This window comes from Xanthomonas sp. F1, from assembly GCF_014199855.1.
Genome location: NZ_JACHOK010000006.1, coordinates 57012 through 114682, shown reverse-complemented (window position 1 = coordinate 114682; position 57671 = coordinate 57012). Strand labels below are relative to the sequence as shown.

At 68.5% G+C, this 57671-nt stretch carries 42 protein-coding genes, 1 other RNA gene and 2 pseudogenes (2 of these 45 cut by a window edge); 13 read left to right on the top strand and 32 right to left on the bottom strand.

Translation table 11 applies throughout. The annotated features are described in order from the left end of the window. From GGR71_RS14290 to GGR71_RS21115, 3 genes are all read right to left on the bottom strand, one after another. Positions 1-688, bottom strand: the 5' portion of a protein-coding gene (locus GGR71_RS14290) for a sensor domain-containing phosphodiesterase (protein ID WP_237474251.1). Its footprint begins 515 nt before the window's first position; only the first 688 of its 1203 coding nucleotides appear in the window; the start codon lies at positions 686-688; its stop codon lies beyond the left edge, outside the window. Between the two features lie 397 nt (positions 689-1085). Beyond that, a complete protein-coding gene (locus GGR71_RS14285) occupies positions 1086-1697 on the bottom strand; it encodes a CPBP family intramembrane glutamic endopeptidase (RefSeq protein WP_343160792.1) in 612 nt (203 codons plus the stop codon). A 228-nt stretch (positions 1698-1925) separates the two neighbouring features. Next, the gene (locus tag GGR71_RS21115) at positions 1926-3254 is read right to left on the bottom strand and encodes a pyridoxamine 5'-phosphate oxidase family protein (RefSeq protein ID WP_237474252.1); all 1329 of its coding nucleotides are present in this window, start codon (positions 3252-3254) and stop codon (positions 1926-1928) included. Between the two features lie 226 nt (positions 3255-3480). On the opposite strand from GGR71_RS21115, the gene GGR71_RS14275 reads away from it, so the two are divergent. The 3 genes from GGR71_RS14275 to GGR71_RS14265 are packed head-to-tail and all read left to right on the top strand — an operon-like array spanning position 3481 to position 8563. After that, positions 3481-7998: an RHS repeat-associated core domain-containing protein gene (locus tag GGR71_RS14275; RefSeq protein WP_237474253.1), complete on the top strand. Its 4518-nt coding sequence runs from the start codon at positions 3481-3483 to the stop codon at positions 7996-7998. Then, positions 7989-8309 (top strand): hypothetical protein, encoded by a 321-nt coding sequence (locus tag GGR71_RS14270; RefSeq protein WP_184452064.1) that lies wholly within the window; start codon positions 7989-7991, stop codon positions 8307-8309. Before GGR71_RS14275 ends, GGR71_RS14270 begins: the two co-directional genes overlap by 10 nt. A gap of 50 nt (positions 8310-8359) precedes the next feature. Next, a complete protein-coding gene (locus GGR71_RS14265) occupies positions 8360-8563 on the top strand; it encodes a hypothetical protein (protein ID WP_160957724.1) in 204 nt (67 codons plus the stop codon). On the opposite strand, the pseudogene GGR71_RS14260 reads toward GGR71_RS14265, so the two are convergent. The 4 genes and pseudogenes from GGR71_RS14260 to GGR71_RS14245 form a co-directional block, all read right to left on the bottom strand. Continuing rightward, positions 8547-9019, bottom strand: a pseudogene (locus GGR71_RS14260) (integrase core domain-containing protein); the annotation flags it as partial. The gene GGR71_RS14265 and the pseudogene GGR71_RS14260 overlap by 17 nt on opposite strands. Positions 9020-9023: 4 nt before the next feature. Beyond that, the gene (locus tag GGR71_RS14255) at positions 9024-9863 is read right to left on the bottom strand and encodes a TSCPD domain-containing protein (RefSeq protein WP_160957727.1); all 840 of its coding nucleotides are present in this window, start codon (positions 9861-9863) and stop codon (positions 9024-9026) included. 87 nt (positions 9864-9950) lie between these two features. Further along, positions 9951-10655 carry a hypothetical protein gene (locus GGR71_RS14250; RefSeq protein WP_160957730.1) on the bottom strand — a complete coding sequence of 235 codons (705 nt, stop codon included), beginning with the start codon at positions 10653-10655 and terminating at the stop codon, positions 9951-9953. 192 nt (positions 10656-10847) lie between these two features. Beyond that, complete coding sequence (locus GGR71_RS14245) at positions 10848-13001, bottom strand: adenosylcobalamin-dependent ribonucleoside-diphosphate reductase (RefSeq protein ID WP_160957733.1); 2154 nt, start codon at positions 12999-13001, stop codon at positions 10848-10850. A gap of 493 nt (positions 13002-13494) precedes the next feature. On the opposite strand from GGR71_RS14245, the gene GGR71_RS14240 reads away from it, so the two are divergent. Next, positions 13495-14931 (top strand): Do family serine endopeptidase, encoded by a 1437-nt coding sequence (locus tag GGR71_RS14240; RefSeq protein ID WP_048489623.1) that lies wholly within the window; start codon positions 13495-13497, stop codon positions 14929-14931. A gap of 9 nt (positions 14932-14940) precedes the next feature. Here GGR71_RS14240 and GGR71_RS14235 read toward each other — a convergent pair whose 3' ends face one another. Further along, the gene (locus GGR71_RS14235) at positions 14941-15168 is read right to left on the bottom strand and encodes a hypothetical protein (protein WP_160957736.1); all 228 of its coding nucleotides are present in this window, start codon (positions 15166-15168) and stop codon (positions 14941-14943) included. A 25-nt stretch (positions 15169-15193) separates the two neighbouring features. Then, positions 15194-15269, bottom strand: a non-coding RNA gene (locus GGR71_RS14230) — sX9 sRNA. 219 nt (positions 15270-15488) lie between these two features. On the opposite strand from GGR71_RS14230, the gene GGR71_RS14225 reads away from it, so the two are divergent. The 6 genes from GGR71_RS14225 (at position 15489) to GGR71_RS14200 (ending at position 20445) form a co-directional block, all read left to right on the top strand. Continuing rightward, positions 15489-15860, top strand: a complete 372-nt coding sequence (locus GGR71_RS14225; protein WP_010340149.1) for a hypothetical protein — start codon at positions 15489-15491, stop codon at positions 15858-15860. Positions 15861-15867: 7 nt separating this feature from the next. Then, the gene (locus GGR71_RS14220; RefSeq protein ID WP_160957738.1) at positions 15868-16344 is read left to right on the top strand and encodes a phage holin family protein; all 477 of its coding nucleotides are present in this window, start codon (positions 15868-15870) and stop codon (positions 16342-16344) included. Beyond that, entirely contained in the window at positions 16341-16820 is a 480-nt protein-coding gene (locus GGR71_RS14215; protein ID WP_048489620.1) for a hypothetical protein, read from the top strand. Before GGR71_RS14220 ends, GGR71_RS14215 begins: the two co-directional genes overlap by 4 nt. 268 nt (positions 16821-17088) lie before the next feature. Continuing rightward, positions 17089-18201, top strand: a complete 1113-nt coding sequence (locus tag GGR71_RS14210; RefSeq protein WP_048489619.1) for an AI-2E family transporter — start codon at positions 17089-17091, stop codon at positions 18199-18201. 110 nt (positions 18202-18311) lie between these two features. Further along, entirely contained in the window at positions 18312-19025 is a 714-nt protein-coding gene (locus tag GGR71_RS14205) for an HAD family hydrolase (protein ID WP_160957744.1), read from the top strand. A 49-nt stretch (positions 19026-19074) separates the two neighbouring features. Beyond that, positions 19075-20445 carry a M17 family metallopeptidase gene (locus GGR71_RS14200; RefSeq protein WP_184452062.1) on the top strand — a complete coding sequence of 457 codons (1371 nt, stop codon included), beginning with the start codon at positions 19075-19077 and terminating at the stop codon, positions 20443-20445. A 538-nt stretch (positions 20446-20983) separates the two neighbouring features. Here the strand turns inward: GGR71_RS14200 and hglS are convergent. From hglS to GGR71_RS14130, 14 genes are all read right to left on the bottom strand, one after another. Then, the gene (gene hglS / locus GGR71_RS14195; protein ID WP_160957750.1) at positions 20984-22345 is read right to left on the bottom strand and encodes a 2-oxoadipate dioxygenase/decarboxylase HglS; all 1362 of its coding nucleotides are present in this window, start codon (positions 22343-22345) and stop codon (positions 20984-20986) included. Positions 22346-22768: 423 nt separating this feature from the next. After that, positions 22769-23359, bottom strand: a complete 591-nt coding sequence (locus GGR71_RS14190) for a hypothetical protein (RefSeq protein WP_160957752.1) — start codon at positions 23357-23359, stop codon at positions 22769-22771. Positions 23360-23850: 491 nt separating this feature from the next. Continuing rightward, positions 23851-24609, bottom strand: coding sequence for an HAD family hydrolase (locus tag GGR71_RS14185; RefSeq protein ID WP_160957919.1), 759 nt, complete (start codon positions 24607-24609; stop codon positions 23851-23853). A 204-nt stretch (positions 24610-24813) separates the two neighbouring features. Beyond that, complete coding sequence (locus tag GGR71_RS14180) at positions 24814-25191, bottom strand: EF-hand domain-containing protein (protein WP_048489615.1); 378 nt, start codon at positions 25189-25191, stop codon at positions 24814-24816. Between the two features lie 229 nt (positions 25192-25420). Continuing rightward, positions 25421-25810 (bottom strand): hypothetical protein, encoded by a 390-nt coding sequence (locus GGR71_RS14175; RefSeq protein WP_160957755.1) that lies wholly within the window; start codon positions 25808-25810, stop codon positions 25421-25423. A 130-nt stretch (positions 25811-25940) separates the two neighbouring features. Next, on the bottom strand, positions 25941-26138 hold the full coding sequence (locus GGR71_RS14170; protein WP_048489613.1) for a CPXCG motif-containing cysteine-rich protein: 198 nt from the start codon (positions 26136-26138) through the stop codon (positions 25941-25943). A gap of 29 nt (positions 26139-26167) precedes the next feature. After that, positions 26168-26929 carry a M15 family metallopeptidase gene (locus GGR71_RS14165; RefSeq protein WP_237474254.1) on the bottom strand — a complete coding sequence of 254 codons (762 nt, stop codon included), beginning with the start codon at positions 26927-26929 and terminating at the stop codon, positions 26168-26170. 129 nt (positions 26930-27058) lie between these two features. Further along, a complete protein-coding gene (locus GGR71_RS14160; RefSeq protein WP_160957757.1) occupies positions 27059-28423 on the bottom strand; it encodes a peptidoglycan-binding domain-containing protein in 1365 nt (454 codons plus the stop codon). A 67-nt stretch (positions 28424-28490) separates the two neighbouring features. Continuing rightward, the gene (locus tag GGR71_RS21110; RefSeq protein ID WP_237474255.1) at positions 28491-29036 is read right to left on the bottom strand and encodes a lysozyme inhibitor LprI family protein; all 546 of its coding nucleotides are present in this window, start codon (positions 29034-29036) and stop codon (positions 28491-28493) included. 222 nt (positions 29037-29258) lie between these two features. After that, positions 29259-31166: a peptidoglycan-binding protein gene (locus GGR71_RS14150; RefSeq protein WP_160957760.1), complete on the bottom strand. Its 1908-nt coding sequence runs from the start codon at positions 31164-31166 to the stop codon at positions 29259-29261. A gap of 156 nt (positions 31167-31322) precedes the next feature. Beyond that, complete coding sequence (locus GGR71_RS14145; protein ID WP_160957762.1) at positions 31323-32105, bottom strand: hypothetical protein; 783 nt, start codon at positions 32103-32105, stop codon at positions 31323-31325. A 381-nt stretch (positions 32106-32486) separates the two neighbouring features. Then, complete coding sequence (locus GGR71_RS14140; RefSeq protein WP_160957764.1) at positions 32487-33410, bottom strand: hypothetical protein; 924 nt, start codon at positions 33408-33410, stop codon at positions 32487-32489. A gap of 113 nt (positions 33411-33523) precedes the next feature. Beyond that, a complete protein-coding gene (locus GGR71_RS14135; protein ID WP_160957766.1) occupies positions 33524-34324 on the bottom strand; it encodes an N-acetylmuramoyl-L-alanine amidase in 801 nt (266 codons plus the stop codon). 85 nt (positions 34325-34409) lie between these two features. Then, on the bottom strand, positions 34410-37202 hold the full coding sequence (locus GGR71_RS14130; protein ID WP_160957926.1) for a TonB-dependent receptor plug domain-containing protein: 2793 nt from the start codon (positions 37200-37202) through the stop codon (positions 34410-34412). Positions 37203-37545: 343 nt separating this feature from the next. On the opposite strand from GGR71_RS14130, the gene GGR71_RS14125 reads away from it, so the two are divergent. Together GGR71_RS14125 and GGR71_RS14120 are read left to right on the top strand one after the other, a co-directional pair. Continuing rightward, positions 37546-38940, top strand: a complete 1395-nt coding sequence (locus GGR71_RS14125) for an SH3 domain-containing protein (protein WP_160957769.1) — start codon at positions 37546-37548, stop codon at positions 38938-38940. Beyond that, positions 38937-40040, top strand: coding sequence for a dipeptide epimerase (locus GGR71_RS14120; protein ID WP_160957772.1), 1104 nt, complete (start codon positions 38937-38939; stop codon positions 40038-40040). The genes GGR71_RS14125 and GGR71_RS14120 overlap by 4 nt, the downstream gene beginning before the upstream one ends. Before the next feature lie 474 nt (positions 40041-40514). Here the strand turns inward: GGR71_RS14120 and GGR71_RS21105 are convergent, their stop codons facing one another. From GGR71_RS21105 to GGR71_RS14095, 6 genes and pseudogenes are all read right to left on the bottom strand, one after another. Then, a complete protein-coding gene (locus GGR71_RS21105) occupies positions 40515-41522 on the bottom strand; it encodes a glycoside hydrolase family 43 protein (protein ID WP_343160793.1) in 1008 nt (335 codons plus the stop codon). After that, a pseudogene (locus GGR71_RS21100) lies at positions 41517-43040 on the bottom strand (MFS transporter); the annotation flags it as partial. The pseudogene GGR71_RS21100 and the gene GGR71_RS21105, both read right to left, overlap by 6 nt. Continuing rightward, a complete protein-coding gene (locus GGR71_RS14110) occupies positions 43006-45699 on the bottom strand; it encodes a glycoside hydrolase family 3 protein (RefSeq protein ID WP_237474256.1) in 2694 nt (897 codons plus the stop codon). The gene GGR71_RS14110 and the pseudogene GGR71_RS21100, both read right to left, overlap by 35 nt. A gap of 2 nt (positions 45700-45701) precedes the next feature. Next, positions 45702-47393 carry a glycoside hydrolase family 43 protein gene (locus tag GGR71_RS14105; RefSeq protein WP_160957776.1) on the bottom strand — a complete coding sequence of 564 codons (1692 nt, stop codon included), beginning with the start codon at positions 47391-47393 and terminating at the stop codon, positions 45702-45704. Beyond that, positions 47393-49372 (bottom strand): sialate O-acetylesterase, encoded by a 1980-nt coding sequence (locus tag GGR71_RS14100; protein WP_160957778.1) that lies wholly within the window; start codon positions 49370-49372, stop codon positions 47393-47395. The genes GGR71_RS14105 and GGR71_RS14100 overlap by 1 nt, the downstream gene beginning before the upstream one ends. Then, positions 49369-51516, bottom strand: coding sequence for an alpha-glucuronidase family glycosyl hydrolase (locus tag GGR71_RS14095; protein ID WP_456362626.1), 2148 nt, complete (start codon positions 51514-51516; stop codon positions 49369-49371). Before GGR71_RS14095 ends, GGR71_RS14100 begins: the two co-directional genes overlap by 4 nt. A 96-nt stretch (positions 51517-51612) precedes the next feature. On the opposite strand from GGR71_RS14095, the gene GGR71_RS14090 reads away from it, so the two are divergent. Further along, a complete protein-coding gene (locus GGR71_RS14090; RefSeq protein ID WP_160957781.1) occupies positions 51613-52671 on the top strand; it encodes a LacI family DNA-binding transcriptional regulator in 1059 nt (352 codons plus the stop codon). Between the two features lie 14 nt (positions 52672-52685). On the opposite strand, the gene GGR71_RS14085 is transcribed toward GGR71_RS14090, so the two are convergent. The 3 genes in view from GGR71_RS14085 to xylB are tightly spaced (at most 43 nt apart) and all read right to left on the bottom strand, a layout consistent with a single transcriptional unit that may run on beyond the window. Continuing rightward, the gene (locus GGR71_RS14085) at positions 52686-55238 is read right to left on the bottom strand and encodes a glycoside hydrolase family 3 N-terminal domain-containing protein (RefSeq protein WP_160957783.1); all 2553 of its coding nucleotides are present in this window, start codon (positions 55236-55238) and stop codon (positions 52686-52688) included. A gap of 22 nt (positions 55239-55260) precedes the next feature. Continuing rightward, positions 55261-56595 carry a xylose isomerase gene (xylA, locus tag GGR71_RS14080; RefSeq protein WP_160957785.1) on the bottom strand — a complete coding sequence of 445 codons (1335 nt, stop codon included), beginning with the start codon at positions 56593-56595 and terminating at the stop codon, positions 55261-55263. A gap of 43 nt (positions 56596-56638) precedes the next feature. Next, on the bottom strand, positions 56639-57671 hold the 3' portion of the coding sequence (gene xylB, locus GGR71_RS14075) for a xylulokinase (protein WP_160957787.1). Its footprint extends 470 nt past the window's final position; only the last 1033 of its 1503 coding nucleotides appear in the window; the start codon falls outside the window, past its right edge; it ends in the stop codon at positions 56639-56641.

The window sequence follows — 57671 nt, the reverse complement described above, 5'->3', positions numbered from 1 at the left end:
CCAGCGCCTTGGCCAGCACATGCAACTCCAGGCGGATGCCGACGCCGGCTAGCTCGGCCTGATGGAACCACTGCGCGGGCCCGCGCTGCGGCGTGACATCGAAGCGCGACAGGCACTCGAATCCATGCAGGCGCAGTCCCTGCAGCGCGAACATCGGCTGGAACACGATGCGTGGCGCGCCCGCCGCCAGCGCACCATCGATCTCGTCGATCATCGCCTGCCGTTCCAGCTTGTGCGCCTCCACCTCGTGCAGGCGCAACGCGAAGATCTCGGCGAAGGCGCGCAGCATGCCGATGTCGCGCTCGCCCAGGTCGTGCCTGGGCAGGAAGCTGAAACAGCACAGCGTGCCGTAGACCCGGCCGTTCACCTGGATCGGCACGCTCATATGCGAGCCGATCGGGATCTGCCACGTCGCCGGAATGCATCGCGCGGCCGGCACCAGCGAGGTGTCCGGAATGAGCTGCGGCAACTCGCCGCGGACCACGCCCATGCAGTAGCCATCGGCGAACGGCAGGATCTGGCCTTCGTGGATGGGTCCATCGGGCGGCCCGTCCACGTGATCCAGCACGCGATCGGTTTCCCGGAAGCGCGACAGGAACGCCACGTCCATGCCCAAGTGCAGGCGCACCACGCGCAGGCAGCGGCGCAACTCGCGGTCGCTGATCTCGCCCGACAGCAGCTCGAACAACGGATGAGGTTCTGGTGCACCCTCGCTCAACAGCATCCCGCTTCTCCCCCGAAAGCGTTGCGGTCCCGCCGCTTGCCCGCGCGTGGCGCCGGCCGTGATGCAGCAGCGGAACCCTGGACATCCCCCGTTTGTCCAGCGGGCGACACATCCTTGTCGTCCGACTGTAAGACCAGTCGGACAACGGCGAAAGCGCTGGCTTGTTCAGAAAGTGAGCTGTCTACGGCAGCGACTGTGTCGGAGATCGAGGGACTGCGCATTCAGCTGGCGAGGCGGATCGACGATCGCAGATCGGTCTGACACGGCAGCCATTTACGAGGTGGGACGCCCTCCCCGCTCGCGCGTCACCGACGCGTGCAATCACCGCAGCACCCACCGGCCTGCGGGTGCGCCCAGCGGATCAGGCGTAGGCCATCAGCCCCAACAGATCCAGCGCCGCATGCGCCACGATCGCCGGCCACAGCCGCCCGGTGCGCGCCACCCACCAACCCAGGATCAGCCCCACCACCACGATGCCGATGGTGCCGACCGGCCCCTGGTACAGGTGGTACGACGCGCGGATCGCCACGCTCACATTCACCGCGAACGCCGGGCTGTGCCTCCGTTCCAGCACGCGAATCACGTAAGCGCAGACGAACACCTCTTCGAAGATCGGATTGAGCAGCGAGACCAGCACGACCACGCCTGCCGACAGCGGCCCGGCCACCATCGCGTCCATCGACGGATTCACCTCGGCCGCCACGCTGTCGTTCAACAGGTTCAACGGATACGTCGCCACCAGGCAGGCGGCCAGCAGCGCCAGGCCAACGCCGAGATCGCGCGCCTGCCACTGCAGTCCCAGCGCCTGCGGCGTCCAGCCGCGGAACCGCAGCGTCGGCAGCAACACCGCCAGCACCAGCAGCTCGTAGAACACCATGCCCCACAGGTTCGCGTCGGAAAACGACGGCACCACCGGCGCCAGCACCGCCAGCGCACTCCAATAGATCGGCAGCCCGAACGCCACCGCAATCACCAGCAGCAACTCACCCCACCCGCCTGACGGCTCCCCACGTCCCCGCATCCACCATCCCCTGTTGTTCGTTGCGCGCTCCGAAAAGGGCGTCGTCGCCCTTCCCACCACGTGGCGCACCGTAGCAGGGCGGCATGACCGGGGAAATCGGTAGCCGAATCGACCGACGGCATGCAGTTCCCCGCGGCGAGGCGCTGCGCACGCGTCGCCCTCACGTCCGATCCGGTCGCGTTAGTACAGCGAGTCGCGGGTGCGCTGCGGCAATTCCCGATCGTAGGCGTCGGCGTCGAATGCGCCATCGGCCAGATGCGCGTGCATGGTGCCAGGGCTGGGCAGGCGGTCGCGTGGCAGATGCCGCGTCGGGTCCCACAGCTGCGACCGCACCATCGCCTTGGCGCAGTGGAAGTACGCGGCCTCGATGTGCACCACGATCACGCTGCGAGGCAAGCGCTCGCCGACCGCGAACCGCGCCAAAAGATTCGGATCGACGCGGATCTCGGCGCGGCCGTTCACCCGCAAGGTTTCGCCGATGCCGGGAATCAGGAACAACAGCGACAGCCGCGCATCCTGCAGCAGATTGCGCAGCGTATCGACGCGGTTGTTGCCCGGCCGATCCGGCAGCGCCAGCGTGCGCGCATCCAGCACCTGCACGAAGCCCGCCGCCTCGCCGCGCGGCGAACAGTCCAGGCCCTCGGCCCCGGCCGAGGCCAGCACCACGAACGGCGACGCGTGCACGAACGCCTGGTAGCCGGCGTTCAGATGGTCGAGTTGCTTGCGTACCGCGCGCTCGGCGGGTTTGCCGTAGAGAGCTTCGAGGGCGTCGAGGCCGGTGATGCGACCCGTGGCCAGGCCCTGCGACAAGATGGGCGATGCCGTCTCGGTCGGTACATCCACCTTGGCAGAGCTGGCGTTGGCTATCGCCGCAGCAAGCACGCTTTCGTATAGATGTAGACGCAAACGGAACTGGGCGCCTAGCCAACTGATCATCCACAGGAACGCCGCGAACAGCGCCAGAACTGAAAGCCACGCAGGCAACGCCAGCAGATCGCGCCAGTTACGCAAGACGACGAGCAGCGACAGGCAAAGAGGCAGCAGCCCCAGCTTATCCACTCCGCCGACGAACAGGCCAAGCTTGGCAACTAGGCGTTCCTGCGCCATTTTCGCGTAGCGCAATTGGTCCTCCAGCTCTTCGCGTGGATAGACCAGCAGCCATTGAGCTAGCTGGCGCAGTTCGCCGATGTCATGATCGTGCTGCAGGATCCACTGTCGGCGCGCGTTGAAGAATTCGTAGATAAGCAGCCGGACCGTGCGTAGGAAATAAGGCGCAAAGGCGACGGTGAGTACCAGCCCGACTTGCGACAGCGTCACCATCCAGTGCTGCGGCGCAATCCAGACCAACAGCAGCGAAGGCAGCAAGGCAAGCATGGCGCCCGCCCATCCCACCGTGTTGAGCGCCCTGAGCCAACACGGTGCCGACAATGCGGACACCGGTCCTTCCGGCATCGCCTCGATCTTCTGCTCCAGCAGCGCGAACGTCAGCGGCGGTGTGGTGGCATCCATGGCGGCGATCTCCTTAGGCAAGGCAATAGGCCTGCTCCGGCGGCATGATCGCATCGCTGCGAGGCATTGCGCCCAGGTCGATAGCAGGCCGCTAGACGCTTGGCCGCCAGGCAACGAATGCATCAGACGAAAATCCAACTCCTGTCTCAGAATTTGCAACAAGGACCAGTAAGATGGCGCCGCCAAGGAGTTGCACGCTGCGGCTACCGGCACTACAACTCAATCGATGCTCAAGGACGAAGCTATGCCGAACCCCCACGTTCGTGCCGCCCGCCGTTTCGGCGGTGCCTTCCTGCTGTTGCTCGCCGGCGCACTGGTCGCCTTCCCCAGTATTGCGGTGACACCGAAGCGGCAATATGGGCCGCCGTATGTCGGGGATTCCAGCAATGGTTCGCAATCGTTTGCCACCGTGAACGAGGCGGTGCAGTTCGTCATCGATGGCGCCATGCGGGTGTGCCAATCCAATGGCTGCGAAAAACCGCCCGTCTTTACCGTGTCCTACAGCGATGGCTTCGCGGCCGCAAGTGTATATTCCAACGGGCATTGGTGGGGCGATGTCTACGCCAACGATAAGATTGTGGGCGAAGGCCAGCCGGTCAAGAACACGGGCAGTTGCAACACCGGGTGCACCGGCGGGCTTGGCCAGGCCGGCGACAACACAGGCCCGCATGGCAGCAGCGGCAATGCGACGCTGAAGCAGGGTGGGGTGCATCGGGGAACTGCCTTCGAAGGCGACCCCATCAACACGTCCACGGGCAACATGTTCCGCCAGGACACCGACTACGATTCGCCGACCTGGCTGACCCTGCGCCGGTTCTACAACAGCAAGACCTTCGTGACCGCGGTGACGCTGGGCAAGCAGTGGCGCCACTCCTTCGAACGTCGACTGGATCTGATGCTGTCAGGCGTCGCCAATGGCGGCAGCTTTATCGATGTCCAACGGCCTGACGGTGTGGTGGAACGGTTTCGTCCCAGCAACGGCGCGTGGGTGCCGGACCCGGACATCGCCGATATCTTGACCGAGCGCCGCGACAGCGCCGGCGTGTTGCTGGGCTACTCCCTGGCGGTGGCGGCGACCCAGCAGACCGAGCTCTACGACACCGCCGGCCTGCTGCGCTCGGTGTTCGATCGCATGGGCCAGACGGTGTTGACCTTGCAATACAGCGACCTGCCGCCGGTCGCCGGCAGCAAACCGCCGCCGAACCTCCTGCAGCGGGTCACCGATGCGGGCGGCCGCTCGCTGAGTTTCGCCTACGACAGCAACAACCGCCTAAGCACTGTCACCTTGCCCGACGGCGGAACGCTGACCTATGGCTACGACAGCATCGGCAACCTGACCTCCGTGCAGTATCCGGACGGCAAGACGCGCCAATACGTCTACAACGAGGCCTCGCTCACCTCCAACAAGAGTCAGCCGACGGCGTTGACCGGCGTCATCGACGAGAAGGGCGTGCGCTTCGAAACCACACGCTATGCGAGCAGTGGCGATGCGATTGCGTCGAGCTTCGCTGGCAACGTCGATGCCATCTCGGTCGAGTATTCGGCTTCCACCTCCAACTGGGCCACCCCGGCCGCAGTCACGTCGCCGCTGGGATTCAGAACCTTTCTGACCTACACCGACACCGGCTACGGCTCGCTCAAGCCGACCGGTGCCAGTGTGCCGTGCGGTGAACAATGCAATCAGCCCTGGAAGGCGCTGACCTACGACGACAACGGGTATCCGGCGTCGAGGACGGACTTCAAAGGCGTGGTCACCAAGACGACCCATGCCGCCGGTGGCCTGTTGACCCAGCAGATCGATGCTTCGGGGACTGCGCAGCAACGCACGACAAATACGACCTGGAACACCAGCCTGCGCGTGCCGCTGACGCGCACGGTGCTCGATGCGTCCGGCGCCACGACCGCCAAGACTGTGTGGGCCTACAACGCTCGCGGCCAGCAGACAGCACGTTGCGAGGTAGATCCAGCCGTATCCGCCGCCATGAGCTACAACTGCGGTAGCACTGCCAACGCGCCGACCGGCGTGCGCCAGTGGCTGACCAGCTACTGCGATAGCGTGGACGGCACACAGTGCCCGCAGGTCGGCCTGGTGCTGAGTCAGGACGGCCCGCGCACGGACGTGGCCGACACCATCACCTACCGCTACTACATGACCGCCGACGAATCCGGCTGTGCCACTGTCGGCGGCGCCTGCCACCGTGCGGGGGATCTGTCTCAGGTCATCGATGCGCTGGGCCGGGCTACCACCTATGTGACCTACGACCGCAATGGGCGCCCGACGCGCACCCAGGACGCCAATGGCCTGATTCGCGACCTCACCTACACGCCACGCGGCTGGACCGCCTCAAGCACGTTGCGCGCGAACGCTGATGGCATACCGTCCGACCAAGACCAGACCACGGTCGTGGCCTACGATGAGGTGGGGAACATCAAAAAGGTGACCGACCCCGACGGCACGTTCGTCACCTATGGTTACGACGCTGCGCATCGCTTGACCGACGTGACCGATGGCGCCGGCAACACCATCCATTACACGCTGGATCCGTCCGGCAACCGGGCCAAGGAAGACATCAAGGACGCGTCGGGCACGCTCAAGCACACGCTATCGCGTCTCTACAACCGAATTGGCCAGTTGGCGACGCAGGCCACGGCCGAAGCCGATCCGACCGACTTCAGCTACGACGACAACGGCAACGTGCAGCTGGTCACCGACGCGCTCAAGCACAAGACCCAGGCCGACTACGATCCGCTCAACCGGGTCAAGCAGACGACGCAGGACGTGGGCGGCATTTCGGCCAAGACCCAGTTCGACTACGACGCGTCGGACCGCATTGCCAAGGTCACCGATCCCAAGGGCCTGGCGACGGTCTACCAATACAACGGCCTGGGCGACCTGCTGACGCTGATCAGCCCCGACACCGGAGTGACCAGCTACACCTACAACAGTGCCGGCGACATGGTCACGCAGATTGATGCGCGCGGCACCAAGACCAGCTACCTCTACGACGCGCTGGGGCGCCTGACCAAGACCACCTATGCCGACAAGGCGCTGATCGCTACCTACACCTACGATGCCAGCCAGAACGTGTGCGCGGCCGGGGAAACCTTCGCGCTGGGCCGCTTGAGCAGGTTGCAGGACGGCAGTGGCACGACCCAGTATTGCTACGACCGGTTCGGACGCGTCGTGCGCAAGGTGCAGACCACCAACGGCAAGGCGTTCGCGCTGCGCTATGCCTACACCAAGGGCGATCGCCTCAGCCAGGTGACCTATCCAGATGGCGCCGTGGTGGACTACGTGCGCAACGCGCTGGGGCAGGCGACGGAAGTGGGCGTCACGCCCGCCGGCGGCGTGCGTCAAAAACTGCTGAGCGGCGCGACTTACTACCCGTTCGGCCCCAGCGCTGGCTGGACTTATGGCAACGGCCGTCCGTTGCAGCGCGTGCTGGACAAGAACTACCGCCCGCTGGCGATCCAGGACGGCCGCAAGGATGGCCTGAATATCGGCTTTGGCTTCGACCCGGCGGGCAACCTCACTGCGCTGACCGCGCCGGGCAATACCGCACCCGTGGTGAAGTTGGGCTACGACAACCTGGGCCGGATGACCGCCTTCAAGGACGGGCCGACCGGCACGGTCATCGACGGCTACAGCTACGACGCCACCGGCAATCGCCTCAGCGCCCAGGTCAACGGCGCCATCCAGACCTACACCTATCCAACCGACAGCCACCGCCTGGCGAGCGTGGCCGGCGCAGCGCGCAGCTACGATGCCGCGGGCAACACCACGGCCATCGATGGCACGGCCCGCACGTTCGCCTACGACGCGACGGGGCGCCTCAGCCAAGCCACGCGCAGCAGCACGTTGGCGATGGAGTATCGCTACAACGAGCGGGGTGAGCAGGTGCGGCGCTTCCTCGGCACCACCAACACCTACACCGTCTACGACGAAGCAGGCCATTGGGTGGGCGACTACGACACCAACGGCAAGGCCCTCCAGCAGGCGATCTGGCTCGATGGCCTGCCGGTGGGCGTGCTGGCGGGGACCGCGCTGAACTACGTGCAGCCCGACCATCTGGGAGCGCCACGGGTGGTCATCGACCCGGCGCGCGACGTTGCCATCTGGACCTGGGACATCAAGGGCGAGGCGTTCGGTAATACGCCGCCGAATCAGGATCCGGACAACGACGGTGCAGCGTTCGTGTTCAATCTGCGGTTCCCGGGTCAGCGTTATGACAGCGCCACGGGACTCAACCAGAACTATTTCCGGGACTACGACGCTGCCACTGGGCGGTATGGGGAGAGTGATCCAGTCGGCTTGGGAGGCGGACTCAACACATATGCCTATTCGGAATCCAACCCGTTTTCCAATAGTGATCCGTATGGGTTAACTATCGTCGTTCCACCGTGGTGGTCAATATCTTCGCCGAAACCTGCTTTGACGCCTCGGCCAATAACCGCTCCTCTTGATCCGGCCATCCCGTTTCCGGGCACTTCCCCTAATGATCCCTTGGGTGAATACTGCCAAAGCCTTGCGAGAAGAATTGAAAACACAAAGAAAGAGATCTACGAAAAGAGATATCCAGATCTTGGTAAGAATCCCAATCCTCTCCCCTGGCGTATAGGGCCAGGAGAAAAGTTGAAGGAGACTATCCGAGGGCATGAGAAGTTACTGAATAGAAGGCTAAGGGAGTTGAGAGAGATCGAGAACGAATATGACCAGAAGTGTCGTATAGTCGCGTGTACTTAGATTCCAATCTGGAAGGAGTGAAAGTGGTTGCTAAGAAGACAGAATTTCAGCGGGCTGCCGGAAAGCTCATTTCCGCTATTCAAAAGGAATGGGGCGATGAGCTTGGTGAGAAAAATGCTGATTTTTCGGAAGATGTCATGAATGCTGCGCATGACATTCTTCAATGCAAAAGCGCTGAGAAATTAAGGGAGATGTTGGGTGGAAAAAATGTTAGGCAGCATCTGGGGGACGTTTGGGTGCAGCGGCACCCCAGTGTGAAGCCCGCCATTGCGGAATTGGAACGAGTCATTGCTATTGACTTAGGGTCATAACAAGGCGCGGGGTTTTCAGACATCGAAACAGGAACGAGCGGTGCTAGCAGGTGCGGCGCTTCCTCGACACCATCAATACCTACATCGTCTACGACGAAGCCGCCACTGGATGGGCAACTACGACACCCGGCAAGGCGCTCCAGCAAGCAATCTGGCTCGATAATCTGCCGGTGAGTGTGCTGACGGGCACGACGCTGAACTACGTGCAGCCCGAACATGTGGGCGTAAGCTTCCCCGTCAAGCAAGCACTTTAAAAGTAGAACTTTCGGCGTGTTGGTTGCGGTACTGGACCGGGGTCATTCCACCGAGCGAGTCGTGGGATCGCTCTTCGTTGTAATCGATCATCCACCAGTGGGCGGCTTCGCGAACGTCGTCGAGACGGGCGAACAGGTGCCGGTCGAGCACTTCCTCGCGGAAGGTACGATTGAAGCGCTTGATGAAGGCGTTCTGGTTCGGCTTTCCCGGTTGGATGTACTGCAATGCGACGCCATTGGCCTTGAGCCGGCCGGTGAACGCCTCGCCCAGAAATTCGGGCCGTTGTCCGAGCGCACCACCTGCGGCAGGCCATGGTCGCGTTTGATCTGCTCGAACACACGCACCAGGTGTTGCGAGTTGATCGAGGTATCCACCTCGATGTGCAGCACCTCGCGGTTGAAATCATCCACGACGTTGAAGGTGCGAAATCTGCGGCCGCAGGTCAGCGCGTCACTTTAGTCACCCGCACTTCGAATAACCACAATTCAAACAAGTAGCGCACCCGTCCATGATCACCAGTGCCTTGGTATTGCACTTGTGGCACATCGTGGCCGACGGCGGGAAGCTCGCGCCGTCGCCGGTGACGGCGATGTCCTCTTCGTGGTCGGCGGTGGAATTCGCGGCGGCCGTACCCTCATCCGCCCTTCGGGCACCTTCTCCCGCAGGAGAAGGAACCGCCGGCTTCACTTCACTGTTTTTTTTTGAGCGTTCTTCGTACTGCTTGCGCTTCTCGGCGATCAGCGCGCGCTGGTGGTCGCTCATCTCCGGGTCGTGCAGCAGGCCGATCGACTTCATGTGCTCTTCGACGATGCTGCCCAGTTCGGCGACCAGCGACGGCATGTACACGCCGCCAGCCTTGAAGTAGCCGCCCTTGGGGTCGAACACGGCCTTCATCTCGTCGACCAGGAAGGTGACGTCGCCGCCCTTGCGGAACACGGCGGACATGATGCGGGTCAGCGCCACGATCCACTGGAAATGCTCCATGGACTTGGAGTTGACGAAGATTTCGAACGGGCGGCGCAATTCGTGCTCGGTGCCGGCGTTGAGCACGATGTCGTTGAGGGTCACGTACATGGCGTGCTCCACCAACGGCGATTTGATCTTGTAGGTGCTGCCGATCAGCACGTCCGGGCGCTCGATGCGCTCGTGCATGTGGATGATGTTGTCCGCAGGCGCTTCGGCCTCGGCGGTGGCACGGTCGATCGACGAGGCGGGCACCGCGGCGGCGGCGTCGCGCGCCTTGTCCTCGGGAGTGACAACGGCGTAGCCCTTGATTTTCTGGTCGATCTTGATGGCCATGAGGCGTGCGTTCCTGGAATGCGGATCGGGACGGGCGTGGGCCCGGCCTCTCTCCCGCGTGCGGGAGAGAGGGTGCGACGGGACGGCTTACTTCTTGGCTCGGGTGGCCGCGGCCTTCTTGCCGGCGGCCTTGCGCACGGCGGTCTTCTTCACCGCGGCGCTCTTCTTGGCGACCTTGGCGGTGCTCTTCTTGACCGCCTTGGCGGCCTTGCCCACGGCCTTCTTGGCGACGGCCTTGCGCGCGCCCACACTCTTCTTCACCGCGCTCTTCTTGGCGACCACCGACTTCTTGGTCACGGCCTTCTTGGCGGCGACCTTCTTGACCGCCTTCTTCGGCGCGGCCTTCTTGGCGGTCACTTTCTTGGCCGGAGCCTTCTTGGCGACGGCTTTTTTCGCGACGGCCTTCTTGGCAGCGGCCTTCTTCGCCGGCGCCTTCTTCGCAGCCGCCTTCTTGGCGGTCTTCTTGCCGCCCTTGGTCAGCGCGGCCGCTTCGGCCTGGGCGCTGGCCTTGGCCGCTTCCAGCTTCTTGCGCGCGCTGGCGACGGTCTTCTTGACCGCCTTGCCGGCCTTCTCGGCGCGCTTGGCCACGGCCTTCTCGGCCTGCTTCACCGCCTTGCGGGTCTTGGCGACCTGGTCCTGCACGCGCTTCTGCACGTTCTCGGCGGTCTGCTTGACGCTGGCGACGGCCTCGCTGGCGGTGGCGGCGATGGTCTCGCCCACGTTGGTGGCGGTTTCTTTCACGTTCTCGGCGACCTGCGTCAGCGTCGCCGTTACTCCGTTGCCATTGCTCATAAAACCCTCCTCAGGGTGTCAGTGTTTATGTAACGCGGGCGATGCTATACCGATTGCAGCGAAGCGGGGAGCCGGAAACGGCGACACGCGGCGGACGGTGGGGAAGCGTTGGGGAAGCGCGGCGCGCCGCACTTCCGAGGCTCCCATCGCCGCCCTCCCCTCCGCCGGCGCGAAGGGGGAGACGGGACGGCGTCAGAACTTGCCGTAATACCCTTCTTTCAGCGCATCGAACAGGTTGGCGGCGGTGTGCATCTCGCCGTCGTATTCGATCTGTTCGTTGCCCTTGACCTCGACCACGCTGCCGTCTTCCAGCTCGAAGCGGTAGGTGGTGTTCTCCAAGTCCGCTTCTTTCACCAGCACGCCCTGGAAGGCGGCCGGATTGAAGCGGAACGTCGTGCAGCCCTTCAGCCCCTGCTGGTGGGCGTAGCGGTAGATGTCCTTGAACTGCTCGTAGGGATAGTCGGTGGGGACGTTGGCGGTCTTGGAGATGGAGCTGTCCACCCACTTCTGCGCGGCGGCCTGCACATCCACGTGTTCCTTGGGGTGGATGTCGTCGGCGGCGATGAAGTAGTCCGGCAGGCGCGCTGCGGCGTCCTCGGCGAACGGCATCGCCTTGGCGTTGACCAGGTGGCGGTAGGCCAGCAGCTCGAAGGAGAACACGTCCACCTTCTCCTTGCTCTTCTTGCCCTCGCGGATCACGTTGCGGCTGTAGTGGTGGGCGAAGCTCGGCTCGATGCCGTTGGAGGCGTTGTTGGCCAGGCTCAGCGAGATGGTGCCGGTGGGGGCGATGGAGCTGTGGTGGGTGAAGCGCGCGCCCACTTCGGCCAGCTCCTCGACCAGCGCCGGCGCCACCTCGGCGATGCGCTGCATGTAGCGGCTGTACTTGGCGTGCAACAGCCGGCCCTCGATGCGCTCACCGACGCGCCAGCCGTCGCGGGCCATCTCCGGGCGCTGCCGCAGCATCGCCGCGGTGACCTCGAAGGTCTCCTGCATGATCGGCGCCGGCCCCTTCTCCTTGGCCAGCGACAGCGCGGTCTCCCAGCCGGCCACGGCCATCTCGCGGGCGATGGACTCAGTGAACTCGCACGAGGCGGCGCTGCCGTACTTCATCCGCAGCATGGTCATGGTCGAGCCCAGGCCGAGGAAGCCCATGCCGTGGCGGCGCTTGCGCATGATCTCGTCGCGCTGCTGCTGCAGCGGCAGGCCGTTGACCTCGACCACATTGTCGAGCATGCGGGTGAACACCCGCACCACTTCCTTGTATTCCTCCCAGTCGAAGCGGGCGCGCTCGGTGAACGGCTCGCGCACGAAGGTGGTGAGGTTGATCGAGCCAAGCAGGCAGGCGCCGTAGGGCGGCAGCGGCTGCTCGCCGCAGGGGTTGGTCGCGCGGATATTCTCGCACCACCAGTTGTTGTTCATTTCGTTGACGCGGTCGATCAGGATGAAGCCCGGCTCGGCGTAGTCGTAGGTGGAGACCATGATCATGTCCCACAGGTGGCGGGCGCGGATGTGCCCGTACACCTTGCACGCGACCAGGCCATCGTCGCGCACGATGTAGTCCTTGTGCGTGGGCCAGTCGCGCCACACCACCGCGCTGGCGTCGGCCAGGTCGATGTCGCCCTCTTCCTTGCGGTTCACCGGGAACACCAGCGGCCAGTCGGCGTCCTGCTCCACCGCCTGCATGAAGCCGTCGGTGATCAGCAGCGACAGGTTGAACTGGCGCAGGCGCCCGTCCTCGCGCTTGGCGCGGATGAAGTCCTTCACGTCCGGATGGGACACGTCGAAGGTGCCCATCTGCGCGCCGCGACGGCCGCCGGCCGAGGACACGGTGAAGCACATCTTGTCGAAGATATCCATGAACGACATCGGCCCGGAGGTGTAGGCGCCGGCGCCGGCCACGAACGCACCGCGCGGGCGCAGCGTGCTGAACTCGTAGCCGATGCCGCAGCCGGCCTTGAGGGTCAGCCCGGCCTCGTGGACCTTCTCCAGGATGCCGTCCATCGAGTCGGTGATGGTGCCGGACACGGTGCAGTTGATCGTGCTGGTGGCCGGCTTGTGTTCCTGCGCGCCTGCATTGGAGGTGATGCGCCCGGCCGGGATCGCGCCGCGGCGCAGCGCCCAGGCGAAACGTTCGAACCAGTAGGCACGCTGCTCCTCGCCGACCTCGGCATCGGCCAGGGCCCGGGCCACGCGCAGGTAGGTCCCGTCGATGTCGGCATCCAGCGGCTCGCCCTGCTTGGTCTTGAGCCGATACTTCTTGTCCCAGATGTCCTGCGACGCCGGCTGCATCGGGATGGGGTCGTGCTTGGATCCGGTCTGGACGACTTCCAGGCGCACCGTACTCATTCTGCTGTGTTCTCCTCGAACCTGTCCCGATGGGGCGGATGGGTGGTCATCCGCCGTGAGTCTTGTCTATATCGCACTTGCGCTGCACGGCAGAGACGATCGCGGCAGCGCACGCGGCGGCTGCCCTCGACCGATCGACATTCCCCTGAATTCGTGACCTTCCCTGTCTCCGTCCCGCCATGCACCGCCGAGCGCGCCCCTGGATGTGAAGTCCCGGTGAAGAAAACCCTACGTCTAGTGCTGTACCGATGCGATACCGCTACATGTAGTGGCTGCGGCAGCGTGAACGCTAACGCCGGGCAGGCTCACTGTCAACGTCATCGCGCGGCGGTCACGCACCCTCGATGCGCGGCGCGTGCGGGGCCTCGGCGCAGCCTTGCGCAAGCGGTGCCGGACTGCTTTCACTGGCGGTTAAACGCCGCGCGTTCATCTTGATTTACGCGCACGCGCGCCCATCTGCCCCACGTCTCCCGCGTTCCCCGGAAACCCACCCATGCGACCGCTGCCCACGCTGCTGACCCTGACCGCCGCCGCTGCCTTCGGCGGTTTCGCCGCCACCGCGATCAACGCGCAACTGGACAACCGTGCCGAGGCCGCGCCGGTCGCGGCGGCGCCGCCGCTGTCCGGGGCCGCGCGCCTGCCCTCCTCGGTGGCCGGCGAACCGTTGCCGTCGCTGGCGCCGATGCTGCAGAAGGTGATGCCGGCGGTGGTGAGCATCAACACCAAGCAGGTGGTGCGGGTGCGCAATCCGTTCTTCAACGACCCGATCCTGCGCCGCCTGTTCCCGGACATTCCGCAGGAGCGCATCAACGAGTCGCTCGGTTCGGGCGTGATCATCGACGCCAAGAACGGCTACGTGCTGACCAATCACCACGTGGTGGAGAACGCCGACGACGTGCAGGTGACCCTGGCCGACGGGCGCAGCTTCAAGGCCGAGTTCATGGGCTCGGACGCGGACACCGACATCGCGCTGATCCGGATCAAGGCCGACAACCTCACCGAGATCCGCCTGGGCGACAGCGACAAGCTGCGCGTGGGCGATTTCGTCGCGGCCATCGGCAATCCGTTCGGCTTCACCCAGACCGTCACCTCCGGCATCGTCTCGGCGATGGGCCGCAACGGCATCCGCGGCCTGGGCTACCAGAACTTCATCCAGACCGACGCCTCGATCAACCCGGGCAACTCCGGCGGCGCGCTGGTGGACCTGCGCGGCGAACTGGTCGGCATCAACACCGCCAGCTTCAACCCGCAGGGCAGCATGGCCGGCAACATCGGCCTGGGCCTGGCGATCCCGTCGAACCTGGCGCGCGCGGTGGTCGACCAGTTGATCAAGAACAACGGGGTGATGATCCGCGGCACTTTCGGCATCGAGACGCAGAACCTGACCACGCAGATGGCGCAGGGCCTGGGCCTGTCGGCGCCGCGCGGCGCGCTGGTGACGCGGGTGCTGGCCGGCTCGTCGGCCGCGGCCGCCGGGCTGCAGCCTGGCGACGTGATCACCGGCGCCAACGGCGAGCGCCTGGACAGCGCCGAGGCCCTGCACAACTACGAGGGCCTGCAGCCGGTGGGCAGCACCGTGACCCTGGACGTGCGCCGCGACGGCAAGCCGCTGCAGCTCAAGACCACGCTCAAGGAACAGCCGCGCGCGGTCAGCGGCGAGTCGCTGGACCCGCGGCTGAGCGGCGCCACCTTCACCGACCTGCCCGAATCGCTGCGCCAGTCCGGCATTTCCGGCGTGCTGATCGGCAACGTGGCGCGCGGCAGCCGCGCTGCGCGCAACGGCCTGGCCGGCGGCGACATCGTGGTGGCCGCTTCGGTCGGCGAGTTCGCCGACCTGGCCAGCTACCGCGCCAATTTCGCGCGCAAGCCGGCGCAGCTGGTGCTGCGCGTGGTCCGCGGCGGCGCGCAGGCCGACCTGGTCATGCAGTAACCGCGGCGCTCAGGCCAGGCGCGCGGCGTAGTCGTCGCGCACGTGCTGGTTGAGATAGGTGGTGAGGCCGCGCCCGGCGGCCGCTAGGCGCTGCATCTCCATGACGTGGAGCAGGCCGGGATGCTGGCGGTCGTAACGGTAGGTGGCGCCATCGGCAAAACGCAGCACGATCCAGTCCGGGCCACTGTCGTAGGCCACCACCCCGGCATGGCCGCTTCGGTTGCCGTAGGCGTGCATTGCAGTTCCTCCGGGACTTTAGAGTGGCTGACAGAACGTCGCGAGCAGCCGCCGGGTAGGTGCGGGCGGCGCGGAGGAACCGCAGTGTACGAGTGGTACATGAGGATTCCGAGCACCGTCCGCGCCTGCCTGGTGGCTGCGCAGTCCTTTTGTTGGCCGCTCTTGGCGACGCGCCGGCGAGCGCCGACACTATGGCCCATCGCCTGTGGCGACGAGCTAACACCCCGTACACCCCACCGATGGTATTGGTGTCGCCCCCGTTCTGCGCAGCGTCCGCAATGGCGGACGGCAGGCCCCCAAACCCCAGAGGAGACATGCCCATGAATGCCAGCCCGACCAATACCGAGAACCTCAAGGACAACCTGAGCGAAGCCGGCGCGCACCTGAAGTCCGCGGCCAGCTATGCCGGCGACGCCATCAAGGGCGCTGCCGGTGCCGCCGGCGAGGAACTGAAGCTGGGCAAGGCCAACGTCAAGGCCGAGCTGTCCGACAGCGCCCTGTCCGGGTTGGCGGCGGCCGAGTTCGGCGGCGCGGCGGCGAAGGAGCAGGTGGACGTGCTGCTGGACAAGGGCCGCGACCTGATCGACAGCGCTGCCGAACTGATCCGCGAGCGCCCGCTGGCCTCGTTTGGCGTGGCCTTCGCCACCGGCTGGATCATCGCCAAGCTGGCGCGCAGCGGCGGCGACAAGTAAGCCGCGCGTGAGCGACGAGCAGGCCCGCGCCGACGGCGCCGCGGCGGACGCCGCGGCCGCACCGTCGCTGGAGGACTCCTTCCGCGCGCTCGGCACGGCCGGACGCGAAGGGCTGACCGCCACCCTGGACACCGGCCGCGCGCTGCGCAAGCTGGTGGCCGCGGACTTTGCCCTGGCCCGCGCCGCGCTGGCGCGGGCCTTGGTGTGGCTGACCGTGTCGGTGGCGTTCGGCGCCTCGGCATGGTTGCTGCTGATGGGCGCGATGATCGCCTTGCTGCAGCGCATGGGCTGGTCGTGGCTGGCGTCGATCTCGGCGACCGCCGCCTTCAGCCTGGTGGTCACCGCGCTCGGCGCCTGGCAGGCGTTGCGCTACTTCGACATGAGCAAGCTCGACGCCACCCGCCGCCAGTTGGCCAAGTTGGGCATCGGCGGCGACGACGAGGACAGCGACGACGACGTCGCCAAGCGCGAGGCCACGCCATGACCCTGCGGCAGTTGCAGCATCGCATCGCCCGCGCCGAATCGGTGCTGGAAGGACGCCAGGAGCAGGTACGCACGCATTGGACGACCCTGCAGCAGGTCTGGCGCGAAGGCTGGACGCCGTGGCGGATCGTGATCGTGGGCCTCGGCACCGGCTTCCTGGTCGGGCGCGCCGAACCGGCCGCGGTGGTCGGCAAGCTCGGCGGCGCGCGCTGGCTGCAGATGCTCAGCGCGGTTTCCAGCCTGATCAATGCCACCACCGCCAAGAGCGCGTCCGACGACGCCGAGCGCGCCTCCGACGATGCAGAAGAGGCTGCGGACACGGCACAGGATGCGGCGGTGGATGCAGCTACCCAGACGCCGCCCGCCACATCGGTCCCCCCATCCGCCGCTCGTCCGCAGCCGGTGCGGCCGTCGACGGCCTCGCGCCCCGGGCACCCCGCCGCCGCGGAAGCGGCGACCGACCTGTCCGAGCGCTAGGGCGCCTGCGGCAGGCACATAGAGCGCCGGTGCAGGAGCGGCTTCAGCCGCGACGGGCGTTCCAGGTAACGCCTGTCGCGGCTGAAGCCGCTCCTACGACGGACTCCACAGCCGGGTGTGATTACGGCGCCGCTACGCCGCGCGCACGCGGCGGCCACGCGGTCTTGATACCGCCCCGGCCACGATCCGGCCTACACTTCGCTTCCGTTCCGACGCCGCTCGGCGCGTGCCCCGCGGCGCGTGCCGCGGCCACCGTCTCGCAGGTCCAATGAGTACAGTTCCCGATCCCGCGGCCGTCGCCGACGACGCGCCGCACGGCGCCCTGCCGCCGCCGCCCGCCCCGCGCCCACGCGGGCCGGTCTCGCTGGTGGTGCTGGCGACGCTGGCAGTCTGCTACACGCTGTGGGCGGCGCAGGACGTGATCCTGCCGATCCTGTTGTCCGCCTTCTTCGCCCTGGTCGGCAACCCGATCCTGCGCGGGCTGCAACGGCTGTACCTGCCGCGTTTCCTGGCCGCACTGCTGGTGTTGCTGTCGGGCATGGCGGTGGCGACGACGCTGACCGTGCAACTGGCCGGACCTGCGGCCGAGTGGGCGCAGCAGGCGCCGGCGCAGTTGCGTCACCTCGCCACGCAGGTGCGCGACCTGACCAAGCCGATGCAGCAGGCCAACCAGGCCGCGGAGAACTTCGCCCGCGCCGCCGGCGGCGAGAGTGGGCGCCGCGTGCAGGTGATCCGCACGCAGATGGACGATCCGTACAAGGCGCTGGTGCGGACGCCGCGGCTGGCCGCCTCGGCGCTGGCGGTGGTGCTGCTGACGTTCTTCTTCATGGTGTTCGGCGAGAACCTGCAACGCCATGCGATCGCGCTGCTGCCCAGTCGCCAGCAGCAGAAGTTCACCACCGAGATCCTGCGCTCGATCGAACGCGAGGTCTCGCGCTACGTCCTGACCATCACCGTGATCAATACGCTGGTCGGCCTGGTCTTCGCCGGCATCCTGATCGTGCTGAAGATCCCGCCGCAGGAAGCGTTGCTGTGGGGCACGGTGGTGGCGCTGCTGAACTTCGCGCCGTACGTGGGGCCGCTGATCGGCGCGGTGCTGATGCTGCTGATGGGCTTCGTCGCCTTCCGCGATCCGCTGAGCGCGTCGCTGCCGGCGATCCTGTACCTGGCCCTGCACACCCTGGAAGGCCAGGTGGTGACCCCGATCGTGCTCGGCCGGCGCATGGCCATCTCGCCGCTGATGCTGATCCTGGCGCTGATGCTGTTCGGCTGGCTGTGGGGCATGATCGGCCTGCTGCTGGCGGTGCCGCTGCTGGTGTGCATCAAGATGGTGCTGGCGCGGGTGGAGGGCATGCAGCGCTGGGCGCGGTTGCTGGAGTGAGGCGGGGATTGGGGAGTCGGGATTGGGGATTGGCGGAAGCGCGCGTGCTGTCTACCGGGCGTGGGACGCAGGGGTATCAGCGCTTGGCGTAAAATGCGCCGGTGACTTCCATGCCCTCTTTCCCCGTCCGCGCGATCACGCTGGATCTGGACGACACGCTGTGGCCGTTCGCGCCGATCGGCGCGCGCATCGAGCAGGTGCTCCACGACTGGCTGCTGCAGCACAGCCCGGCCACCGCCACGCGCTTCCCGGTCGCGGCGATGCGGCAGTTGCGCGAAGAGGTGTTCGCCGCGCATCCGCACCTGCACCACGACCTCAGCGAACTGCGCCGGCTGACGCTGCGCCGCGCACTGCACGAGAGCGACGCCGACCCGGCCTTGCTGGAACCGGCCTATGCGGTGTTCCACGCCGCACGCAACCAGGTGGAGTGCTATCCCGACAGCATCGCCGCGCTGGAGCGCATCGCCGCGCGCGTGCCGGTAGTGGCGCTGAGCAACGGCAACGCCGACCTGGCGACGATCGGGCTGGACCGGCATTTCGCCTTCCAGCTCAGCGCCCGCGAGCACGGCGCGGCCAAGCCGGACCCGGGCATCTTCCGCGCCGCCTGCGCGCGCCTGGGCCTGCCCTGTGCGCAGGTGCTGCACGTGGGCGACCACATCGAGATCGACGTGGTCGGCGCGATGCAGGCCGGCCTGCGCGGTTGCTGGATCAACCGCGACGCGCAGGCCTGGCATCCGCCGACCCCGCCCGACCTGCACTTCGACACCCTCACCGGCCTGGCCGACTGGCTGGACGCGACCCAGCCGGCCTTCGCGCGTGCATGACCCGCGCGCGCTGGCGCGCCGGCCACCTCCCTCTTCCAAGGATCCGCTGATGTCCCTGCCGACCGGCTTCACCGACGCCTCTTCCCACGCGCTGCCGCTGTACGTGCTGGACCGCGAGCACCTGGCCGAATGGCGCGCGGCGCAATCGCCGGCCTGGGCGGCGTGGATGGACACCCAGCAGTTCATGGCCGCGCCGGGCAGCGTGCTGCTGCTGCCGGGCGCCGACGGCGTGGCCGCCGCCGTGCTGGGTGTCGGCGATCGCGGCGATGCGTATGCCTATGCGCATGCGCCGTACGCGCTGCCGGCCAGCAGCACCTGGCGGGTGGAGACGGCGCTGGACGCCGACGCGCTGGCGGCGCTGCACCTGGGCTGGGGCCTGGGCAGCTACCGCTTCGCCCGCTACAAGCAACCGGCGCGGCTGCCGGCGCAGTTGCTGGCCACGCCGCAGGCCGAAGTGCGCGACCTGATCGCTGCCAGCCTGCGCGTACGCGACTGGGTCAATACGCCGACCGAGCACATGGGGCCGGAGCAACTGGAAGACGCCGCGCGCGCGATCGCGCAGGAGCACGGCGCGCAGTTCGAGAGCATCGTCGGCGACGCGCTGCTGGAGCAGAATTTCCCGGCGATCCACGCGGTCGGCCGCGCCTCGCACCGCGCGCCGCGGTTGCTGGTGCTGCGCTGGGGCGAGGAGGCGCACCCGCACGTGGCCCTCGTCGGCAAGGGCGTGTGCTTCGACACCGGCGGCCTGGACCTGAAGCCGGCCGACGGCATGCGCAACATGAAGAAGGACATGGGCGGCGCCGCGCATGCGCTGGCGCTGGCCGGGCTGGTGATGGCGCAACGCCTGCCGCTGCGGCTGACCGTGCTGCTGCCGGCGGTGGAGAACGCGGTCGGTCCGAACGCGTTCCGCCCCGGCGAGGTCATCGCCACCCGCCAGGGCACCAGTGTGGAGATCGACAACACCGACGCCGAAGGTCGTCTGGTGCTGTGCGATGCGCTGGCCTACGCCGGCGAGCAGCGCCCCGACGCGATCCTGGATTTCGCCACCCTGACCGGCGCCGCGCGCATCGCCCTGGGCCCGGACCTGCCGGCGCTGTTCTGCAACGACGACACCCTGGCGCAGGCCTGGATCGCCGCCGGCGAGCGCACCCGCGACCCGGTCTGGCGCATGCCGCTGTGGCGCCCCTACCTGCGCTACCTGACCAGCTCGGTCGCCGATCTGGCCAACGCCGGCTCGCGTATGGCCGGCGCGGTCACCGCCGCCCTGTATCTGGAGCGCTTCGTGCCGGCACGGCAGGCCTGGGCGCATCTGGACGTGTACGCCTGGAACGACAGCGACCGCCCCGGCCGCCCCGCCGGCGGCGAAGCGCTGGCGCTGCGCTCGGCGTACGCCATGCTCAAGGCGCGTTACGCGGGGTAAGCCGCGCGGGGACGGCATCTGCGTCGGCCGCGTCGTTGCGAGAGCGGCTTCAGCCGCGACGCGCGGTGGTGTGCGGGTTGATCGCCTTCGGACACTGTCGGGACTGAAGTCCCTCCCACAATGCATCACCACACCGACTGGGCCCTCGTAGGAGCGGCTTCAGCCGCGACGCGCGGTGGTGTGCGGGTTGATCGCCTTCGGACGCAGGCGGGACTGAAGTCCCTCCCACAATGCATCACCACACCGACCGGGCCCTCGTAGGAGCGGCTTCAGCCGCGACACGCGGTGGTGTGCGGGTTGATCGCCTTCGGACACTGTCGGGACTGAAGTCCCTCCCACAGTGCAGCCACCAAACCGACCGCGCCCTTGTGGGAGCGGCTTCAGCCGCGACGCGCGGCGGTGTGAGGACCGCTGTCTTCGGACACCGTCGAGCCAGCAGTCCCTCTCACGATGCACCGCCAGATCGGTGTGCATGTGGGAACACGACGATGGGAAACCGCCGTTGCGATTCCCCAATCCCCATTCCCCACTCCCCGCTTCAACCCGCCAACGTCTGCAGCGAATCGCGCTCGATACCGGCGTAGATCGCGAACTCGTCGTGCACCGTCGCCCCCAGCGCCTGCTCGAACGCGGCGCGGTTGGCGTGCGCGGCGTAGGCGCGCTGTTCGCCGCCACCGAGGTTGGACTGGAAGATGCCGGCGGCGCTGACCGGCAGGAAATCCTCGTAGACGATCGGGTCGGCGCTGGCCAGGCCATCGGCGATCAGCGCTTCGGCCGGTTTGCCGGCCAGGGCAGCGGCACCCGCGGCGCGACCGGCGTCGGTCAGCGCGTAGCGGAAATAGCCCAGGCCCTCGCCGCGCAACGTGGCGTAGTCGTCGGGGAAATCGGCGAAGGCGGCCTGCAGGCGCGTGGCGTAGTCCGCGCCGGCGCTGCCCTCGGCCGCACGCGCGCGTTCCAGCAGCGCGTCGTACAGCGCGCGGCCCTTCGGCGTCAGGGCCAGGCCGCGCTGTTCGATCTCGCCGAACCGCGCGGTGTGGGTGCCGGCCTCGGCGCCGTCCGTGCCGGCGGGGAAGCGCACGGTTTCCTCCAGCGCCTTGAAGCTGGTCTGGCGCAACAGGATCGGGCAGGCGCGGCGCGGCGGGCCTTCGATCACCGCCTTGGCGTCGATGCCACGGCGCAGCATCTCCGCCTGCGCGGCGTCGATGTCGAGGGTGCGTGGGGTCAGGTGATTGATGTGCGGGCCGTGGAAGCTGACCACGTCGGCGATTAGCTTGTGCGCCTCGCTCAGCGCGCGGTAGGTCGGCAGGCTCACGGTGGCATCGCTGTGCCAGCGGAAGGTCTCCAGCGCCTCGGCAACGAAACGCTGCGCATCGGCGTCGGCCAGGCCGCCATCGCGTTCGCACTGCGCGATCAGCGCGAGCGCGCCGTCGGTGAAGATGCGCCGCTTGGCGAGGATCTGCGCCGCCTGTTCGCGCAGCGCCGGGTCCTCGATCAGCTCCAGCCGCAGCAGCGAGGTGAACACGCGGAACGGATTGCGCGCCAGCGCCGCGGCATCCAGCGGACGGAACGCGGTGGAGTGCACCGGCACACCGGCCACCGACAGGTCGTAATAGCCCACCGGCGCCATGCCCATCACCGCGAACAGGCGGCGCAGCGTCGCCAGTTCCTCGGCAGTGCCGACACGGATCGCACCATGCCGTTCCTGGTCCAGGCGCGCGCGTTCGTCGTTGCGCTGCAGCTGCGCCTCCAGTGCCGGGTCCGCGGCCAGGGTCTGCGTATTGACCTGCGCCACCAGCTCCATCAGCGTGCCGTACAGCGGCACCTCGGTGCGGTACATGTCGGACATGGCCTGCGCGAACAGGCTGCGGATAGCGTCGGGCGAAACGAAGGCGTTGGTCATCGGGCGGTCCGGAGCGGCGGTGGCGCCGGTGGCAGGACCGGCAGAACGCTTATTCTCGCGCCGCGGCGGCGGCACGGCCAGTGTGGGTGAATGGGTGGCGGCGCGTACCGGTGCGGCACGGGAGTGGCCGGCACCGCTGTCTCCGTCTCCCGCCGGGACCACGGCCCCCTTTTTGGGGGAAGGTGCCCCGCAGGGGCGGATGAGGGTACGGGCGCAGCCTCGTGCACCCACACTGCGTGAGGCGCTGCGCGCCCCGGCCCTCACCCCAACCCCTCTCCCGGGGGAGAGGGGCTAGTACGCGCTGACGTTGATGCACACCGGTGCCTGCCTGCATCCCGCGTCGCCGTGCAGGACAATGGAAGATTCGCGCAACGCCATGGGCGCGCGTGCAGGCGGCCGCTGTGTCGTCGTGCTGCACCGCGCTTATTGCGAGCGCGTAGACCCGTCCTGCGGCTGTGCCGCGGCGCGGTCGCGGGCGGCGCGGTCGCCCAGTTGCCGGCGCAGCAGCGCGTCCAGCACGATCGGCCGGTCCCAGTGGTCGTAGCTGGCGACGATGGCATGGCGCAGCGCGCGGTAGGCCAGCGAGCCGGGCGGCGCGTCCAGCCCCGTCGCCACCGCCGCCCAGCCGGCCGGCACGCCGGCGGCCGTGCGTGCGCGCACCACCTCGCGGTACGGACGCCCCGCGGCCTTGGCCAGGAACGCGGCGACATAGACATCGCGCGGCGGCCAGCGCCGCTCGCGCAGCAGGACCTCGGCGTAGCCACGCGGCATCTGCGCATAGCGCGCGACCTCGTCGAGGAAGCTGTCGGGGTAGCGCGCGGCGTAGCGGTCGATGTCCAGCAACTGGCGATCGATCCAGGCATCGTCGGTGCCGGGCGCGTCCACCGGTGCGGCGTCGGTGGCTCCGGCGGCAGACGCGCGCGCAGGCGTCGCCGCACCCTGCGCCACGGCCGGGCCGGCAGTGCACAGGGCGGTGCACAGGAGCAGACCGGCAGAGGGCGGAAATAAGCGCATGCGTCGATTCTGCCGGAGGCGGCCGGCGCTGTCAGCGCGCGTGAGCCAGGAGCCAGCCGGCGTGTGCGCAGCGCGGCTCGGCGGTCTGGCAGCCGGCGCTGTTGGACAGGAGCGTGCCGTCGCGCACCGCAACGCGTTTGCGGCGCAGCGAAGCGAACGAGGAGTTGCATGCGCATCGACGACTGCCGGCAGCATCGCGTCGGCATGGGATCGTTGCATGGCGCTGGTCGCCGCAGCGATCAACACAGTGCGACAGCAAGCTAAAGAGAACACGCAGAGCGCAATCGCCCCCTTTCGTAGAACCGGCTTCAGCAGCGACCACGGTTCTACCGGGAAGATCTCGTCACGGCTAATCGTGCTCTCGGGGGCTGTCCTGTAGGAGCGGCTTCAGCGCGACCGGGCTCCATCGCGAAGACCCGGTCGCGGCTGAAGCCGCTCCTACCAGGCGAGATCGGTCCGGGCCTCTCAATGTCGCTGGACGCGGGGCCCGCTCAGGCCGGCGGCAGACTCGCCGCATGCCGGTTGAGATCCGCCACCGCCTGCGGCCAGTCCGCGGCTGTGGCCACTTCGCGCAGGCGCGGTTCGTCGGCCGACAGCCCGTGCTCGGCCTCGTGCGCCCAGGTGGTGGTATATGGCGTGTGGATGCCCCAGCCACCGAGCGCGATCACCGGCTCCACGTCCGAACGCAGCGAATTGCCGATCATCACGAAGCGCTCGGCACCGATGCCGAACTCGGACAGCACCTTGGCGTAGGTCTTCGGGTCCTTTTCCGACACCACTTCGATCCGCGGGAACAGGTCGCCCAGCCCGGATTGTTCGATCTTGGCCTCCTGGTGAAACAGGTCGCCCTTGGTGATCAGCACGATCTCGAACTCGGCGGCGATCGCCGCCACCGCCTCGCGCACGCCGGCGATCACCTCCACCGGATGCTGCAGGGTGCTGCGGCCGATCTCGACGATGCGCCCGATATCGCGCGCGGAAATGCGCGCCTCGGTCAGCTCGATCGCCGCCTCGATCATCGACAGGGTCATGCCCTTCACGCCATAGCCGAACACCGCCAGGTTGCGGCGCTCCACCGCCAGCAGATGCTGCAGGGTGCGGGCGTCGCGCAGGTCCAGATACTGGCCGAGGATGGCTTCGAACGCGGCCTCGGCGTCGCGGTAATAATCCTCGCTCTTCCACAGCGTGTCGTCGCCGTCGAAACCGACCAGGGCGATGGGAGAGGAGCGCAAGGCGGTAGGCGTCGGCATCATCCGCCAAGCATAGCAGCGCGTTCCGACCCGCAGACGACACGCGCCGCCCCGCTGCACAACGCATGACGGCGGCCATGGGCCGCCGTCGTGGTGGAGGATCCGGATGCACCGCCATTCGAGGGGGTGCACCGGAAGTTCGGTCCCGGCAAGACGGTGCGCGTCCTCATCGCCGCGCGACCGCCGCTGCCGGCACCGCTCCCGTTACTGGCCGCCGTTGCTGTCGCTGCCGGTTGCGGCGCCGCCCTGCTGCTTGGCGACGTAGGCCTTGTATTCGTCCGGGGTCAGCTTGCCGTCGTGATTGGCATCGGCCTGCGCGAAGATCTGGCTGAGGCCGGCGTTGACCTGCGCCTCCTGCTTGCTGATGGCGCCGTCCTTGTCGGCGTCGACGTCGGCCCAGGTCTGGGCGCCGCCCGAGGCCGCGCCGGCCTGCCCGCTCTGGCCGGTGGCGCTGGTGGACGACTGCGTCTGCGCCTGCGCGGCGGCATCGGCCTGCGCGTCCTGGGCGAACGCCGGCAGGGCCAACGCGGCGGCGAGGATGGCGGCGGTACCGATCAGCGGGGTGCGGGTGCGAATGTTCATGGGTGGATTCTCCTTGGCTCTCGGTGTGGCATTTCGGTTCCGGTCGATTCCGGAACACAGCGCTACCGTGCCGTTCTCAGACTGAATCCATTCCCTGTCGAAAAATGCCGCAAAACGCTTCGTTAACCACGGCGTCCGCGCAGCGCGCTACGGCACTGGTTACGGACCGGTGAGCACGCGGTAAGGGACTCCTTCGAGACGTTTGGATTGCAGAAAGAAAACGTCTGTTTCAGCGTGTTTCGTGACCGCCGTCGCCGGCGTTTTCGTTTGAACGCGCCCTGAATACGATCCACGCCAAGGCCACACCGGAGAGTGCGCCGGCCACTTCCAGCACCACCCGCGAGCCCAGTTCGTCCGGATCGTGGATGCTGGCCAGGGCGATGCGCGCGTACAGCGGCGACTCCAGGCGCACGATGCTGATGTAGAACAGGTTCCAGCAATCGATGCCAGCCGACACCGCCACCGCGATCAGGCAGGCGCCGCCCAGTTGCTGGCCCTCGGACCAGCCCAGCCGCCGGCCCAGCCACTGCCACAGCGCATACACCAGGAAACCGACCGCCAAGGCGATCAGCCCGGCTTCCAGCGAGCCCAGCAGGCCGAAGTGCAGCGGCAGGTTCATCGGGTGTCCTCGGTCGGCAAGGCCGCAAGTCTAGAGGGTGTTGCGGGTCGCCGTGCAGGCGATCGGCGAGCGCGTGCAGCACTGCCCGCCACAGGCGTCGGCCAAGCGCACCCGGGTGCCGCCCAGCGGATCAACCGTCGTTTTCGGCGATCGCGCTCACCACCGGCGCGCCGTCCTCGTCCCAGCGCACCGTCATCAGCATCGGCTTGCAGCACACCTGGCAGTCCTCCACGTACTGCTGCACGTCCACCGACGGATCCAGGGCGACGTCGATCCATTCGCCGCAATAAGGGCATTGCAGGTCGACGAACTGGTGCGTGCCGGTCATGGGTGGTCCGTGGCGAAGGCGAGGAGGCGCTAGCGCACCGGCACGTCGAAGGCGACGCCGGGGCTGGGCTCGGGCTGGAAGGTGTAGTGCCACCATTCCATCGGGTAGTTGACGAAGCCGCGCGCCGCCATCGCTTTCAACAGCTGCTGACGATGCGCGCGCTGGGTGGCGTCGATGGCCGGCGTGTCGGTGTGCGCGCTGGGGTCGAAGAAGTCGAAGCCGGTGCCCATGTCCACTGCGCGGCAAGCGCCCTGGCGGCAGTCCAGCAAGCCCAGGTCGACGGTGGCGCCACGGCTATGTCCGGAGTGCTCGGCGATGTAGTCGCCGAGCAGCACGCTTTTTTCCAGCTTCGGGTAGTAGCGCGCCTTGGCGACCTGATCCTGCGGGTCGCGGGCCCAGGCGACGAAGGCACGCACCGACCGCTGCGGCCGATAGCAGTCGAACACCTGCAGGCGGTAGCCCTTGGCCTGCAGGTCGCGTTGCACCTGCGCCAAGGCCTTCGCGGCCGGCGCCAGCAGATAGCACTTGGGCGCCTCGTAGCCCGGCACCGGACGCCCGGTGAAGTTGTCGTGGCCGGCATAGCGGATGTCCATCGCAATGTCCGGCGCGAGCGTGTGCACATCGACCAGTCCCGCTTGCGCCGGCGTGGTCGCCGGCGAGGTGGTCGGTTCCGCGGCGAGCGCAATGGACGCGACGACGAGCGCGAATGCCAGGCTTAGCGCGCGCAGCACGCCATGCGCACGCAAGAAGCGCGAGGAGCAATGGCGGCGGGAGCGGCGGTCATGCGGCATGTGCGCAGCATAGGCCATGGCCGTCGCCGCTGTCCCGTCGCGCTGCGCAGCGTGCGATACGCGATCTGGGAACCGCGCGATGCACGGCGGCCACCGGCACGTGCCGATGACCGCCGTGCGCGGCGTGCCTCAGCGCCCGGGAGCCTGTGCCTGGGTCTGGGTGCGCTGCTGGTCCTGCACCTGCCGCTCCTGGGCCTGGCGCTGGGTCTCGGCCGCCAGTTGCTGCTGGCTCTGCTCCAGCGGCACGGTCGCCGCCTGCTGGCGATCGACATAGGCGCGATGCACGTCGTGCGCGTTCTCCGGATTGCGCTGCACCGCGATCATGCCGCGGCCATCGGTGCTGGCGACCAGATCATCGATCCGCGACATGCCGCTGACCTTGGCCTCGAACGCCAACTGCCCGGCCGCACGCTGCATGGACTCGCGGTCGCCGTAGCCACCGTTGCGCCCCTGCTTTTCCAACTGCGCGACCGCCTGGTCGAACAGCGGGCTGTCGCGCCGCAGCTGCTCCACACCCTGCTGCCGCTGCACGCTGCGGTCGATCGCGCCCAGCGTCTCCGGGCCGGCCTTGCCGTCCACGCCCTTCAGGTGCTGGTCGCGCTGGAACTTCTCCACCGCCGCTTCGGTCTTGGGGCCGTAGGTGCCGATCGCATCCTTGGCCTCCAGGTAGCCGAGCGTGGCCAGCTTGTCCTGCAGGCCCTTCACCGCCTCGCCCTGCGCATTGCGCGCGAGCACGCTGCCGTGCGCGGCCGGCTCGCGATGATTGTCCTGCGGCTTCGGCGCAGTGTGCGGGTCGCGCTGCTCGCCGGGCTTGGCCACGGTCTTGCCGAGGTCGGCCAGCTTGAGCAGGTCGGCCTTTTCGTTCTCGGCGCGGTTCTCCAGCGAGTCCAGGGTCTTCTGCTTGTGCACGCGCGGGAACAGTTCCTTGACGTGCTCGGCCTTGTAGTCCTGCACCGCGCTGACGATCTCCTTGTCGGAAATCTTGGACAGATCCGCCTGCTTGCCGAACTTCTCTTCCACGGCGCGCAGGAAAACGCCCGAGCCGCCCGGCTTCTTGTCGCTGCCGGGGCCGTACTGAACCGCGGTGCTCCACATCGCATCCTGCACCGCCGGGCCACGGTCGGACAGGTCCATGCCATTGTCCTTGAGCCGGTCGACCAGTTTGTCGAAGTGGGTGCGCTTGATGTAGTCGTGCTGTTCCTGGCCGAAGGTGGCGTCGGTCTTGGCCAGTTCCTTCCACTTGGCGCTGAACGCGTCCGAACCCGGCTTGAGGCCGGCGAAGTCGTCGCTGTACTTGCTGTCCTTGACGAACGCGGCGACGGTGCCGCCGTTGATGACCTTGCCCTCACGGGTGGTCGTCTGCGAGGTCATCTGGTACGAGCCGTAGGACACGCCGCCCGGGTCGTCGATGCCGGAGGACACGGTCGACGCGCCGCGGCCGCCGGTCTCGTAGTGCTTGGAGGTCTGGCCCAGTTCCCAATCCTTGTCGCTCATTGCGATCTCCTTGTCTGGACGCGCGGCGAGGAAGGCGCCGCGCGTCGGGTTCGATACAGGGGTGAAATCAGTGCGCTTCGAGTTCGTCGGCGCGGTGCGCGGTCATTTCCAGCCGGCATTCGGCCGCATCCACACGCTCGGCCTGGCCGCCGTCCGGATCGGCGACGCACTTTTCGTCGCGCTCGGCGATCCACTTGCGCTGCCGTTCGCGCAGCGCGTGCTGTTCGGCTTCGCCGAGCTTGGCCATCGCCGCCTTGTAGGCGGTGTTGAGGCGCTGGTCCTGATAGGCGTGTTCGTCGGAAATGCACTCCAGCATCGCCGGGGTCGCGCCGCCGGCGGCGGTGATGCAGGTGTCGTAGGACGGTCGCAGCACGGGGGAATCTCCTGAAGCGGTGGGCGCCTCCGCCGGCGCGGCGGCCGGCGTGGCCGTGCCCGCATCGGCCTGGGTGCCGGCATCGTGCGCGACGGCAGGGGATGCTGCGGTCGCAGTGTCCGCCGCCGGAGCGGCCGGCGCCTGCGCCTGGCTGGGCGTGGAGGACGGCGCACTGCAGGCGGCGGTGGCCACGCACAACAGCAGCAGGGAAGAGCGTTGGAAAGCCTTGGCGATGGCCATGGTCGGATTGCGTCCTTGTCGTTTGCGCGAGCGGAAAGGCGAGGTTCTAATCGATCGTTGCGCGCGCTGTCCATCGCGCAAGGCGATGGAGGGTAATGGCGTTTGGCCGGCGTTGGGCAATGTCGCGTCGGCGCATGCACGGCGGTCTTCCGCAGCGATCGACATCTCCATGCACGACCACCGCCGCGCAACGCGCGACGGCAGCCGTTACCGCCAGGCCGATCAGCGCGGCGCCTGGGTCTTCTCGCGCTGCGGATCCGGCTGCTGCTGTTCCTGCGCCTGCCGCTGGGTTTCGGCGGCCAGTTGCTGCTGGCTGCGCTCCAGCGGCACCGCCGCAGCCTGCTGCTTGTCCACGTAGGCGCGATTGACGTCGTGCGGATTGTCGGGATTGCGCTGCACGGCGATCAGGCCGCGGCGGTCGCCGCTGAGCACCAGGTCGTCGATGCGGTTCATCCCGCTCACCTTGGCCTCGAACGCCACTTGGCCGGCGGCGCGCTGCATTTCTTCGGCGCTCTTGAAGCCACCGTTGGGTCCCTGCTTCTGCAGATGGTCCATGGCCTGCTTGTACAGCGGGTTGTCGGTCAGCGCCGAAGCCTCCGCCTTGGCCGGCGCGGGCTGCTTGGCGATCGCCTCCAGGGTGGCCTTGTCGGCGATGCCGGTCGGCGCCAGGCCCTTCTCGCGCTGCAGGTTGGCGACCACTTCCTTGGTGCGATCGCCGTAGTAGCCGGTGCCGCTGAGCAGCTTGCCCTGGTCGTCCTTGATGCCCAGTTCGATCAGCCGCTGCTGCATCGCCTTGACGTCGGCGCCCTGCTCGCCCGGCTTCAGCGCCGTGCGCGGCTCCTGCGTGCCCTGGCTCTGCGCCTGGGTCTGCTGGCGGTCCTGCAGCAGGTCGCGACCCTTGGCCAGCGGATCGGAGGCGAACAGCTTGGCGTTCTGATGCGTGGCCAGGTAGTCGTCCAGCGGCATGGTGTTGACGCCCTTGCTGCCGGTGGACTGGCTGACCAGCAGCTCGCCACTCTTGGGATCGCGCACGACCATCATGATGTGGTCGATGCCCTTCCAGTGCTCGTGCGCGGTCTTGCCCGAATCCACGCCGATGACCATGCCTTCCTTCAGCGCGCCGGGCTTGAACACGTCCTTGCCCTCCAGCAGCACGCCGGAGCTGTCGTAAGCCTTCTTGACGATCTCGCCGGAGCCGGTCATGCCCTGCACCAGCATGTCCTTCTGGGTGAATACGTCGCGGCCGGCCTTGCGGTTGATCTCGTTCATCGTCGCGTTCTGCAGCTCGGTCACCCAGCCGGAACAGTCGATATAGCCCTGCGACAGATGCTTGCCGTCCACCCCGGGGTGGTAGTACTTGCTGCTCTTGACGTTGATCGCGTACTGCACGTCGTCGTGCTTGACGCCCAGGTCATAGGCGGCGCTGAGCGCGATGCCGTCATGGCCGCCCGGCTTGCCGCCGGCGTGCGCCGGCGTGCGCGCGGGCGCCGGCGCGGCCTGGCCCTCGGCAAGCGGCTTGATGCCCTTTTCCGGAATCGCGATGTGGTCGTACTTGGCGTCCCAGTACTTCACGAAGGCCTTGGCCATGTCCTGGTCGGACAGCTTCTTGAAGTCGGCCAGCGAGGTACCGGTGTAGGCCTGGAACTGGCGTGCGCCCTGTGCGTCCTTTTCACCGGGGACGTTGTTGAGGATGTTGGCGCGGGTGCCTTTCAGCTCGAAGTGGCCGGTGGCGATCGCGGCCTGGATCGAGCGGTAGCCGCCGGCGCCCTGCTGGTGCGCCATGTACATGTCCAGGCCGTCGGGCTGCGCGTTGCCGGACAGGTAGGCGCGGCCGTCGCGCTCGTGCTGGCGGGTCAGGCTGTTGCGGTTGTCCTGGTACATGCGCGCGGCGGCATCGGTGTTGGCCACCGCGTCGAGTTCGCGGCCGCGGATGCCGTAGGCGCTGGCGGCGCCGGGGGTGAACTGGAACAGGCCCTTGGCGCTGTTGGGACCGCGGCTGGCCTGCTCGTCGAAGCGGCCGCCGGTTTCGATGTAGGCGAAGCGCATGAAATCGTCGACCGGAATCTGCCGCTGCCTGGCTTCCCGCTCGATGATGTCGAGATTCTCTGCCTTGGTGTAATCGCGTGCCATCTCGTGTAACTCCTTGAGGTTGAGGTACGGCCATCGCGGCCGCCTGGGTCAACCGAGCTCGTCCATGAGCTTGTTAGTGCGCGGTCAACAGAACGATTGCGTACTGCGGAACATCGGGTGCTGCGTCCACCGGCGCGCCGCCGCGCGCCGCTGGGGTCATGCGTCGGGCGCCGGCTGGTACTGGCCGCTGTCCGGGTCGTAGGCGTACTGCAGTGCGTCGCTGCCATCGAGCAGGCGCGCGCGGCCGGGACCGGCGATCGCGGTGCCGTGCAGCGCCACCCGCAGCGCAGGCATGCGCTGGCCGGGCACCGCCTGGAATTCCAGGTTGCCGGTGCTGGACACGTGCGGCACCACGCCGTCCGGGTCGCTGGCCGCTTCGTTGTCCTCGCCGGCCGCCACCGTGCCGCAATAGATCCAGCTGTGGTAATCGCCGAGATCGTGCCGGTTCGGATCGAACACGAACAGCGCGAAGCCGGCCTCGGTGATGCCGTTGCCGAAGCGGCTGGTCGGCACGGCCAGCAGCAACCGGCCGTCGCCGAGCGCATGCTGCTGCGGGGTTCGCGTGGTATCGAACGCATCGGCACGCGCATAGGCGCCGAAGCTGCCGACGTAGCGCTGCGCATGCAGCACCATCCACGGCCGCTCGCCGCCCGGGGTGGTCAGCTGGAAGGTGGCGGCGCCGAGCGAGACGCCCTCGCCCGGATTGGGGAAGGTTTCCGCATCGTCGATGCCGTACCGGCCCGGCGTGGCGTAACTGAAACCGGTGTAGTACTGCTGGCCGTCCAGTTCGAAATGCTGGCCGCCCCAGAAGTTCACCACGGCCCCGTTGTCGATCTCGTAGGACACGGCGCCATCGCCGTCCCAGCCGTAGATCAGATACAGCACGCTGCCCGCATCGGGTGGCACTTCGGGAGCGGCGCGCTTGTTGTCGTTCGACATGTCCAGAACATCCTGTATTCGGTGAAGAAGCCGAGGAACCCATCCGCACCGCCCGCCACGCCGTGCCGCCGCGTGCGCCATGCGCAGACGGCGCACGGCACGGACGCGACGCCCCGGCACGGACGATGCTGCCGGCAGGCGCATTTCGGACGGAACGACGGTGACGTGCACTGCGGCCCCGAGCAGGGGCGGTGATGGCGGTCGCGCATGGCGAACGGCACGCCGGCAATCCACACCGGCATTTCGGGCGAGTGCAGCATCCCATGCCGCTCGCGAATGACTCGCCTGATCATCAGGCCCCGTGGGGCGCATCTTAAACCAGGTTCCAGGCCCGAAACCACCGCTCCTGCGCACGCCGCGTCAGGTCACCGCGCCGCCCGTTCAGCGGTCCAGCGGTGGGGTGTACTGCTGTTTGGCAGGATCGTAGGTGTAGGTGACGGCGTCGGCCGGGCCCAACGTGCGGACCTTGCCCGGCCCCTCCACCGCCGTGCCCTGCAGGGCCACCCGCAACGACGGCACGCTACCGCTGGTCGGCGCCACGAAGCTCAGCGTGCCGGTGCTGGTGGCGCACTTCATGGTGCCCTGGTCGTCGCAGGCGGCGCTGTTGTCCTCGCCGGCGGCCACCGTGCCCAGGTAGACCCAGCCCTTGTAGTCGCCCAGGTCGTTCTTGTTGGGGTCGAAGGTGAACACCGCGAAGCCGGCACTGGTGATGCCGTCGGCGAAGCGGGTGGTCGGCAGCGCCAGCAGCAGGTGGCCGTCCTTGGTCTCGATGCTCTGCGGCTTGCGCTGTTCGTCCAGGGTGTCGGCCTTGCCGTCGGCACCGAAGTCGCCGGCCCAGCGCTGCGCGTGGAACAGGGTCCAGGTCGGCTTGCCGCCGGCGCTGTCGAGCACGTAGGTGGCCTGGCTGATGCTGACGGTGGCCGCCGGGTCTGGCAGGTCCTGATCGCCGGCCTGGTCCCCGGGCTTGTCGTACTTGCCGCCGGTGGCATTGGCGAAACCGGTGTAGTACTGCTTGCCGCCGAGGTCGAAGCGGTCGCCGTACCAGAAGCTGGCCACCGCGCCGTTGTCGATGGCGTAGGACGCCGAGCCGTCGCCCTTGGCGCCATAGATGTCGGCCAGCACCTGGCCCGGCGCCGGCACCTCGGCGGCGGCCGGCTGTGCTGCGGCGCTGGTGTCGGCGGGCGCTGCGGGCGCGCTCGCCGTTGCCGGGGTCTGCGCCGCGGCCGGCGCATCGGCTGCCTTGTCCTTGCACCCGCCCAACAGCAGGAAGGTTGCCGCCCACAGGGCCGTGGTTCCTCGCCTCATCGCACTGCGTCCTTTGGAGTCCGTTGGCGCGCGATGCTACCAAGAACCGCGGCGACGCCAAGTGACAGGCGTGCACGCCGTCGGGACCGGCGCCGACGCCGCAGCGCCCCGGCTCAGGGCGCGTCCGGCTCCATCGCCGGGACCGGCTGCGGCCGCGCCAGCAGCGGCTGGGTCAGCGCGTAGAGGATGCGCAGGTCTTCGGCGTCGAAGGCGGTGGCGTCGTTGCCGCGGTAGTGGTGGTGGAAGGCGCGCAGGGTCGCGGCGCGGTCGTCGACCGGATAGCCGATCAGCGCCAGCGCCTGCCACGGATCGAAGCCGGGCGGCGCCGGCGGCGTGTCGGTGGCCGGCCAGCGGCCGAAGCCGGCCTCGGCTAGTCGCTTCCACGGGAACAGCGGGCCCGGATCGACCTTGCGCGAGGGCGCGAAGTCCTCGTGGCCGACCACCTGGGTGCGCGGGATGCGCAGGCGCGTGCACAGGTCCTCGAGCAGGACCAGCAGGCTGGCGATCTGTTCCGGCGCGAACGGGGTCTTGCCGTCGTTGTCGAGTTCGATGCCGATCGAGGCGGAGTTGATGTCGGTAATGCTGCCCCAGCGCCCGGCGCCGCCATGCCAGGCGCGGTTTTGGTCGGCGACCAGTTGATAGCGCGTGCCGTCGCGGCCGATCAGGTAGTGCGCACTGACCTTGCCCTTGCTGTTGTGCGAGCGCAGCGTGTCCAGGCTCTGCTGCACCGAGTGCTGGTCGGTGTAGTGGATGACGATCAGGATCGGCCGGCGCGTGTCGTAGTTCGGCGACGGCACCCAGGTGGCCAGCGGATTGCGCTGCGGCGCGTGCGCGCAGGCCCCGAGCAAGGCCAGCGCACCCAGGAGCAGCAGCCGGCGCACGGCGGACAGGGACGGCACGGGCACACGGGTCATGGACACTTCCTGGTCGGGGACGCACAAGCGTACGCAATCGGCGCGGCGGCGGCGTGCAAGCGCGCATCGACGGCCATGCGCGTGCTCAGAAGCGGTAGTTGAAGTTGACGGACCACTGCCGGCCGATCGCGCTGTACACGCGCGGGAAGTACGGCCAGGTGGTGTAGGTGTCGTCGCGCGGATGCAGCGCGTCGAATACGTTGAGCACGCTCAGGCCGACGCTGGCCTTGTCGGTGATCTGCTTGGCGAGATCGACGTTCCACACCAGGTAGGGCGCCACGCGGCCGCGCTCGGCGTAGTCGGGCCGCGAGCCGTAGCGGTAGCCGTACACGCTGGCCGACCAGTCGCCGCGGCTCCAGTTCGCGCGCCAGTTGCTGCGCGTGCGGAACGCCAGGTAGTCGACGTCGTTCATCACGTCCACCGGGCGCGCGCCGGCGAACTGCGCCACCTCCATCCGCAGCACCCGGGTCAGGCCGGCCTGCAGGCCGAGCGTGCCCCAGGCGCCGAGGTCGAGGTCGTAGCGCAGGCTGGCGTCGATGCCGTCGGTGCGCATCAGCGACTGGTTGATGGGGAAGGTCTTGAACGCGGTGATCTGGCCTTCGCTGGTCAGGTCGGTGCCGGGACTGCGCGTGACCGCATCCAGGTAGAAACGGCAGGCCGCCGAGGCGGTGTCCACGGCGGCGCCGGCGCGGTCGCGGCCGAGCAGGCAGTTGGCGTTGTTCTCCAGCAGGGTTTCGCTGGAAATGGCCTCGACCCGGCCCTTCAGTTCGATGCGGTAGTAATCCAGGCTCAGCGACAGCGTCGGCAACACGTCCCACACCGCGCCGAACGTGGTCGACTTGCCGGTCTCCTCGCGCAGCAGCGGATTGGACGCCTGGGTGGAGAAGGTCTGGTACTCGTGCGCGCTCGCGCAGGCCGCCGACAACGGATCCAGGCCGTCGCGGCGGCACAGGTATTCGTCGACCACGGTGGGGTTGTTGGCGCTGGTGCCGGCGTAGATCCACAGCAGGTCCGGCGCACGGAAGCTGGTGGCGTGGCTGCCGCGCAGCAGCAGGGTGTCGAACGGACGCCACTCCAGGCCGGCCTGCCAGGTCGCCGCGCCATCGACCGCGGTGATGTCGTCGTAGGCGTCGTAGCGCGCGGCCAGGGTGGCGCTGAGCCGGCTGGCGATCGGCACGCGCAGTTCCAGGCCGGCGGCGTAGCGCTTGCGCGGGCCGCCGCCGGGGGTCTGGGTGAGGTTGTAGATGCGCTCGCTGCCGGTGTAGTCGACGGTGGTGCGCGGGTCGGGCTGCAGGTCGTAGGTCTGCCGCGCCGCTTCCAGCACGGTAGCGATCTGCACCATGCCGGCCGGCACCGCGAACAGGTCGCCACTGACCACGAACTGGGCCTGGTCGGTGGCCGATTCGCCGCGGCTGACCACCTCGGTGGTGAGCTGCTGGTACAGCGCGGGGCTGCCGGGCGCGAACAGCCGGTCCGGGCGCACGCGGCGGATCTCGGTGCCATCCGGCCGATAGCCCAGCACAGGCCCGAAGTAGTAATCGCGCACCGCGTTGGTGAGGAAGCGTGGGCGCCGGGTGGTGATGTCGTAGCGCGACAGCGACACGCTGGCATCCCAGTCGAAGCGCCCGCCGAACGCCTTGCCGCGCACGCCGGCATTGAGGTTCCAGCTGCGTTCGTCGTAGTCGATGGTCTTGATGCCGCCGACCTCGTCCGGCAGGAAGATGCGCTGCGCGGTGACCAGCCCCAGGTCCGGATCGTAGGCGGTGAACGCGCCCTCGCCGATGTAGTAGTGGGTCTGGCTGGAACTCTTGTCCTGGGAACGGTTGGCCAGCAGTTGCGCGTAGGCGACCACGTCGTGGCCGAGCTCGGCATCGCCGGCCAGGTAGGCCGAGGTCTTGCCGTAGCCGTTCTGCACCGAGCGCCCGGCGTAGTAGTCGAACGCGCCGCAGCGATTGGCCGCGGGCAGGCTGTCGTTGGTGCGGTAGGGACGGAACGCCGGATTGGTCGCGGCGCAGGCCGCCGCCAGCGCCTGCGGCGAGGTCGACAGCGTGCCCGCCTGCGGCCACAGATAGGTGTTGCCGCGGCGCAGGTACACGCCGGAGATCGACACGTTGGGCGAGCTCGGGTCGGCCTTGTTGGCCGGATGGTCGTCGTAGGAATCCATGAAGTCGCGCTGGCGGGCGACGATGGGCTCGCGGTCCAGCCGTTCGAAGGCGTAGGTAAAACTCCAGCCGTCGCCACGGCGCCCGCCGGTCCACTGCAGTTGCCCGGTGTCGCCGCCGCCGCGGGTGGTGGTGCCGGCGCGCACGCGCAGGCTGTCGCCCTGGAAATCGCGCTTGGTGATGATGTTGACCACGCCGGCGACCGCGTCGGAGCCGTAGATGGCCGAGGCGCCGCCGCTCATCACCTCGATGCGCTCCACCGCCGCCGCCGGGATGCTGCCCAGGCTGACCGCGGTGCCGTTGGCGCCGTAGGGCTGCGGGTAGTCGGCCATGCGCTTGCCGTTGAGCAGGATCAACTGGTAGCCCGGCCCCAGCCCGCGCAGGTTGAGGTACTGGCCGTTGGGCGAACTGCCGGTCTGGTCGCTCTCGTTGAAGGTGCTGCCGCTGAACTGGGTCAGCGTGCCCAGCGATTCCCAGACCGTGGCGAAGCCCTGCTTGCGGATGTCCTCGGCGGTGATCACGGTGACCGGCGCCGGGCCTTCGACCTGTGAGCGGGCGATGCGCGAGCCGGTGACCAGCACCGCATCGAGATCGCGCGGCGTCGCCGCCTGTTCCTGCGCCGACGCCGCTGCCGGCAACGCCGCGACCAGCGTCGTCAGCGACGCCAGTGCCACGCGCACGGGCCTCAAGAAAAATGGACGACGAACGATGGGCATGGGCACGCGGCTCTCCTGCATGGCGCGGGTGGATGGCGCGAACGCTGCGGGCGCGGCCACGGCCGCGCGCCTGTCCCTGGCGTCCGCGCACACGGCGATGACCCGTGCGTGGCACGCGGCCATCGTGTTGCGGGTTCCTGCATGTTGCCGAGCGGACGCGGCGCTGCCGTGCGCTGCTTGCACGTTCCCCAGCACCATCGCCACGCACCCCCTGTGCATTCGGATGTAACACGCGCTCGCAAAACCTGTCAACGCAGCGCCTTGACAGGAAAAAAACGGGAATCGAAGATCCTGGCGTCGGTGCGCAACGTGCGCCGGCCTTCTTTCCAGACAGCGGGATTCCATGATCACGATGCGCGGCCTGTGCCTGTTGCTCGCCGTAACGGCAAGCGGCGCCATCGCCACGGCACGCGCCACCGACGCCATGCCGCTGCAGGCACAGCCGGTACAGCTGCAGGCCGCGCATTGGATCGCACGGCTGCCGGCGGCGTCGCCACCGCTGCTGGAAGCAACGCAGCGCGCCGCGTTCAACGCCCGACTGCTGCGCGACGATCCGTCGATGCACGATCTGGCCGCGCTGCCGGCGCAACTGCCCAGCGCGCAGGTGCGTGCGCAGATCCTGACGCTGTCGGCGCCGCCGACACGCACGCTCTACGACACCCAGGGCGCCGCGCTCGACGCCGCACGCCTGCAGGCGCTACAGCGCACGCTGGCGCTGGACGCGCTGCCGGCGCAGGTGCAGCCGCGCTACGCGCTGGTCGTGCAACGCGCAGACCTGCGGCGCTTCCCCACCGCCGAGCGCGTGTTCAGCGACCGCGACGATCGCGACATCGACCGCTTCCAGGAATCGGCCCTGTATCCAGGCAGCCCAGTGGCGATCCTGCACGCCAGCGCCGATGGGCAGTGGCTGTTCGTGCTGGCGAACAACTACGCCGCGTGGATCGCCCGCGACCGCGTGGCCGAGAGCGACCGCGCCAGTGTGCAGGCCTACGCGCAGCGCATGCCGCGGTTGCTGGTCACCGGTGCGCGCGCGACCACTGTGTTCACCCCGGAGCTGCCGGCGGCCTCGCAGGTGGCGCTGGACATGGGCAGCGCGCTGCCGCTGCTGCGCGACTGGCCGCCGCAGCAGGTGGTCAATGGCCAGTCGCCGCTGGCTGCCTACGTGGTGCAGCTGCCGCTGCGCGACCGCGATGGGCGCCTGCAGCTGGTGCCGGCGCTGGTGCCACGCAGCGCCGACGTCGCCGAGGCGCCGCTGCCGGCCACGCGGCAAATGCTGCTGCAGCAGGCGTTCAAGTTCCTCGGCGAGCGCTACGGCTGGGGCAACCGTTACGACGCGCGCGATTGCAGCGGCTTCGTCGTCGACCTGCACCGCAGCCTCGGCATCGACATGCCACGCAACACCGGCGACCAGGCGCGTAGCCCTGCGCTTGCGTCCGTGCCCTACACCGCCACCGACCCGCTGCCGCAGCGACGGCAGGCGCTGGCGCAGCTGCGCGTGGGCGACCTGGTCTATATCCCCGGCCACGTCATGCTGGTGATCGGCCACGAAGACGGCCTGACCTGGGTGATCCACGACGTGGCCGGTGCCAGCTACCGCAACGCTGCCGGGCAGGTGCAGCGCGTGCGCCTCAACGGTGTGTCGGTGACTCCGCTGGAACCGCTGCTGCTCGGCGACGGCACGCCCTTCATCGACCGCATCACCCGCATCCAGCGCCTGCGCGCGCCGACCACCGAATGAAGATCACCGAGATCCGCCTGGGCATGCTGCGCGTGCCGCTGAAGACCCCGTTCAAGACCGCGCTGCGCACCGTGCAGGCGATCGAGGACGTGGTGGTCATGGTCCACACCGACGATGGCCGGATCGGCCATGGCAGTGCCCCGGCCACCCCACCGATCACCGGCGACACCCACGGATCGATCATCGCGGCGGTCGAACGCTGCCTGGCACCGCGCCTGATCGGCGAGGACATCGCCGACCTGCAGCGCCTGCGCGGCCTGATCCAGGGCGCGCTGGAACACAACAGCAGCGCCAAGGCGGCGCTGGAGATCGCCGTGCACGACCTGTGGGCGCAGCAGCACGGCGCACCGCTGTACCGCCTGCTCGGTGGCGGTACGCCGCAGCTGACCACCGACCTCACCATCAGCGTGAATGCCGTGGACACGATGGTGGCCGACGCGCTGTCGGCGCTGGCGCGCGGGTTCGTGGCGCTGAAGATCAAGATCGGCACCGATCTCGCCGAGGACATCGAGCGGGTCAAGGCGATCCACGCCGCGGTCGGCGGCCGCGCGCAGCTGCGCCTGGACGCCAACCAGGGCTGGACGCCGAAGCAGGCGGTGCAGGCGATGCACGCGCTGGAGCGCGCCGGAGTGACGCTGGAACTGCTGGAACAGCCGGTCAAGGCCGGCGACGTGGATGGCCTGCAGTACGTGACCGAGCGGGTGCAGACCCCGGTGATGGCCGACGAGAGCGTGTTCTCGCCGGCGCAGGCGATCGCGCTACTGCAGCGGCGCGCGGCGGACATCGTCAACATCAAGCTGATCAAGGCCGGTGGCCTGTCCAACGCGCTGCGTATCGCCGACATCGCCGCGGTGTACGGCGTGCCGTGCATGATCGGCTGCATGCTCGAATCGAGCATCGGCGTGGCGGCGGCGGCGCACCTGGCGGTGGCGCGCGCCGACGTCATCACCAAGGTGGATCTGGATGGGCCGTCGCTGGGCGCATTCGACCCGGTGGTGGGCGGGGTGCAGTTCGACGAGGCGCAGATCCGCATCGGCGAGGCGCCGGGACTGGGGATTCGCGAGATCCAGGGCTTGGAGTTGTTGCCGCGGTCGGTGTAGCGGCGCTGCGCCTGGCTGGCTGTCGCAATTGCGGGAGGGACTTCAGTCTCGACTGCCGTAGAAATCGGTCGTTGGATGGCCCCACTCGTCGGGACTGAAGTCCCTCCCACACGGGCTTACGGCGGGGCCGCCGGGTGCACTGCGGGAAGGACTTCAGTCCCGACTGCTGTAGCAATCGGTGATTGGATGACTTCACTCGTCGCGACTGAAGTCGCTCCCACAGGGGCTTACGGTGAGTCCGCCGGGTGCACTTTGGGGGGAGACTTCGGTCCCGACTGCGATAGCAATCGGTCATTGGATGGCTTCACTCGTCGCGTCCGAAGTCGCTCCCACAGGGGCTTGCGGCGAGCCCGCCGGGTGCACTGTGGGAGGGACTTCAGTCCCGACGCATTGCGCCATCGGAATGGGCACCACTTCGCACATCGCGGCTGCACGACAGTTGGCTCCCACGGGAGGTCACTGAGCGACAGCCTCTCAGCCGCCATAAGGATCGACAGTCCGGATGCTCCCATCCGCCTCGACATGCAGCGGCGTGCATTTGACCGAGCGCAGATGCGTGACGCCACCGGACAACAGAGCGTCGTGGTAGAACAGGTACCAACGCCCTTGGAACGCGCAGATGGAATGGTGCGTGGTCCAGCCCACCACCGGCTTCAGCAGCACGCCGCGATAGGTGAACGGCCCATACGGGTTGTCGCCGATGGCGTAGCACAGCAGATGCGTGTCGCCGGTGGAGTAGGACAGGTAATACCGACCCTGGTCCTTGTGCAGCCACGGCCCCTCGAAGAAACGGCGCGCGTGATCGTCGGCGCGCAGCGGTTGCCCGTGCTCATCGAGGACCACGATTTCCCGCGTGCGCTCCGCCAGCTGCGTCATGCCCGGATCCAGCCGGGCGATCCGCGGCCCCAGTGCCGGCGCGCTGCCCTCGGGCTCGACATGTGCCGCGTCGTAGCAGTCGTCGCGATACTTTTGCAACTGCCCGCCCCAGATACCGCCAAAGCACAGGTAGTGCGCGCCGTCGTCGTCCTCGAACACGGCGGGGTCGATCGAGTAGGTGCCTGCGATCGGCTCGGGCTCGGCGACGAACGGGCCTTCCGGGCGGTCGGCCACCGCCACGCCGATGCGGAACAGATCCTGCGCATCCTTGGCCGGGAAATACAGGTAATAGCGGCCGTCGCGCGTGGCCGCGTCCGGCGCCCACATCTGCCGGCTGGCCCAGGGCACGTCGCGCACATGCAGGGCGACGCCGCAGTCGGTGGCCGTGCCTTCGGGCGCGTCCATGCGCAGCACGTGGTAGTCCTCCATGCCGAAGTGACCGCCCTCGTCGTCGAACGGTGCGCCGCTGTCGATGTCGTGCGACGGATAGATGTACAGGCGCCCTTCGAACACGTGGGCCGACGGATCGGCGGTATAGATGTGGGTGACCAGCGGTTGCGCGATGGCGTGCGCCGCGAGGTGGCCCAGGTCGCTGAGGTCACTCACGTCGCTTCCCTCCCGGCGTGCCTGCAAGTCGTGTTCGATGCGACGTTCCATGCGCTTGTCGATCCGGTAGAAGCACAGCAGCGCCACCGCGACCAGGAACGGGATGGCGCTATAGACGCTCACGGTCAGGCGGATGCCGTCCACCACGGCCTGCGGCTGCTGTTGCGCACCCGCCTGGTAGCCGTGGTGCGCGAGGATGCCGGCGACCAGCGCGCCGCCGATGCTGAGGCCGATCTTCAGCCCGCACAGCATCGCCGAGAAGATGATGGCGGTGGCACGGCGGTGGTTCTTCCACTCGGAGTAGTCGGCGACGTCGGCGATCATCGCCCACAGCAACGGGATGGTGATGCCGTAGCAGAAGCCGTGCAGCATGAAGGCGCCGAAGGCCACGCCGATCGCCGTGGGCGGAAACACGTAGAACGCCAGCAGGAACACGGTGGAGGCCAGCAACGCGCCGCCGAAGGCATCGCGTTTGCCGAAGCGGTCGGCCAGGCGCCGCGAGAACCCGATGCCCAGGATCATGCACAGGATGCCGCAGGCGTTGAACAGGCTGAATGCCGAAGTCGCCGGGTCCTGCGGCCAAGTGAAGCCGGACAGGCCCCATCCGCTGAGCAGCGCGTTCACCCCGCCGATGAAGCCGTTGAAGCCGGAGGCATCGAGGAAGCCGGCCAGCGCGGCCTCGCTCAGGTAGTACTGGAAGTAGTAGATGTAGGTGCCGCCCTTCAGCGCCAGGTTGACGAAGACCAGCACGGTCAGCGCCAGCATCACCTTCCATGGCCGGTTGTGAAGCAGGTCGGACAGATCCTGCAGCACTCCGGCGCTCTGTTCCTTGGCCGGCACGATGCGCTCACGGGTGGTGGCGAAGGTGATCAGGAAGAACAGCGTGCCCACCACCGCGAACACCGTCATCAGGCGCTCGAAGCCGCGCACGTTGTCGCCGTCGCCCAGGATCAGCACCAGCGGCAACAGCAACACCTGGATGATGAACTGCGCGATCATCACCGCCACGAAGCGGTAGGCCGACAGGCTGTTGCGTTGGGCCATGTTGCCGGTCAGCACCCCGCTGAGCGCGGAGTACGGCAGGTTGTTGGCCGCATAAACCAGCATCAGCAGGCCATAGGTGGTCAGCGCGTACAGCACCTTGCCGCGCGCACCCAGGTCCGGCGTACTGAAGGCGAGCAGCGACAGCACGCCGAACGGAATCGCCGTCCACAGGATCCAGGGCCGGAACTTGCCCCAGCGGCTCGCCGTGCGATCGGCGGCAATGCCGATCAGCGGGGTGAACACGAACGCGCCGAGCAGGCCGATCACGAAGATGATCGTCGCCGCCGTGGCGGCCGGCAATCGGTACACATCGGTGTAGAAGAAGGCCAGGTAGGTGATCAGCGTCTGGAAGATCAGATTCGCCGCCAGGTCGCCCAGGCTGTAGCCCAGCTTCTCCCGTACCGACAGCGTGTGCGCGGCGGTCTCCGCACTGCGGGGCTCAGTCACGGCGCGCCTCCACGCTGAAACGGGCATGCACGCGCGCATCGGCGCTGGAGCCGCCGATCCGTACCTCGTAGCTGCCCGCCGGCACGACGTAGGTGCCGCGCGCATCGTCGTACTGCCGCAGCGCCTGCTGCGCGTCCAGCGCGAACGTCAGGGTCCGCCGCTCGCCAGGGGCCAAGCGAACGCGCTGGAAGCCGCGCAGCGTCTGCTGCGCGTCGCCGGGCGCGGCGGCCACCCGCCGCACGTACAGCTGCGCGACTTCGTCGCCGGCGCGCTTGCCGGTGTTGGCCACCTCCACCTCCACCTTGAGGTGTCCGTCGTCGGCGATGCGCGGCGCATCCAGGCGCAGCTTGCCGTAGTCGAAGCGGGTGTACGACAGCCCGTGGCCGAACGGATACAGCGGGGTGCCGCGGAAGTAGCGGTAGGTGCGGCCTTCCATCGCGTAATCGTCGAATGCCGGCAGCGCCTGATCCGCCCTGTAGAACGTCACCGGCAGGCGCCCCGCGGGATTCACCTCGCCGAACAGCGCCTGGCCCACCGCGGTGCCGCCGCGCTGCCCCGGATACCAGCTCATCAGGATCGCCGACAGATGCGCCTGCGCCCACTCCACCGCCAGCGCCGAGCCGCCGGTCAGCACCATCACCACCGGCTTGCCGGTGACGTGCAGCGCTTCCAGCAGGGCGCGCTGCGGCGCAGGCAGGCGCAGGTCGGTGCGGTCGCCGCCGGCGAAGCCCGGATAGTCCACCTTCATCTCTTCGCCCTCGACGTCGCCGGTCAACCCGCCGACGAACACCACCACGTCCGCGTTGCGGGCGGCATCCAGCGCCTCCTCGAACGGCGGCTTCGCCCCGGGCATGCGCCAACCCAGGCGCACGCCGGCGTCGCGCTCGGCGTCGTAGTACTCCAGCTTCACCGCATAGGCGCGGCCCGCCTGCAGGTCCAGATCCACGCCGTCGGCGCGCATGCGGTCGCTGTCGGTCCAGTGATCCAGCACCAGCTTGCCGTCGACATAGAGGCGGAAGCCGTCGTCGGCGGCCGCCTCGATCCGGTAGCGGCCCGAGACCGGCGGCAGCAGCTGGCCGCTCCAGCGGATGCTGAAATGATCGTTGGGAATGCCCTGCCCCGGGCCCGCTTCGCCGCGGGCCAGCAGGTTATCGGTCGGCGAGCCGCGGTCCCAACGGAAGCCGATCTGGGCGTCGGTGCGGACCAGCGCAGGCGTCCCCGACAGATCGGGCGTGCGGAAGTATTCGCCGCGCAGGCCGCGTTCCGGGGAATCGGCCGAGGGCCGCAGATACGCTGCCTCGATCAGCGGCGTGGCGCCCGGATCGTCTCGCCCTTCGACCAGATCCACGCCGCGCGCATAACGCACCTCGATGCCCTTGGCCGCGTCGCGGATGCCCTGCAGGATGGTGACCGGCGCCGCCGGGGTGCCGAAGTAGTTGCCGAGCAGGGCCATGGTGTCGTCGGCGGTCGGGCCGACCACGGCGATGCGCTTGAGATTGCGCGACAGCGGCAGCACGCCATCGTTCTTCAGCAGCACCAGCGATTCCTGCGCGGCCTGCAGGGCCAGCGCATCGTGCGCGGGCGCCTGGTTCACCGAAGCGGAAATCCGTGCCCAGCGCACGCGCTCGGGCGGGTCGAACATGCCCAGGCGCATGCGCGCGGTGAACAGGCGCGTCACCGCATCGTCGATCTCCGCTTCGTCGATCAGCCCCTGGCGTACCGCCGCCGGCAACGTGGCGTACTCCTGGCCGCACTCCAGTTCGGTGCCGTTCTTGACCGCCAGCGCCGCGGCGGCCTCGCGGCTGGGCGCGAGGTGGTGATGCTTCCAGATATCGACGATGGCCCAGCAGTCCGAGACCACGTAGCCGGTGAAGCCCCAGTCGCGGCGCAGCACGTCGCGCAACAGGAATTGGCTGGCGCTGGCGGACTCGCCGTACACCCGGTTGTAGGCGCCCATCACCGCATCCACCTTGCCCTCCTTCACCAGCGCTTCGAACGCCGGCAGATAGGTGTCGTAGAGATCGCGCTTGCTGGGGCGGGCGTCGAAGTGATGACGGTCGGCCTCCGGGCCGCTGTGCACGGCGAAATGCTTGGCGGTGGCGTCGAGCTTGCGGTACATCGGGTCGTCGCCCTGCAGTCCCTGCACGAAGGCCACGCCAATGCGCGCGGTGAGGTAGGGATCCTCGCCGTAGGTCTCCTGGCCACGGCCCCAGCGCGGGTCGCGGAAGATGTTGATGTTCGGCGACCAGAAGGTCAGCCCCTGGTAGCGCCCGTGCGCGCCTTCGCGGAGGAACTGGTGGTGCTTGGCGCGCGCCTCGTCGCTGATGGTGGTGGCCACCTGCCCCATCAACGGCACGTCGAAGGTGGCGGCCAGCCCGATGGCCTGCGGAAACACGGTGGCCTGCCCGGCCCGCGCCACCCCGTGCAGCGCTTCGTTCCACCAGTCGTAGGCCGGCACGCCCAGGCGTTCGATCGCCGGCGCGGCGTTCTGCATCTGCGCCGCTTTCTCCTCCAGGGTCATCTGCGCGACCAGCGCCGCCGCGCGGGTCTCGAAGCTGGCCGAGGTGTCTTGCCACGGCTGGGTGTCGGCGGCATGGCCGACACCGGCCAGCGTAGCGGCGGCGCACAGGACCAGCGCGCGGACGAGGCGGCCAGGGCGGGCGGAAGGAAGGGAAGACCTGCGCATCATCATTTGCTCCTCGAGGCGCGCTCGTCGCGCGCGAAAGGACCGAGCAGGGCGCCCACGAAGCCGCCCGCACGATCCGTGCTCAACACCGTCCCGTCGACCTCGTCGGCGAGGGTTTGCCAGCCTTGCCCGGTGCCGGCGTCGAAGGCGAACGCATACGTTCCTTCGTCACCGGAGATCTTCAGGCGCAGCGCGCTGGACGCGTCCAGTTCGCGGCTGGCCAGGGTTCTGGTCGCGCCCTTGCCCGCACGCGCTTCGAGGAAGACCACCACGCGATCGCGGCCCGCGCGGCGCACGCCAAGGAAGTACCACCAATCTTCGTTCTGGAACGCCGCGAGCCCTGCTGCCACGCCCGCCGCCGGCTGCGTCAGTGCGGTGCTGGCCTCGAACCGCAGATGCTGCTGGCGACGCCCCAGGAAGGCGGGGTTGCGCAAGGTGTCCAGGTTCTCCGGCAAGGGATGCACGGCCAGACTGCCCGGACGCGTGCGCAGGTCCGCCCAGTCCTGCCTGGGCACGCGCACGCGCAACCAGCCGCGGCCCAGCGTCGGCGTATTGAATTCGTCGCGCTCGATGAAGTTGCCGGTGGACGGCGCCTGCGACGCCTCGCCCTGCATCCACGATGGCGCCTTGACCGCATAGGGAATGGCCTGCCCGGCCGGCAGGATCACCGGCCAGCCGTCGCGCCACTGCACCGGCAGCAGGTAGGTCTCGCGCCCGGTGTTGTAGTGGCGCACGTCGTAGGTGCGGCTGGCCAGGAACACCGCCCACCAGGAACCGTCCGGCCCTTCCACCAGGTCCGCATGCCCGGCGTTGGCGATCGGCAGCGGCCGATCGTCGGGCAGGTCGCGCTGGGTGAGGATGGGATTGCCGGCGTACGGCACATAAGGCCCCCACACGTCGCGGCTGCGCAGCACCACTTGGGAGTGCTGCGGCCCGGTACCGCCTTCGGCATCGGACAGGTAGTACCAGCCTTCGCGTCGATACAGATGCGGCCCCTCGATCCAGATCGGGTTCTTTGCCGGCTCCGCCCCGCCGTCGATCAGCACCTTGCGCGGCCCCACCGGGGTGAAGGTCGCCAGGTCGAGTTGCTGCATCCAGATCGCGCGGTGGCCGTCGTAGCGCGGCGGGCCGGGCGGCTCGTCGTTGTTGAGCAGGTAGACGCGACCGTCGGCGTCGAAGAACAGCGACGGATCGATGCCACCGATGCCCGGCAGCCAGTGCGGGTCCGACCAGGACCCGGCGGGATCGCGCGCGGTGGCGATGAAGTTGCCGCCGCTGTCCACGGCCGTGGTGACCACGTAGAACATCCCGTCGTGGTAGGCGATGGCCGGCGCGAAGATGCCGCGCGACACGCTCAGGCCATCGAAGTCGACCTGCGTCGGGCGGTCGATCACGTTGCCGATCTGTTTCCAGTGCACCAGATCCACGCTCTCGAACACCGGAATGCCGGGGAAGTAGGTGAAGCTGGAATTGACCAGGTAGAACCGCCCGTTCGCGCGGAGGATGCTCGGGTCGGCGTGGAAACCGGCCAGGATCGGGTTGCGGTAATGCCCGGCAGGCAACGGCGCCTCGAAGGCCGCGTCGTGCCCGGCGTAGTCGAACCAGTCGAAGTAGACCGGCGGCGCAGGCGCAGCCCACAGCGGCTGCAGCGCAGCGGACAACAGCAGGAGGACCGAGGCGAGCAGCGGACGCATCAGGGAATCTCCTCGGAAAGTGAGAGTTCGAACGGTCCCGCCGGCGCACCGGCACTGTCGCGCAGTGTGCAGACCGGACCGTCGGCCCAGCAGTAGCGCACGCGCGCGGCGGATGCGGCCTGCGGGCTGCGCAGGACGACGTCGCGTCCGTCCAGCATGGCGTCGGCATAGGTACAGTGCTGCGCCTGCGCATCGCAGAGTTCGAAGCCGATGGGACCGTTCGCCCCGGTCGTGACCAGGCGACCGTCGGCGTCGTCGAACGCGATCCGCACCGCGTCCTGGGTGCGGGCTGCCGTGCGTGGCGTCGGGCCGGACGGCGCCAGCGCGTGTTCGCCGTAGACCACGTGACGGGCCGCCCGCGCCAGGCGCCGCCCCAATTCCTGCTTGTTGGGCGGATGGATGTCGTAGGCATCGCCGATGTCGATGGCTACTGCAAGACCGGAGTGCGGGTCTTCGGCCACAACATGGCGCTGCGCCTCGCGCACCTGCGCCCAGCCGCTCTCTACCGGCGCCTGCGGTGGGCGACCGTAGCCGGCCAGTTGCACCACCAGCAACGGCAGCGCCGCGCCGAACTGCTTGCGCCAGTCATCGCGCAAGCCACGCAGCCGCGTCGCATAGGCGGCGCCCTCGCCAGTATTGGATTCGCCCTGGTACCAGACGATGCCGCGCAGGCCGTCGTTGCCCAGGGGCGCGATCATGCCGTTGTACAGCGTCGACATGCCGGAGGCCGCATGCCACGGCGCCAGCGACGGGGACTGTGGATCGGACGCGACCCGATACTGCCAGGGCGCATCGAGGACGATCCGCGTGCCATCGTCCAGTTGCACGGCATGCGCGCTCGCGGGGCCTGCCAGTCCACCCTCGCCGTAGGTGTCCAGCACATTGACGACCACCGTGTTGATCCCCGCTTTCAACAGGCCGGCCGGCAGCGCATACCGGCGCGGATCGCTCGGCGCGTTCTGGCTGCCCACGGCCACGCCGTTGACCCAGGTCATGTCCGTCTCGTCGACCGGCCCCAGCACGAGCCGTGCGCCCTGCGCCGCCTGCGCGGCGGTCAGGGTGACCTGCGTGCGGTACCAGACCATGCCGTTGTAGTCGGCGAGCGCGGGCACGCCCCAGCGCTCCCAGGCGCCGAGCGTGGCCGGCGCGGCCTGCCACCCGGTGCGGTCGGCGCCGGGCTGCCACGGCGTATCGCCCGGCCTGGCACCGGCGCGCGTGGTCCACCACTGTTGCCAGTGCCGGCCCCAGCGCGCGCTCGCGGCGACGGGGTCGGTGGCATACAGCGCCAGCACGTCCAGCGCGTCGTCCATGCCGCCTTGCGTGCGCAACGCGTCGGCGCTGGTCCAGGCCTCGATCCGCGCGCCGCCCCAGGCCGCCTGGATCAGCCCCATCGGCACCTTGACCGTCTTCTGCAGCTCGCGCGCGAAGTAGAAGCAGGCAGCGGAGAAATTGCGCACCGTGTCCGGCGCCGCGGGTCGCCACGCGACGTCGGCCGCGAACGCGTCCTGGGGCATGACCGCCGCGGCCTTGGGCACGGCGAACAGGCGGATGCTCGGCTGGGCGGCGGCGGTCAGTTCGCTGCTCGCATCCAGCGCGCGCCACACCGGCAACTCCATGTTCGACTGCCCGGAACACAGCCAGACGTCGCCCATCAGCACATCGCGCACGACCTGACGCGCCTGCCCCGCCCGCACCGTCATCTCGTAAGGCCCGCCAGCGGCAGTGGGCTGCAGCGTCGCGTGCCAGCGACCGCCAGCATCGGCGCGTGCGCTGACCGACTGCCGGGCGAAGCTCACCGACACCGTGGCACCCGGCGCGGCGTGGCCCCAGACCGGAATCGGCCGGTCGCGTTGCAGCACGGCGTGATCCTGGAACAGCGGATGCAACAGCGGCAGCGCCGCGTGCTGCGCCATGCAGGGCGTGGCGCTGCACGCCAAGGCCGCCGCCAGCAGCCAGCCCTTCAACGTGGCCGGCTTCATCGTCCATCTCCCGGTGCGGACGGAAACTGCAGCGCCTGGTACCAGGCCAGCGGATGCGGCGGCGGCGCTTCGCCTGCAGGCAACGGCCGTCCGCTCACCGACTGGAAGTAGGCCACGCTGGCATCGCGCCACCACTGCGCTTCGCGCAACTGGATGCGCAGGAAGGCGGCCACCTGCGCATGCCGCTCGGCATCCACCTTGCCGCGCAGGCCGTCCCAGGTGGCCTGCATGGCCTGCACTTGGCGCACGCCCTGCGCATAGCGGCCAACCAGTTCGTCCCACAACGGCCGCCCGGAGGCCATGCGGTGATCCCACGGCACGTGGTGGAACCACAACAGCAGCGGCTCGGGCACCCGCGCGAGGTCGCCATACACGGCCGCGACCTCGGGCGCGTACTGGCCCACCGCGTTGCTGCCGCGGGCGGTGCGGTCGAAGCCGATGCCATCGCGATCGGCGCGGTGGTAGTACACCGACGTCCAGTCCGCGCGCGGGCCGCCGTCCACCCAGGGACCAGGACCATAGTGGTGGCCGCGCGCCATCAGATGATGCAGGCCCAGCGGGGTCATGTAGTTCACCGCGGCCTCGCGCGAGGCCATCATCATGCCGACGATGGGCTGCACCACCTCGGGCGCCGACGAGAACGTCATTGCCGCCCATTCCGCGGCGATGGCGCGGGCGGATTGGTGCGGATTCCAGGCCAAGCGCCCGAAGGCATACCAGTTGGCCTGGTCGAAATGCGAACCGCTCCAGGTACGGTCGTTACCGATGTTGGCGACGCCGGCGATACCGGTCAGGGCATGGCCTTCCAGCGAGCCGTCCACCACGTCCGCCACCGTGGCGCCCGCGCCGCGAGCGTGGGTGTCGGACTGCAGCACTTCCTCGTACAGCGGCCCCAGGTACACCAGGTGCGTGGCGAAGCCGAGATACTCCTTGGTGATCTGGAATTCCAGCATCAGTGGCGTGCGCGGCATCGCGCCGAACAGCGGATGGAAGGGCTCGCGCGGCTGGAAGTCGATGGGCCCGTTCTTGACCTGCACGATCACGTTCGGGCGGAACGCGCCGTCGAGGCCGACGAACTCGCTGTAGGCCTGCATGGCGCGGTCCACCGGCACGTCGTGGGCATAGACGAAGGCCCTCCACATCACCACGCCGCCGTGCGGCGCCAGCGCATCGGCCAGCAGATTGGCGCCGTCGGCATGCGAACGACCATAGTCCTGCGGGCCGGGCTGGCCTTCCGAATTGGCCTTGACCAGGAAGCCACCGAAATCCGGAATGCGCGCGTAGATGTCATCGGCCTTGTCGCGCCACCAGCGCTGCACGGCCGGGTCGCGCGGATCGGCGGTCTTCAATCCCCCCAGCTCGATGGGCGCGCTGAAGCGCGCGCTCAGGTACACGCGGATGCCGTAGGGCCGGAACACGTCCGCCAGCGCCGCTGCCTTGTCGAGGTAGGCCGGCGCCAGGCTCTGCGCGTTGGCGTTGACGTTGTTCAGCACCGTGCCATTGATGCCGACCGAGGCATTGGCGCGCGCGTAGTCGGTGTAGCGCGGGTCGCGCCACTCCGGCAGGCCTTGCCAGTCCCACAACGAACGGCCCGCATAGCCGCGCTCGACATGGCCGTCCAGGTCGTCCCAATGGTCGAGCACGCGCAGTTGGATCCGTGGCGACTCATGCACCTCGAGCGTGTCCAGCGACGCACCGGTCTGCAGCAGCCGCAACAGATGGAACACCCCGTACAGCACACCGATGTCCCGGCGTGCGGCCACCAGCACCGCCGTGTGCCCGTCGATGCGGGCGCGCTTGAGCAGGTACCCCTCCTCGCCCAGCGCCGCGATCTCCTCGCGGAACGGCGCGAGCGCTGGCGACGACTGCGGCGTGCCCAGCACCACGGCGTGATCGCCGGTCGCCGTGGCATGCACCGCCGGCGCGCGCCCCAGCAGGCCGGTGAGGCCACGCATCAGTTCGTCGCGCGCCGCACGCTGCGTCGGCGTCTGCTCCGGGGCGACCACTTCGGCCACGTCCGTCACGTGCGCAGCGCCTTGCGCGGACAGATAGCGCATCCACAGCGCCGCGCCATCCTCCGCGCGCACGTTGCTCACGCAGGCCAGCAGCGCCATGGCGACGCCCGCCATCCAGTGACACCGCATGACATGCGAACGACGCCCAGGCACCGCAAGCAAACCTTGTAAGCTGCAGGCGTGCCCGCGGCGCGGCAGCGTCAGGAAGAACAAAGGGAACGCGATTTGGACAAGCCGAAGAAAGCGGTCCGCCGCAAGACCAGCGGGGTGACGATCGACGAGGTCGCAGCCTTGGCCGGGGTCTCGCCGATGACCGTGTCGCGCGCGATCAACCAGGGCAAGGTGCGCGATGCCACCCGCGAGCGTGTGATGCGTGCGGTGCGCGAACTGGGCTACACGCCCAACCTGGCCGCCAGTTCGCTGGCCGCCGCGCAGCACACGCGCATCGCGCTGATCTACACCAACCCCAGCGGCGCCTACCTGCGCGAACTGCTGGTCGGCCTGCTGCGCGTCGCCTCCAACGCCGCCATCCAGTTGGTCATCCACTACTGGGAAGACCTGGACGCCGACGCCGAGCGCAAGGCCGCGCGCGCCCTGGGCGGCCGCGTGGACGGGGTGATCCTGCCGCCGCCCTTGTGCGAATCGCAGGCGGCGGTGAGCGAACTGGTGAAGGCCGGCATCCCGGTGGTCGCGATCGCCGCCGGACGCCTCAGCGACGCGATCTCCTGTGTGCGCATCGACGATTTCCACGCCGGCAAGGAGATGGCCGAGCATCTGATCCAGCACGGCCACCGACGCATCGGCTTCATCCGCGGGCGCCAGGACCTCAGTGCCAGTGCGCGGCGCTACGAGGGCTTCGTCACCGCCCTGCAGGAGGCCGGGCTGAAGGTCGAAGCCGGCCTGGTCCAGCAGGGCGACTACACCTACCGCTCGGGGTTGGCCGCCGCCGAGCAGCTGCTGTCGCATCGATGGCCACCGACCGCGATCTTCGCCAGCAACGACGACATGGGCGCGGCGGCAATCTCCGTCGCGCACCGGCGCGGCCTGGAAGTGCCGCGCGACCTGTCGGTAGTCGGCTTCGACGACACCTCGGCCGCCACCACCGTGTGGCCGGAACTCACCACCATCCACCAACCGATCGCCTCGATGGCCGATGCCGCCATCGACATCCTGCTGCGCAGCATCCGCCGCAAGCGCGACGACGCGCGCGTGTCCAGCGACCACGTGGTCCCGCACCGGCTGGTAATGCGCGGTTCGGTCGCCGGCCCACCCAAGGGGCGCTAGCGCGGGACGTAGGCTCAGGCGCTGGGGCATGCGACGGTGGTCTCCGCTTCGTTCAACGCGCCGAGCGCGACCCGCGAGACCGAGAGCGTCATCGTGCCCGCCGTGGTCAACGCCCACGGACGATCCAGCTTGCTCAGATCCGCGCCGGCCGCCGCCAGGCACTTGAGCGGCACGCCCACGCGCTTCCATTGGCCGACCGGCAGCGTTGCCAGCGTCGACCCGATCGCCACCCGCGCCGAGCAGCCGCTGCCGCAGCCGACCGCCAGCCACGCCTCGCCCTGCGGTGCGGCGTCCACGCGCAGCGTGGTCACCAGCATCAGGTCGCCGTTGCTCTCGCGCTGCAGGTCCAGCGGCGTATGCGACTGCAGCACGACCACCGCCTCGCGCCCGCCCGACCAGGCGAGGCGGCGGCCATCCTCCTGCGCTAGGTGGTCCACGCCGGTGACCTTGAGCACAGCGCCGTCGAGCGATTCCGGCACGCGGGTGACGGTGACGCCCTGGCCGGTGCTGCCCTCCAGGCGCAGCGCCATGCCCGGGCCGGCCGCGCCGCGGACGAAGAACACCCCGGCCGCACCTTCGTTGCCGGTGAGGCCGGAGACCTCGGGCAACCTGGCCAGATCGCCGTTGTCGGCATAGCGCAGGCCGAAGCCGAAGGCGAACAGCGGGGCGTAGCCCTTCTGCCCGACGTTGTTGGCGTATTGCGTGGCCGTGCGCGGCCAACTGAAACTCAACTTGCCCTTGAAGTCGTGCTGCACGCCGCCCTGCGCAGTGCGTAGCAGCACGTCGGCGATGCCGGCGCCTTCCGAGCCCGGCAGCCACGCCGCCACGAAGGCATCGGCCGCATTGAGTTCGCGGTTGACCCACAGCGGGCGCCCGCTGAGGAACACCGCGACCACCGGAATGCCGTCGGCCTTGAGCCGCTTGAGCAGCGCCAGGTCGGTGTCGTCGCCCGGCTTGTACGCCAGGGTCGGCCGATCGCCCTGGAACTCCGCATAGGGGTTCTCGCCGAACACCACCACGGCCACGTCCGGCTTGGTCGTGTACGTGCCGTCGACCGACAGCACGGCCTCGCCACCTGCGGTCTTGGCCTGCTGCGCGAAACCCTCGTAGATGCTGTCCGCGTTCGGGAAATCCTTGCGGGTGGTGCCGGTGCCCTGCCAGTTCAGCGTCCAGCCGCCGGCCTGCTTGCCGACGTCGTTGGCGCCGTCGCCGGCCACCAGGATGCGTTGCTTCGGCGAGAGCGGCAGCACGCCGCCCTGGTTCTTCAGCAGCACCAGCGACTCGCGCACCGCCTGCCGCGCCACCGCGCGATGCGCCGGTGCGCCGATCAGCGCGAACTGGCCACCGACCGTGCGCGACGATGGCTTGCCCGCCTCGAACAGGCCCAGCCGCATCTTGACCCGCAGGATGCGGCGCACCGCATCGTCCAGACGTTGCGGGGAGATGGTGCCGTTCTTCGCCGCCGCCAGCGTGGTCGTGTAGAAGCCCTTCCAACTGTCCGAGGCCATGGCCATGTCCAGGCCGGCGTTGATGGTGGCCGGGCAATCGATGGGCGTGCAGCCCTTGACCTGTCCGTGGCCGTTCCAGTCGCCGACCACGAAGCCGCCGAAGTGCATGCGCCCCTTCAACGCGTCGGTCAGGTAGGCCTTGTGGCCGTGCATCTTTTCGCCGTTGACGCTGTTGAACGAGGCCATCGCGGTCTGCGCGCCCGCGGCGATGGCCGGGGGGTAGCCGGCGGCATGGATGCGCACCAGGTCGGCCTCATTGATTTTGGTGTCGCCCTGGTCGCGGCCGTCGGTGGTGCCGCCATCGCCCAGGAAGTGCTTGACCGAGGCGATCACATGGCGGCCATCGAGGAAGGCCGGCGTCCCCACCTTGCCCTGCAGCCCCTCGACCATCGCCCCGGCGTAGCTGGCCACCACCTCGGGCGATTCCGAATAGCCCTCGTAGGTGCGTCCCCAGCGGTCGTCCTGCGGCACCGCCACGGTCGGCGCGAAGGTCCACTCCATGCCGGTGGCACGGGTTTCCAGCGCGGTGATTTCGCCGATCCGCCGCAGCAATTCCGGATTGCGCGTCGCGCCCAGGCCAATGTTGTGTGGGAACAGCGTGGCGCCGACGATATTGCTCTGCCCGTGCACGGCATCGATGCCGAACAGCACCGGAATCGCCTTGCCGCCGTGCGCAGTGTCCATCGACGCCGCATAGAACGCATCGGCCAGCGCCAGCCATTCGGCCGGCGCGGCATCGTAGCGGCCGCCGGGATCGGAATTGCCGCCGGCCAGGATCGACCCCAACCGATAGTTGCGCACGTCCTCCGGGGTGAGGCTGCCGATATCGCCCTGCACCAGTTGGCCGACCTTTTCCTCCACCGTCATGGTGGCGATCAGGTTGCTGAGGCGTTTTTCCAGCGCAGGATCCTCGGGCAGCGGCCAGCTCACGTTGGGCCAGGGACTGGCGTCCGCCCGGGCCGGCGCCGCGGCCTGGACGTCGCCTTTGCACACGGCAAGCGCGAGCAGCAGCGCGGCCAGCAGCGCACCGTGGTGGCGTGTGGAATGGGTGTCGGTCACGGCGCTCTCCTTGCCGCCGCGCTCAGCGCAGCAGGTACTGGTTGATCAGGTTCTCGTAGCGCTCCTGGCGGCCACTGATCTGCCGCGGCTCGCCGCCCTTCGCGCCCAGCGCGGCCAGCTCGGCGAGGCCGAGCGCGCCACGCGCGAACTGCGCGCCGGCGCCACTGTCGAAGCTGGCATAGCGCTCCTGGCGCCACTGCTCCCAGGGCGAGTCGTTGAGCAGCGCATGGGCCACTTCCAGCCCGCGGGCGAACGCATCCATGCCGCCGATGTGGGCGATGAACAGATCCTCGAGCTCGGTCGACTCGCGACGCACCTTGGCGTCGAAGTTCAGGCCACCCTCCAGGCCGCCCTGGCGCAGCACCACCAGCATCGCGCCCACGGTGTCGTACAGGTCGGTGGGGAACTGGTCGGTATCCCAGCCGTTCTGCGCGTTGCCGCGGTTGGCATCGATGCTGCCCAGCAGGCCGTGGTCGGCGGCGACCTGCAGGTCGTGTTCGAAGGTGTGGCCGGACAGCGTGGCGTGGTTGGCCTCGATGTTGAGCTTGAAGTCCTTGTCCAGCCCATGCTGCTTCAGGAAGCCCGCCACTGTCGCACTGTCGAAGTCGTACTGGTGCTTCATCGGCTCCATCGGCTTGGGCTCGATCAGGAAGTTGCCCTTCAGGCCGATGCTGCGGCCGTAGTCGCGCGCCATGGTCAGGAAGCGCGCGAAGTGGTCGAGCTCGCGCTGCATCTGCGTGTTCACCAGCGAGGCATAGCCTTCGCGGCCGCCCCAGAACACGTAATGCTCGCCGCCCAGTTCCACCGTCGCCTCCAGCGCCGCCTTCACCTGCACGGCGGCGCGCGCGACCACGGCGAAATCGGGATTGGTCGCCGCACCGTTCATGTAGCGCGGATGCGAGAACAGATTGGCCGTGCCCCACAGCAGCTTCATCCCGGTCGCGTCCTGGCGCGCCTTGGCCAGGCCGACCATGTGCTTGAGGTTCTTCTCGTACTGCGCGGCATCGTCGGCGTCCGGCGCCAGGTCGATGTCGTGGAAGCACCAGTACGGCACGCCGAGCTTGGTGAAGAATTCGAACGCCGCATCCACTTTCGCCTCGGCGCTGGCCAGCGGCGCGCCGACCTCCCACGGGAAGTGACGCGTGCCCGGGCCGAACGGATCCTGCCCGGCGTTGCAGAAGGTGTGCCAGTAGCACACCGCAAAGGGCAGATGCGCCTGCATGGTCTTGCCGCCGACGAGCTTGTTCGCATCGTAGACCTTGAAGGCCAGCGGATTGTCCGAACCGCGGCCTTCGAACGGGATGCGGCCGATGCCGGGGAAATATTCCTTGGCGCCGATGAAGGGCTGGGTGTGCATGGTGCGGGTTCCTGTCGTGGTGGGAGGGAGTGCGAAACGAGGATCAACCGCGGAACAGCGGCATGAAGGCATCGAGGTGGCGCAGGAAGCGCGCATAGGCCGCGGCATAGGCCTGGCTGCGCGCCGGGTCGGGGCGCGCCGACAGCTTCGGATCGACCGCCACATGCCGCTGCGCGATGTCGGCGATCGAGGCGGCGTCGCCGCGTGCCAGGCCGATGGCCCACAGCGCCTGCAAGGCCGCACCGAACGCGGCGCCCTCCGGCTGCGTCGGTACGTCAACCGGCAGGCCGAACACATCGGCCACCAGTTGCCGCCACGCGCCGCTGTTGCTGCCGCCGCCGGTCAGCACGATGCGCTCGAACTGCATGCCGGCGCGCACGAATGCGTCGAAGCCGTATTTCAGGCTGTAGGTCGCCCCTTCCATCGCCGCGCGATAGAGGTGGGCCGGGGTCATGTTGGTCGTGTCCAGGCCTGCCAGCATGCCCTTGCCCAACGGCAGATCCGGCGTGCGCTCGCCATTGAGGAACGGCAGCATCACCAGTCCGTCGGCGCCGGGCGCGGTGGCGTGCAGATGCGCATCGCCGTCGCGGGTGCTGAAGCCGAACGCGGCGGCGACCTGTTCGGTCGCCACGGTGCAGTTCATCGTGCAGATCAGCGGCAGCCAGCCGCCGGTGGACGAGCAGAACGCGGCCCATGCGCCGTCCGGGTCGACCACCGGCGTATCGGAATAGGCGAACAAGGTGCCGGAGGTGCCCAGGCTCATCGCCAGGCGACCGGGCACGACGCAGCCGGTGCCGATGGCCGCCATCATGTTGTCGCCGCCACCGACGGCGACCTTCAGCGTCATCGGCACGCCAAGCATGGTGGCGGCGGCCGGGTCGATGTCGAACAATGCATCCGGCGCGGCGAAGCGCGGCAGGCAGTCCGCCAGATCACGCTGCGGATCGGTGGCGCGCAGCAGCTCGGTCGACCAGGTGAGGGTGCGCACGTCCAGCCAGCCCGTACCCGACGCGTCGCCGTATTCGCAGAAGCGCTGGCCGGTGAGCACGAAGTTGAGATAGTCGTGCGGCAGCAGG

What these genes read in the sequence shown, in the direction of transcription:
- GGR71_RS14135 (WP_160957766.1), bottom strand. Translation starts at nt 34,324, where the DNA reads ATGACCCGTGTGCCCGTGCCGTCCCTGTCCGCCGTGCGCCGGCTGCTG.
- GGR71_RS14160 (WP_160957757.1), bottom strand. Translation starts at nt 28,423, where the DNA reads ATGAGCGACAAGGATTGGGAACTGGGCCAGACCTCCAAGCACTACGAG.
- GGR71_RS14165 (WP_237474254.1), bottom strand. Translation starts at nt 26,929, where the DNA reads ATGCCGCATGACCGCCGCTCCCGCCGCCATTGCTCCTCGCGCTTCTTG.
- GGR71_RS14175 (WP_160957755.1), bottom strand. Translation starts at nt 25,810, where the DNA reads ATGAACCTGCCGCTGCACTTCGGCCTGCTGGGCTCGCTGGAAGCCGGG.
- GGR71_RS14245 (WP_160957733.1), bottom strand. Translation starts at nt 13,001, where the DNA reads ATGAGTACGGTGCGCCTGGAAGTCGTCCAGACCGGATCCAAGCACGAC.
- GGR71_RS14170 (WP_048489613.1), bottom strand. Translation starts at nt 26,138, where the DNA reads ATGACCGGCACGCACCAGTTCGTCGACCTGCAATGCCCTTATTGCGGC.
- GGR71_RS14185 (WP_160957919.1), bottom strand. Translation starts at nt 24,609, where the DNA reads ATGCCGACGCCTACCGCCTTGCGCTCCTCTCCCATCGCCCTGGTCGGT.
- GGR71_RS21115 (WP_237474252.1), bottom strand. Translation starts at nt 3,254, where the DNA reads ATGGATGCCACCACACCGCCGCTGACGTTCGCGCTGCTGGAGCAGAAG.
- GGR71_RS14275 (WP_237474253.1), top strand. Translation starts at nt 3,481, where the DNA reads ATGCTCAAGGACGAAGCTATGCCGAACCCCCACGTTCGTGCCGCCCGC.
- xylA (WP_160957785.1), bottom strand. Translation starts at nt 56,595, where the DNA reads ATGCACACCCAGCCCTTCATCGGCGCCAAGGAATATTTCCCCGGCATC.
- GGR71_RS14145 (WP_160957762.1), bottom strand. Translation starts at nt 32,105, where the DNA reads ATGTCGAACGACAACAAGCGCGCCGCTCCCGAAGTGCCACCCGATGCG.
- GGR71_RS14235 (WP_160957736.1), bottom strand. Translation starts at nt 15,168, where the DNA reads ATGCACGCCTACGGCAACCGAAGCGGCCATGCCGGGGTGGTGGCCTAC.
- GGR71_RS14130 (WP_160957926.1), bottom strand. Translation starts at nt 37,202, where the DNA reads ATGCCCATCGTTCGTCGTCCATTTTTCTTGAGGCCCGTGCGCGTGGCA.
- GGR71_RS14095 (WP_456362626.1), bottom strand. Translation starts at nt 51,516, where the DNA reads ATGCGGTGTCACTGGATGGCGGGCGTCGCCATGGCGCTGCTGGCCTGC.
- GGR71_RS14205 (WP_160957744.1), top strand. Translation starts at nt 18,312, where the DNA reads ATGCCCTCTTTCCCCGTCCGCGCGATCACGCTGGATCTGGACGACACG.
- GGR71_RS14255 (WP_160957727.1), bottom strand. Translation starts at nt 9,863, where the DNA reads ATGGCCATCAAGATCGACCAGAAAATCAAGGGCTACGCCGTTGTCACT.
- GGR71_RS14150 (WP_160957760.1), bottom strand. Translation starts at nt 31,166, where the DNA reads ATGGCACGCGATTACACCAAGGCAGAGAATCTCGACATCATCGAGCGG.
- GGR71_RS14105 (WP_160957776.1), bottom strand. Translation starts at nt 47,393, where the DNA reads ATGCGTCCGCTGCTCGCCTCGGTCCTCCTGCTGTTGTCCGCTGCGCTG.
- GGR71_RS14225 (WP_010340149.1), top strand. Translation starts at nt 15,489, where the DNA reads ATGAATGCCAGCCCGACCAATACCGAGAACCTCAAGGACAACCTGAGC.
- GGR71_RS14210 (WP_048489619.1), top strand. Translation starts at nt 17,089, where the DNA reads ATGAGTACAGTTCCCGATCCCGCGGCCGTCGCCGACGACGCGCCGCAC.
- GGR71_RS14240 (WP_048489623.1), top strand. Translation starts at nt 13,495, where the DNA reads ATGCGACCGCTGCCCACGCTGCTGACCCTGACCGCCGCCGCTGCCTTC.
- hglS (WP_160957750.1), bottom strand. Translation starts at nt 22,345, where the DNA reads ATGACCAACGCCTTCGTTTCGCCCGACGCTATCCGCAGCCTGTTCGCG.
- GGR71_RS14110 (WP_237474256.1), bottom strand. Translation starts at nt 45,699, where the DNA reads ATGCGCAGGTCTTCCCTTCCTTCCGCCCGCCCTGGCCGCCTCGTCCGC.
- GGR71_RS14215 (WP_048489620.1), top strand. Translation starts at nt 16,341, where the DNA reads ATGACCCTGCGGCAGTTGCAGCATCGCATCGCCCGCGCCGAATCGGTG.
- GGR71_RS14200 (WP_184452062.1), top strand. Translation starts at nt 19,075, where the DNA reads ATGTCCCTGCCGACCGGCTTCACCGACGCCTCTTCCCACGCGCTGCCG.
- GGR71_RS14120 (WP_160957772.1), top strand. Translation starts at nt 38,937, where the DNA reads ATGAAGATCACCGAGATCCGCCTGGGCATGCTGCGCGTGCCGCTGAAG.
- GGR71_RS14125 (WP_160957769.1), top strand. Translation starts at nt 37,546, where the DNA reads ATGATCACGATGCGCGGCCTGTGCCTGTTGCTCGCCGTAACGGCAAGC.
- GGR71_RS14140 (WP_160957764.1), bottom strand. Translation starts at nt 33,410, where the DNA reads ATGAGGCGAGGAACCACGGCCCTGTGGGCGGCAACCTTCCTGCTGTTG.
- GGR71_RS14180 (WP_048489615.1), bottom strand. Translation starts at nt 25,191, where the DNA reads ATGAACATTCGCACCCGCACCCCGCTGATCGGTACCGCCGCCATCCTC.
- GGR71_RS14250 (WP_160957730.1), bottom strand. Translation starts at nt 10,655, where the DNA reads ATGAGCAATGGCAACGGAGTAACGGCGACGCTGACGCAGGTCGCCGAG.
- GGR71_RS14100 (WP_160957778.1), bottom strand. Translation starts at nt 49,372, where the DNA reads ATGAAGCCGGCCACGTTGAAGGGCTGGCTGCTGGCGGCGGCCTTGGCG.
- GGR71_RS21110 (WP_237474255.1), bottom strand. Translation starts at nt 29,036, where the DNA reads ATGGCCATCGCCAAGGCTTTCCAACGCTCTTCCCTGCTGCTGTTGTGC.
- GGR71_RS14190 (WP_160957752.1), bottom strand. Translation starts at nt 23,359, where the DNA reads ATGCGCTTATTTCCGCCCTCTGCCGGTCTGCTCCTGTGCACCGCCCTG.